Origin of the sequence: Flavobacterium piscis, assembly GCF_001686925.1 — a bacterium.
In the GTDB taxonomy this organism is placed as follows: Bacteria; Bacteroidota; Bacteroidia; order Flavobacteriales; family Flavobacteriaceae; genus Flavobacterium; species Flavobacterium piscis.
The window spans coordinates 1-57,671 of sequence record NZ_LVEN01000023.1 but is presented as its reverse complement, the minus strand read 5'-3'; the positions used below and the strand labels follow the sequence as shown (position 1 = coordinate 57,671).

Here is a 57,671-nt window from a genome sequence, read left to right as displayed (position 1 = left end):
AAAAGGACAGTACAGAGGTTTATACTAAAATTAAAAATTATTCTAAAAAAAATAAGTTTACTCAAACACTTCATAAATTATTATTCAGGTCGGCTAAAACAAAAAAGAAAGAACCAATTCTGGTACAAAATGACACCACTAATTTTAATGGCAAAATTATTAGAAAAATCATTATTGAAACTTTAGACCCTTTTGGACATTCTCTTACCGATACTGCTCAAAAGCCTAAAAATTGGGGGGAAAGAACCGGAAACAGATTGCATCTTAAAACCAAGAAAATAGCGATTTACAATTTATTATTATTCAAAAGAAATACTCCATACGACACTTACAAAGTACAGGAATCCGAACGTTTAATACGATCTCAGAGATATGTTTCTGCGGTAAGAGTAACAAACAAAGTAGCAGGTGTAGCGTCTGATTCTGTAGATGTTACAATTCGTGTTTTGGATTCCTGGAGCACCATTCCAAAATTTTCAATATCCAGTAATCGTGTTTCTATCGGGGTAAAAGAAAAAGATTTTTTTGGATCCGGACAACAGCTCGAATACCGTTTTACAAATCGCTTTGATGATGGACGCAACGGTAATGACGTCACATATACGGTACCAAATATAAAGAATACCTACATTGGTGCAGTACTGCATTATAATATGGATCTTGATAACAATTATACTAAAACGATCAATATTGAACGTCTCTTTTATTCTCCCCTTACCAAATGGGCTGGAGGTGCTTATGTGGGGCAAATTTTTAGAAGAGATTCCTTGCAGGCGCCAGCGCCAGACAGCTTGTATGCCTTTCAGCCTTTTAAAAACAATTTTCAGGATTTATGGGTGGGACATGCTTCTAAAGTATTTGAAGATGAAAATGGAATCACTAACTTGGTTGCTTCCGGCCGATTCCTTAATATTAATTATAAGGAAAGTCCCTCTCCTCTTTATGACCCAACCAATTTTTATTCAGACGAAAAATTCATCTTAGCCGGTATTGGACTTAACAGACGTAAGTTTATAAAAGAAACGTATCTTTTTAGAAACGGACAGGTTGAAGATGTCCCTATTGGCAGAATTTATGGTCTTACTTTTGGATATCAATATAAGAATACCTTTTGGCGACCTTATGTTGGAGCGCAATTTTCATTTGGAAATTACTATAGATTGGGTTTTTTAAGTATGAATTTTGAAGCAGGAACATTTTTTCATCAATCGAATACTTACCAAACGGCATTCCTGATGGAAACCAACTACTTTACAAAGCTGTATAAAATTGGTAACTGGAAAATAAGACAATTTGTTAATCCTAAGTTTGTTATAGGTGTAAACCGTGAAGATATTATTGGCGATCAATTGAATATCAATGAACAAAATGGCTTAGCGGGTTTTAATAGTGCTATATTTGGCAGCAATAAAATGGTTTTGTCACTTCAGACCCAAACCTATTCTCCTCATGCACTTTGGGGATTTCGTATGAATCCATTCTTTAATTACTCAATTGCTGTATTAGGAAGTCCGAATGATGCAATGGGTAGAAATAAGGCCTATCAAAAAATTACTTTAGGATTATTAATCAGTAATGACTATTTAGTATTTAGTTCTTTTCAGCTTTCAATATCTTATTATCCTTCTATTCCTTTTCAGGGAGACAATGTATTTAAAACAAATACATTTGAAACAACTGATTATGGCTTGCAGAACTTTGAGCTTGCTAAACCAAGGGCTGTTGAATACAGATAATTGAATTTTTTACCTATTTTTTATAAAAAAATAAACTTTATAAAACGTTTTAAAAATCAAATCGTTACAAGAAAACCAAGCAAATATTACTCGTTAAAATGTTTATTTTATCCGACGAAGTGCATTCTGTTTTTATTTTTGGCACAGTATATGAATATCCCTAAACAGGAATAACATTAACATTAAAACTAAAAAAAATGAAAACAATAAAAATAGCAATCGCAGGATTATTTCTTTTGGTTGCAAGCGCCACACAAGCTCAGGTATCAATAAATGTTAATATAGGATCACCTCCTGCTTGGGGTCCTGCAGGATATGCCGAAATGGAATATTATTACTTGCCGGACATTGAAGCATATTATGATGTAAGAGCTTCTCAGTTTATTTATTTTGGAGGAGGAAGATGGATGAGAACAACTTACTTACCAAGACAATATAGAAATTACGATTTATATGGAGGATATAAAGTAGTTTTAACAGACTACCACGGAAGAACTCCTTATACTTACTTTGATCGTCACAGAGTGAAATATTATAAAGGATATCACGGAGCACCTCAAAGACCGTACAGACCAAGAGAAGTTTATGGTTATAATGATCGTCGTAATGATCACAGAGATTACAGACGCCACGATAATAGAAACCATGATAAGCATGACAGACATCATGATAAGCATGATAGACATGATGATGATCACGGACATGGTGGCCATGGAAGAAGATAATTATCTAAAGAGTTAATTTTCAACACAAGAGAGTATCAAATTATTGATACTCTCTTTTTTTTCTTTAAAAATTAACTACTGAAGCATCAATTATTGCACTTTTAACATAAAAGACTAAAAAACAAAGAGTTAAAATAAAACATTCTTAATAAATGCCTTATTTTACTATTCTTATGGCTTATATTTGCAAAAAATTAAATTAAAGAATAACATGAAAAAAAGAGTTTATTTATTTTCGCTTTTAGTAATATCGCTTTTTACATTCTGTACAAACAATGATGACTCAAACAGTGGTAATGAGGCAAAAGATAATACTATCGAAATCAATAATGATATTACCTCTTTAAGTAAAAGACTGGATTATACAAATTCAGGTGTGCTTTCTATTACAGGTTCTTCAGCCGGAAAATTCTCTAAGAGTGCTGAATCATCAACAAACAGTTTACCATTAGTACAAATTGCAGAAGTAAATCCGCCAACAGACAGTAACGGAAGAACTTTGCAAGCCAATCATGTAGCGGTAAACGGAAACTATGCTTATGTAGCCTACACCATGAGTGGTGAAGTTTATTCAGGAGCTATTGATGTTATTGATGTTACAGATCCTTATAAACCCAAATTAATCACATCGGCATTGATTGCCAATACTGATATAACTTCACTAACTTATTCAAACGGAAATTTGATTATTGGAGCAGCAACTGATATTGATAAAAATACTGCATTAACTAGTCCGTCAGTTTTGATTACAATGCAATTAAGTTCCGGCCTGCTTACCGACAAATACACCATAACAGATCTTGAAGGAAAAGTAACTACTGATGTTGCGACAAATTCAAATTCATACTTTGCTACGACAGGAGATCAGGGAAGTTTATTTAAAATAAATAGTGCTACTAAAGCAATAACAGCAAAAGCAACGTTAGAAGATTTACGTTCTGTAGCAATTAGTGGAGACAAAATTGTTACTTTAAGCGGTACTAAGGGAGTTAATATTTATAACGAATCTACTCTTTCATTACAAAAAAGTTTTACAACAGCTACAGATGTTAGCGGTGCAAAAAGAACAATGGATTTTGATGGCACCAAACTTTTAGTATCTGAAGGATATAATGGTTTAGGCGTTTACGATATCAACAGCGGTTCTAAATTACAAACTATTGCACTTGCAACTGCTGGTGAGGATAACGTAACCAATGCTGTTTCTGTAAATGAGGGTTATGCATTTGTTGCCAATGGTGCAGCAGGATTAAATGTGTACAAAACAGGTTCTCAATTGAATTTATTAGGAACAGTAAATATTTTAGGTTCATCAAACTATGTAAAATCAAGTGGTGATTTTATTTATGTTGCAAGCGGAAAAGGTGGTTTAAAAATCATCAAGATGGAAAAACCGAATACTATTTTTGCGGGATGTACAGACTACGGCAGCTATAATCAGGGTCAGAATTTGATTTTAAATTCGAATGAATTAAAATCATACTCAGGTTCTACGGCAATTAGTTCAGCTATGATAAATTCTGGTGCGATATTAACACACTGCGGATCAATCACTGTTCAAAATGGCTTGACTTTAAACAGCGGGGGAACCTTTAATATGAGAGGAACTTTTGCACAAGGTAAATACCAACAACAAAATCCTACAGAGTTAATCATTAACAGTAATGCAGTATTGCAAATTGAAGGTACAGTTGTAATCTGGGGCGATTTAAGATTAAATAGCGGAGCTAAAATTAATTTTATAGGAAACGATTCGTCTATTACCATCTACGGAAAAGTAACAAAAAATAGTAATGTAACCATTACCGGAACTTATAAAGACACAGAAAGTAAATTGAAATAATTGTTTCTGCATTATTTTAGAATAAGAATATAGGTTTATATATTAATTCTTTTAAAAGCTGTTGGATTTTGTCCAGCAGCTTTTTTTTTGAATTAATTTACTTAAAAAAGAAAATCAATAACCAAACATTAACATTTCATTTAAATACTGTTCAAAGATATAATTAGTATTTTTGAAGCTCTTTCAAAACATTTAACTACCGCTATGCGAAAAATTCAGATCCAAATTCTTCTTATTTTTTTAACAGGGATTTCCATTTCTTTTGCACAACAACCACAAAAACCAAGTTCTGTAGAAATTTACAATCAAATTAAAAAACTGAATTTTTTAGGTTCCGTTTTGTATTTGGCTGCCCATCCTGATGACGAAAACACTCGTTTAATTTCTTATATGTCAAATGAGATGAATGCACGAACAGGCTATTTATCCCTGACACGTGGTGATGGAGGCCAAAACTTAATTGGTCCGCAATTGCGGGAACTACTTGGCGTTATAAGAACTCAGGAATTAATCGAAGCCCGAAAAATAGACGGCGGAGAGCAGTTTTTCTCGCGGGCGAATGATTTTGGTTATTCAAAAAATCCCGATGAAACTTTAGAAATCTGGGATAAAGATAAAGTACTTGCTGATGTTGTCTGGACCATCAGAAAATTTCAACCGGATGTAATTATCAATCGATTTGATCACCGTTCACCTGGTACTACACATGGGCATCATACTTCGTCAGCCATGTTAAGCGTTGAAAGTTTTAAACTTACAAATGATCCAAAAATATATCCTGAACAATTAAAATATGTAAAACCATGGCAGGTAAAACGTCAGTTTTTTAATCCATCGTGGTGGTTTTACGGTAGCCAGGAAAAGTTTGATGCGGCTAATAAGTCAAAATTCACCAAATTAGAAACGGGAGTTTACTATAGCGGAATCGGGAAATCGAATCAGGAAATCGCGGCTTTAAGCCGAAGCCGACACCAATCGCAAGGTTTTGGAAGCACTGGCGCACGTGGTCAGGAAACTGAATATTTAGAATTGATAAATGGCGATAATCCAAAAGACCGTGACAATTTATTTGACGGAATTGATACTTCATGGAATCGTGTTAAAAAAGGAAAACCAGTTGGTGATTTGATTACTACTATTATCGCAAAATATGATTTTAGCAATCCTTCTGCCAGTATTCCGGATTTAGTTAAGGCTTACAAAATGATCGAAGCTTTAGAAGATGACCATTGGAAATCTTTAAAATCTGCAGCCCTAAAAAATATTATTGCATCTTGTTCAGGTTTATATCTTGAAGCCGTTGCCAGTGAACAGGAAGCAACTCCCGGAAGTACCATTAAATTAAATATTGAAGCTATAAACAGATCTCCTGTTGACATGCAATTGATTAACGTAACTTCGTTACCGGATAATAAAAATACAGCGCAGAATATTCCATTAAAGAACAATGACGATCAAAAGATAAATTTGCAAATTCAAGTTCCAAACAATATTGAATACACGCAACCTTATTGGTTAAAAGAAAAAGCAACTGTAGGCATGTATACGGTTTCTAATCAGGAAAACATTGGTATTCCTGATATTATCAGACAAGTAAAAGTTGTTTTTAATGTTAAAATAAATGGTGTCGAAATTCCGTTTGAGCGTACCGTTGTGTATAAATACAACGATGGTGTAAAAGGCGAAATGTATAATTTTCTTGACGTCGTTCCGGAAGTTACTACCTCTGTTTTAGAAAGAGTTTTAATTTTTGGATCTGTAAAAAGTAAAATGATTCCTGTAAAAGTACGTGCAGGAAAAGATGGGATTAAAGGAAAACTTCAGCTAGAATTGCCTAAAAGCTGGGATGTTTCGCCAAAAGAAATTCCTTTTGCTTTAGAGAAAAAAGGAAACGAACAGATTTTTTATTTTGAAGTAACGCCACCGGTAAATCCGGAGGAAGCTGTTGCAAAAAGCATTGCAATCGTTGACGGTAAACGTTTTGATAAAGACCAGACCATTATTGACTTCAGCCACATTACCAAACAAATGGTTTTAAAACCAGCTGAATCGAAATGCATCCGAATTGATTTGAAAACAAATGGAGATGCTATTGCCTATATTATGGGTGCTGGTGACGAAGTTCCGGAAAGTCTGGCTCAAATGGGATATAAAGTAACGATTATAAAACCAGAAGAAATCACTCCGGAAAAGCTGGATTCGTTTAATGTAGTCATTACCGGCGTTCGTGCTTATAACACTGTGAATGCTTTGGCCAACAAACAAAATATCCTTTTCAATTTTGTAAAAAGCGGTAAAAACATGATCGTACAGTACAATACGTATGGTAAAACCGTAACCGATCAGATTGCACCTTATCCGCTAAAAATTTCAAATGATCGTGTGACCGAAGAAAATGCTAAAGTTACCTTTCTGGCACCCCATCATCCTATTCTGAATACACCAAACAAAATCAGTTCAAAAGATTTTGAAGGTTGGACACAAGAACAAGGTTTATATTATCCTGATCAGTATGATCCTGCCTTTACTCCTATTATATCGTCGCATGACAAAGGTGAATCTCCAAAAAATGGCGCATTACTCGTAGCGCCTTACGGAAAAGGATACTATATTTACACCGGTTTAAGCTTTTTTCGAGAATTACCGGAAGGTGTTGCAGGTGCGTATAGATTGTTATCGAACATGATTTCGCTAAAAGAGCCAGTAGAAGCTCCTAAACAAGAAATAAAAAAATAAACATTCAAAATATGGAAGCTAAAAAAACTAAAAAATGGAAAAAAAGCTACACCTATGTTTTGGTAGCCAATGCTATTTACATTGTGATTTTTTTCTTAATCATGCAATTATACTCATAACCTATGCAACTATTTGATTGGATCGTACTTATTGTAACGCTTTTATTTATTGTTGGATACGGTTCCTGGAAAACCAAAGGAAGTAAAAACGTCGAGGATTTTATTCTGGGCAACAACGAAACCCCTTGGTATACCGTTGGATTATCCGTTATGGCGACACAAGCCAGCGCGATAACCTTTTTATCAACCCCAGGGCAAGCGTATCATGACGGAATGGGTTTTGTACAATTCTATTTTGGATTGCCAATTGCCATGATTGTCATTTGCGTCACTTTTATTCCGTTATACCATAAAAATAAAGTCTTTACGGCCTATGAATTTTTAGAGAAAAGATTTGACCTGAAAACACGTTCACTTGCTGCTATATTATTCTTGGTTCAGAGAGGTTTAGGAACAGGATTGACAATTTATGCGCCTGCTATTATTTTATCCGCGCTTTTAGGGTGGAATTTGACTTTAATGAACATCATTATCGGTGTTCTGGTGATTATCTATACATTTTCAGGCGGAACAAAAGCGGTAAACGTAACACAAAAACAGCAAATGTTCGTGATTATGTCGGGAATGTTTATTACTTTTTTCCTTATTTTACATTACCTGCCAAACGATATGACTTTTACAAGCGCACTGCATATTGCGGGTGCCAATGATAAAATGAATATTGTTGATTTCTCTTTTAACCCTGAAGAAAAATATACTTTCTGGAGCGGAATTACTGGTGGTTTTTTTCTGGCCCTCGCCTATTTTGGAACTGATCAGTCTCAGGTTGGACGTTATTTATCCGGAAAATCAGTTCGTGAAAGCCAAATGGGATTGATCATGAACGGGCTTTTAAAAGTGCCCATGCAATTTTTTATTCTGCTCACCGGAGTTATGGTTTTTGTCTTTTTTCAATTCAATCCAGTTCCGTTAAATTTTAATCCGAATAATAAAATTGTCATTGAAAAATCGGCTTATAAAGAAGAATATCATGCTTTAGAGAAAAAATTAAGCACACTTTCTGAAGACAAAAAAGTAATTAATTTATTATACATCGATCAGTTAAATCAGGATTTTGATAATCCGATTTTAAGAAAAGAATTGGTGACTTTATCAAACAAAGAAAAGGATTTACGCGATCGTGCCAAAGAAATTATTTCAAGAGCAGATCCAGCCAGCGAAACCAATGATAAAGATTATGTGTTTTTCCACTTTATCCTCAATTATTTACCTAAAGGACTTATTGGTTTGTTATTGGCCGTAATTCTTTCGGCTGCAATGTCTTCAACGGCTTCGGGATTAAATGCTTTGGCTTCTACCACAGCAATTGATATTTATAAACGAAATTTAAAAACCGTAAAATCTGAGAAACATTATCTAAACGCAACTAAATTTTTCACTTTATTCTGGGGAGTTGTTGCCATACTTTTTGCTTGTGTGGGAACTTTGTTCGAGAATTTAATTCAGTTGGTTAATATCATTGGTTCTATTTTCTACGGAACCGTTTTAGGAATCTTTTTAGTTGGATTTTATCTGCGTCGTGTAAAAGCTAAAGCCATGTTTATTAGTGCAGTTATCAGCCAAATTACCATATTTGTGATTTATTATTTTATGATTTACATTCATCCTAGCGGTCAGGAAAAACTGGGATATTTATGGCTGAATTTTATTGGAGCTATTTTGACGATAATACTGGCGTTGTTTCTTCAGATTACGCTTTTTAGAGGAGAAAAAGAGTCTGATAAAGTAGTTTTGGAGTAATTGTAATTAAATAATGAAAATCAAAACTTCAATAATTCTACTTTTAATATTTTCATTTTTGTGTTCAAATGCACAAAATTTGCATGAAGTAAAAATTGATAGTCTATTTGTTAATTTTAAAAAAGAATCTTTTTACGAAAAAGTATACCCGGCAAAACAAGAACTTGAAAACTATCAAAAATCAATTATTCCTGAATTAATTAATCTTTTAAAGAATGAAGATTTTATAAAATTGACTAATACTTTCGATCTAATTTATCCTGGAACCACTGTTTACTATGGTCATGGATATTACATTCCTTATGATATCGATTGGATATCTGTACGTTCCGGTTGGTTACTTGAGGATTTGACATTTCAGGATTTTGGTTATCAAAGTTTAGAAGTTAATAATGAAACTCTAATGAAATTGGTTAAGGAAAATTATTATAAAAGTTATCTCAAAAAAGGAACTTACGAGTTAGACTGGAAAAGGAAAACATCTGTTCAGAAAAAAGCAGAAATCAGAAAAGTACTTTCGAAAAAAGCAGAAAAATGGTGGAAAAAAAATCAAAAAAGATGGAACAAAATTGCTGCAATTAAGGAAGCCTTACAATCGAATAATGAAAATAGATTAAGAAATGTATTTCAATATCTAAGAAACGGAGATTCAAAGTGTGATAATTTGACCAGGGAGCTATATAATAATGAAATAAAACCAATAATAGTAGCACTAAAAAAAACAAATGAATATCCTGAAGTACAAGAACAAATTGAATTAATCTTAAAAGAATCTGTAAGTTCGAAATTATTAGATAAAAGCAAATAATTATCGTTATTAAAATTACTGATGAAAATTCAGTCTGCAAAAAAAGTTTATTTCAATAAAATTAAAGCAAAATTCAATTCATGGAAAAGAAGATAACAGATAAAAGAAATTTATTTACTTCTGCCATTATAAGTGTTTTGCTTTCGTTTCCAGTAACCGGATTTATTTATGGATTCTCTATTTGTAAAGATTGTGGAGAAGGAATAAGCGGAATTTTTGACAGAATATTTATTGGTTTTGTTGAAGCAATTCTAACTACAATTATACTAGGTTCGCCTTGGGATAATGAAGGTGGAACAACAAGCACCAATCTTAGGTTTTATGTTTTTCTGGTTGCTTTAATTTTTACCTTGATCCTTTTTTTAATTCGGAAAAGAAATCAGAATAAGTAGTAAAATATAATATTTTGCATTATAAATATTACCTGATGAATTCAATATAGATCTAAAAAATGAAAAAAGCTTTCTACTTATTTTTAATATTAAATTGCAACTTTTGCTTCTCTCAATTTGCAATAGTGAATGATAAAGACGGATATGTAAATGTTCGCAGTTCAGCCAAAATAGCCAATAATATTACAGATAAACTTGATAATGGTTTTGTGGTCTATTATTACGAGCCTCAGGGAAATTGGGCAAATGTAGATTATCAAAAAAATGGAAAAGATTTACATGGCTATATTTACAAGGATAAGATAAGAGAGATAAGCAATTTTAAAAAGATTCCTTTAAAATCCAATAGCAACGGAAAAGCAATTCTGGCAGATAAAAATATTAAAATTGAATTTACCGAAACCAAATTTATTAAAGCAAATCATAAATTTAAGTTCCTTGATCAAAATTCAGATATTATTATTAAAATTGATAATCTGGATATATTTGGAACTGATGGCGGCATCCCTAAAAGAGAATATAAATCTATTGAGGTACAAATAAAAAACGAAAAAATAGAAATCCCTGCAAGTGCATTAAAAAACTTATTTGAGCCCAATCTGGAGTTATCAGAAGCGAATTACGATGAAGTAAATAATATTTTATACATTCAGGCATTAAATAGTGATGGCGCCGGAGGATATATAATATTATGGATTATAGAAGGCAATAAGTATAAAACAAGAGTTGAAGCTACTCCTTTTTAAAATTAACTTTTAAAAACTATGGTTCAAAAAATTCTATCTCTCATATTGCTACTTTTAAGTTTGAATGCTAAAAGTCAAAACGTTGAAGAGAGTATAGAAACTGAAGATCATTCAATTTCTGCTCAGCTTTACACAAAGTGTTTTGAGAATTTGAATCAAGGCTCTGAGGTTTTAGAAAAGTATCCTGCTTTTAAAGAGATGAAACCCTGTTCTCTTGCGTATTGTATGATGCTTTTGGCATACCAGGATAAAGAAATGCAACAAATTGGCGAAAATCGCTTAATAGGAATTGCAACACAACTCTATCACGAAGGAACTCCAGTGATATTAATTATGGGAATGGAAAGCTCTCTCGAAGCACAAAAGAGAAACCAAAATCTCGATGACGAAGATCACATCGTTTATATCAGCTATGGAGAATGCACAAATCCGGCATTTCTAACTAAAGCGGCTGACATTGTAAACAAGCAAACCAGAACATTAATTTATCAAAATAAATAATAATTTTCTTTGTAATTCATCTATTGAATATTTGTAATAAAAAAGTACTATTTTAGTATTCGCCAAAACAAAACTATATAAATGAAATATTCAGAGGAAATACAAAAACTACTTCCCCTAGGCTATCTTTACCTGGTAATATTAGGAATATTAAAAGAGAGTCTTTTTTATTATCAATTCGGAATTAATATTTTGAAATACTCTACTATTATGGATATATTAATTAGTCCAATTGCAGAGTTTACTTCGAACCCATTGACACTAGTATTTATAGTGTTACTTTTTGTTTTTCATTATTATTTGCCTAAAATATTGCAAAAGCATAAGGACAAAAAAACGTTCCAAAAAATGCTCGAGTTAAAATCTACAGAGGGATTATCTGAAGAGGCAGCTAAAAATTACTACATTTTTGTTTCTTTTAAAACATTTGCCATGATATTATTATCATTTTTCATTGGAACGGGCATTGGTAATGGCTATTTTGCTATGGAAAAGATTAAAAATGGTACAGCAAAATATAATTATAAGCTGAATTATAACAGTGGCGAATCAGAGCAAATTTATCTTATAAACTCCAATAGTATTTACTGTTTTTATATTCAGGAAAGAAGTAAAATTATTAAGATTGCACCCATTGCCGCCATAAAAAACATAGAGAAGGATTTGAAATTTGGATTCATCGCTCAATAAGAAGTTTTGTTTATAAATCAATTTAATACGCGTCATTATGAAGGATTTAAAAAAATATAGCAATAAAACAAAAGCTGCTTTTATTTTACTTATTGTGATGCTGATTATTTTGCTGGGGAATTTTAATACACTTCAAAATTCAAAAAATGTAAACGAAAATATTAATGCGATTTATAAGGATCGCTTGGTGGTGGCGCACTATATTTTTCAATATTCTAAAGAACTTCATTTTATAAAAGCCGAGGCTGAAAAACTTGATTTAAGTGATACTACTAAAAAAGATGAGATCATTCATACTTTAAACGTGATTCATAATATTGATGATTTGTATGCTAAAACTGTTTTAACGAATAAGGAAAAACAGTATTTTGATACCTTTTTAATTTCATGCAAAGAAATAAACAAACAGGTTGCAAGCAAAAATTGGAGTAAAATTGCCAGTCTGAGCCAAGATGCATTACTGACTTTAGAATCACTATCCAACATCCAGATTCAGGAAGGAAAAGCTAAATTGGCGAGTGCTAATGCTATGTACAGTAAAAACAATAGCCTTGGTCAACTGCAGATTTCCTTGCTTATCATTTTGGGCGGCATCACTTTTTATCTTTTAATTGTAAAGAAAATCAAAAGAAGCATCAAAATTCCTGAACCGCCCAGTATGAACTAGCTGATTTTATTTCAGTTTTCTATCTTCTTCGCTAATGGCCAGATCGTTTATACTAGCGTATCTTTTTTGCATAAGGCCATTTGCATCAAATTCCCAATTCTCATTTCCATAAGCCCTAAACCAATCTCCCTGAAGATTTTGATATTCATATTCAAATCGAACGGCTATTCGGTTTTCGGTATGTGCCCAATACTCTTTTTTAAGTTTGTAGTTTTTTTCTTTTTGCCATTTTTGAGTTAGAAAACGTATTATCTCTTCTCTTCCGTTTACAAACTGGTCTCTGTTTCTCCATTCGCTGTCTAACGTGTAGGCTTTTGAAACTCTTTCAGGATCCTGACTGTTCCAGGCATCTTCGGCCAACTGAATTTTTTGTATTGCTGTTTCATATGTGAAAGGAGGCAACGGTAGTTTTTGTTCCATTTTTTATGCAATTAAGTTTTGAATAATTTTTTTTGATTGTTCGATCAATTGATTGGATTTGAATAACTGACTTTCGATAATACAGCTTTCAAAAAGCAAATAAATATGATCTGCGAGAATCTCGTCATTTATAATATTTTTAAAATAGTTTCGTAGATCGAATTTATGGCTTTGAATTATACTTAGAATCTTTACATTGTCTGATGGGATTTCTGAAAGAATGTTTAGAAAACTACAACCTCTAAAATGCTCTTTCTGATTCATATCAATTAAAAAGTCGAAGGAGGCCAAAACTTTTGATCTTGAATCTTTTTCGGCTAAAGTGAAGTTTTCTAAGGCATTGAACCAAAAAGAATGTCTTTCATTCAAAAAAGCCACACATAAATCTTCTTTTGATTTAAAATGCTGGTAAAAACTTGCTTTCGCCACTTTTGCTTCTTCAATAATCTGATTGATACCCGTGGCATTGTATCCATTTTTATGGAATAAAATTGAAACTGTATCTAAAATTCGTTCTTTAGGTAACATTTGATGATCTTTTTAACTGAGACAAATGTAGATAATTATTTTTACATACAGACAAGTCTGTCTGTATAATTATTATTTCTATTTATTAATACAATTAGCCTTCTTTACGAAGAAGAATTTCTGCTTACTAAATCACCAATCTTTGTAGAGTTTCTTGCGAGAATTTCTCCTTCGTCGAAATTGACAAAATTGGGGTTTATTTGCGGAGCATGGTGCGTTTTCATCTTTGTCAAAGTTTAAAGATCTGCAATAATTAAACTCAAAAAAAAATCCAAATTCTAAAACTTATAAAGCTTCGGAATTTGGAATTTTTAAGATCTTGGAATTTAAAGCACTATCTGCTCCACTCTGTGATACTATCTTTATTTAATTTTACGTAATCCTGATTGTTAGCAGCCTCAGCAGCAGCAAGAGAAGCTTTAGCAGTTTCTACCGCTCCTTTTTTGTCTCCTTGTTTTGCCTGGATTTGTGCTTTTAATCTTAAGATAAAATATGGCTTTTCATTACTCATATCTAATGATTTATCTATATAAGTTCTGGCTGTTTCGATGTTTCCGTTTGATTGGAACAAATAAGTTGCAGCAGCAAAATAATCATTTGCACTTGGTCCGCCCAAAGCTTTTTCGATACTTGCGGTAGCAATTTTAGCTGTAGGAACTTCGAATTTTAAAGCTACATGAGAGTTTTCCCAAGCCATATCAAGATATCCAAAATTAGGATCAAGACCATTAATACCAATCGTAAAAGTCTCAAGCGGAGTTGGTAAGGCATCTTCTTTTACAGTAGTTCTTAGCGCCACATAAGCATCATTCCAGTTTTCTGGCAATCCCCAGTTATCTGTAGAAAGGTAAAAAATTACTTCCCAGCTTTCGATTTTAGGAATTGTATAAATTGCATATTTTCCTTTTTTTAATGTTTTACCATCAATTACTACATCGTCTCCAAAATTAATGATGGTATTTTCGTTGGCACCAGTTCTCCATAATTTACCAAATGGAACTAAATTTCCAAAAACCGCTCTGCCTCTGGCGCCCGGTCTTGAATAAGTAACTTCAACATCAGTTAATCCAACCGTTTGTTTGATATATCCTTTAGGACTCGCTTGTGGAGTTTTTATTTGCGCCTCGGTAGCAAAAGGAGCCAAAACGATGGCCAATGCAATAAGTAGTTTTTTCATTTTTAGAGTTTATTTGTTTTGTTCAAATTTACAAATTCAATTACCGAACAAATGTTAAATTTTCTATAATTCAACCCTTTAACTGTGATATTTTTTGAGCGTTTAGTTCCTCAAAATGGTTGATAATAATATCCGCTGTCGATAAATCCTGTAATTTAGAGTGATGGCTGTTGTATCCTACACAATAAATTCCGGCCGCTTTTGCTGCTTTAACACCATTTGTACTATCTTCGATAATAATACACTCTTCTTTTGGGGCTTTCGACAACGAAGCCGCATGAATAAAGATAGCCGGATTGGGTTTTGATTGTGGAAAATCTTCTCCACTAACTATATCCGTAAAATATGGGTGCAGATTGAATCTTGTAAAAACACGATCAATCGTAACTTTTGAAGCCGATGAAGCCAGAATCAACTGTATTCCGTTGGCATATAAATCTTTAATAAGATCTTCGACTCCTTCTAAAAGATACAAATCTTCTTTGGTATCGAAAGCATCATTAAAAATACTTCTTTTTCTTTGTATTAAATCTTCTACTTCGTGCTCAATTGCAGGAAAAAATCCTTTTAAGGTTTGAAACGTATTTCGGGTCGAAAATCCGGTAAACGAAGTATACATTTCTTCGGTTACTGTAATATCCAATTCTGAAAATTGCTTGTAGTAGGCATAACGATGAACGGGTTCAGTGTCTACAATTACACCATCCATATCGAAAATTACTGTTTTTATCATTCTTTTAAAGTTACTAAGTTTTTTTTTAAGGTACTAAGGTTCTGAGATACTTAGGCTCTAAGTTTTTTTTGATTTTAAAACTTAGCAACTTAGAACCTTAGTCTCTTAGTATCTTCGTTACTCTTTTTTAAGCAAATATCTAATCACAGTTTCGGCAACGTATAGACCAAATAAACCTGGCATATAACTATTGGTTCCGTAAAAAGATTTCTTGAAATTTTTTCCGTCGGTTAATTTTAAGCTTTTTTCATCTTGAATTTCAGAGGAGAAAACTACTTTTAGTTTATTTATTTTCTCTGCTTTAAGACGTCTTCTAATGGTTTTAGAAAAGTAGCAGTTGATGGTTTTTGAAATATCAGTCACTTTTACTTTGGAGGCCAGCATTTTCCCGCCTGCGCCCATACTGCTTATGATTTTTACTCTCTTTCGTTTCGCTGCAATAATCAGGTTCAATTTTGGCGTAATGCTGTCGATACAATCCAAAACATAATCAAACTCTGGAGAAACGATCTCAAAAGCTCTTTCAGGGGATAAAAATTCCTGTATACGCGTAAGTTTCAATTCAGGATTAATATCCATCAAACGATCTCCTACGATTGTAATTTTAGGTTGTCCAACAGTAGAATGTAAAGCAGGCAATTGTCTGTTGATGTTTGTAATATCTACTACATCCCCGTCTACAATTGTCATATTCCCTACTCCTGCTCTTGCCAAAAATTCAGCTGCAAATGATCCAACTCCTCCTAAACCCACCACCAAAACATTGGCGTTTTGTAAATTTTGTAATCCCTCTTTTGTAAATAAAAGCTCGGCTCTTTCTGTCCACTCTGCCATATCCTAAATTATTGTTTTTTTAGTTTAAATTGTTTCAAGTTTCAGGTTGTTGTCCTGAAAAACATTATTAAAATTGCTTGAGATAACCTTTTGCAATTCTGTGATTGTTATATTTTTATATTCTGCTGCTATAGCGTAAACCTGTTGAATTCCTTCTTCGATTGTATCGGTTTCCAAAAAGAAACGATCGTTCGGAATATTTTCAAAAACAGATTTTAAATCTGGATTTCTCAGTAAATATTTTCCAAATGAAAGATAAAATCCTGCCGTAATCAGCTGACTGGCGATTTGACTATTTTTCGAAAAACCATGAATAATCATCGGAACCGATATTTTCATTTTCTTTTTAATCGCAATTACTTCCTGAAAAGCGGCTACGCAATGTATCACAACCGGTTTTTTATATTTTTCGGACAAAGCCAATTGTTTTTCGAAAACCAAAATTTGCTGCTCAAACGGAACTTCAATTCGTTTGTCTAAACCACATTCTCCAATCGCCAGACAATTTTGAGTCTGTAATTTTTCTTCAATAATGCGTAAATCTTCATCAATTCGATCTTCTTTAATATACCATGGATGAATCCCGATAGAATAAAACGGAATCGATTCATCAAACTCATTTGGATATTGATTGACCATCTCCAATACATTGGATTGATTCGTAAATTGATGAGTATGAAAATTAAAGAATTCCATTAATGAAATGTTTTAACTCCGGCTTTTATTTCCACATTCAAATCATTTTCCAAAGGAACAAGCGGACAAGAATATTTGTGATTATACGCGCAATAAGGATTGTATGCCTGATTAAAATCGACTGCAATTGTATTTCCTTTCGGAATTTTCAAGTCGATATACCTTCCTCCTATATAACTTCCTTTTCCTGATGTTAAATCTGAAAAAGGCAAAAATAAATGATCTTTATATGCTGCCGTTTTTGAAAGTTCTATATTTCTGTATACATTAAGTTTAAGTGCAACTCCGTCTATCGTAAAATATAAAGTTCCGTATTTAATATATTTCGGGGTTCTTGTCCCTGTAGTTTTCATTTCGAAAACTTTTTCGTTTTGTGCTTTTTCAAATTTTGCATTCACAAAATAGTTGCTGTTTACAGGATAAAAATCTAAAGTCTTAAACGTTTTTAAATCTTCTTCCATCAACGGACTTGTTTTAGGATCAGCATATTCGGCATTAATCGTCTTCTGAAATTTTTCAGCTTCTTTTTGATCAAATTTATTTTGGCCAAAACAGAAATTTACAATCAGTAATATTAAAAAAGCAATACCGTTTTTCATCTTTTAAATTTTGAGCAAAAATAGTTTAAAAGTAACAAAGCAGCAACCGCTGATCCCTACAAAGTTTTGTAACTTTGTTGCAAATAACTTATTTATAATGCTCAAGACCGCTTTTAACCACTACATCAATAACTTTAAAGGATTTTCAAGAGAAATTTGGATACTTACAATTGTCACTTTTATAAATCGTGCCGGAACAATGGTGCTTCCTTTTTTATCAAAATATTTAAAGGAAGATCTTCAGTTTACTTATAATCAAGTCGGCTGGATTATGGTGGCTTTTGGTTTAGGATCGATGCTAGGTTCCTGGCTGGGAGGAAAATTATCTGATAAAATTGGTTTTTACAAAATCATGATTTTTAGTTTGTTTACCAGCGGTGTTTCCCTTTTCTTTATACAATATATTACCACATTTTGGGCATTGTGCATCGCAATGTTTGTTTTAATGACTATTGCAGATATGTTTCGTCCGGCCATGTTTGTTTCGTTGGGCGCTTATGCCAAACCAGAAAACAGAACAAGAGCCTTGACTTTAGTTCGTTTAGCAGTAAATTTAGGTTTTGCTGCCGGTCCTGCTTTAGGAGGTTTGATTATTATGGGAATTGGATATTCCGGTTTATTCTGGATTGATGGTGCATCTTGTATTATTTCGATTTCGATTTTTGCTTTATTGGTTAAGGAAAAGAAAAAAGTGGTTCATGAAGATAAGACGGAGAGTGCAGCAGAGATAAAGTCTGTTTTTCATGATAAAATCTTTTGGGTTTTCTTATTTGTAAGTTTTGTAACGGCTATGATTTTCTTTCAGCTTTTTACCACTTTACCTTTATATCATAATGAAAAATTTGGTTTAAGCGAATTTCAAACCGGATTATTAATGACATTAAACGGGCTTTTAATCTTTGCTCTGGAAATGCCAACTGTTGGTTTTATGGAGAGAAAAGGATTTGCAAAAATCAGGATTATTATTCTGGGATCGTTCATAATGGCATCAAGTTTCTTTTTATTATTAATTAATGTTTGGGCTGGAATGCTTGTAATTAGCATGATCTGCATTTCGATTGGGGAAATTTTGACCTTTCCGTTTTCGAATGCTTTCGCTTTAAGCCGCGCTCCCCGTGGTCAGGAAGGCCGCTATATGGCATTATATACCATGAGTTTTAGTTTGGCTCATATTATTAGCTCTAAAGTTGGTTTTGAAATTATTTCGAGATTAGGTTACCAAATCAACTGGCTGTTTATGGCTTCTATTGGAGTTATTGCAACGCTTTGTTGCTTATGGATTAGGAAGGCTTTGCTAAGAGAAAAGGTTTCTTAAGATTCTATTTTACTGGTTTACATTTATCTGGCAAATTTTACCGCAATCCCGATAGCTATCGGGAGCAAGGATCTACACAAAGTTCGCTAAGTTTAAGATCCTGAGTTTGTTTAAAAAAAAGTTCGCAAAGCTATTTCAACATAAGCTTTGCGAACTTTACGTTTATATAAAATCGTACATATAAAAACTTTGCGCACTTTGCGGTTAAATCTCTCTTTATTTTTCACCTTAAGAAATAGCCTGTTTTCATGTTCAAAATCTGTTCAAACGTAAATTTTAGTTAAATAACTATTTTTATAGTTGTGTAACTAAAAAAATAGTTGTAGGTTTGAATTAAAATTAAAAAACATGCAAAAGTTAACCAACAAGGAAGAGGAAATCATGCAAATTTTATGGAAACTTAAAAAAGCATTCGTAAAAGAAATACAGGCAGAGATTACTGAGGATCAACCACATTACAATACGCTATCGACAATTGTGCGTAATCTTGAAGAGAAAGGTTTTGTAGGTCATAATGCTTTTGGAAATACACATCAATATTATCCAATCGTTACTTTAGAAGCGTATAGCAAAAAATATATGAAGACTGCAATCGACAACTATTTTAATAGTTCGTATAAAAATATGGTTTCATTTTTTGCCAAAGAAGAAAAAATTTCGGCAGCAGAATTACGTGAAATCTTAGCTATGATTGAAACTCCAAAAGAAGAAAAATAGTCACTATGGAAGCATTTTTAATATTTATCGCAAAATCCGGTGGACTATTAGTTTTGTTTTATTGCGCTTATCATTTTTTACTGCGCAAAGAAACTTTTTTTAATAGTAACAGATGGTTTTTATTGGCTGGGTTATTTACATCAGTGCTTTTGCCGCTTATCGTTTATACCAAAATTATCTGGATAGATCCTGAGCCTGCGATAAATTTTAATCTTGCACAAATTAATACTATTCAGCCAATAGAGGAATCTTTTGAGATCAATTGGAATCATCTCTTAATTGCGATCTACAGCATTGGTCTTCTTATTTTTATATTGAAATTTTTGCTTGACTTTAGAAACTTAAATTCTGTTTTAAAAGGAAAAAAAATATACAGGCAGGCTGACTTTAAATTTATTGATACTACAGATAATATCGCTCCATTCTCTTATTTTGATTATATCGTTTACAATTCATCAATGTACACGGCTGTTGAATTAGAGAATATCATTGAACATGAAAAAGTGCACAGTTCGCAAAATCATACTGTAGATGTTCTGGTTGCAAGAGCATTTTGTATTCTTTTTTGGTTTAATCCAATTATCTGGCTTTACAAAAAAGCAATTACCCAAAATCTTGAATTTATTGCCGATAAAGTAGCTGCTCAAAAAATAATCGATAAAAAAGCGTATCAATACACGCTTTTAAAAATTACAACACACGAAAATTGTGTTGCCATCACCAATCATTTTTATCAATCATTAATCAAAAAACGAATCGTTATGTTAAACAAAAATCAATCAAAAAAAAGAAATTCCTGGAAATTTTGCGTTGTTGTTCCTGCACTTGTTGCTTTTGTTCTTTTATTTCAAGTTGAAACTATTGCACACGAAAAACCTCAAATTGTAACTGCAAATAACAATAATGAAGGAATTGATGTTTTTAAAATAACAAAAACAACAACAGATGAGGAATTTAATCAAAAAGTAAAAACGCTTAAAGAGAGTTTTGATATTACAGCTTCTTTTTCAAATTTAGAAAGAAACTCCAAAAATGAGCTGATTGCAATTACAGTTGAATTAAAAAAAGGAAACGAAATTGCCAAGCAAATGACAATAGAAGGCAATAATGCCATCAAAGCTTTTGCTATCATTATCTCTACGCTTGAAAACGGAAAGTTAACAGTCGATTTTAAAACTGATGAAACTTCGATTACCAATGAGAATATACAAGCTCTAAACAATTCAGCACTAGCCGGAGAAAAAGAAATTTTTATTAATGGTTCAAAAGCAACTGAAGAAGAATTGGCGAAATTAGATTCTAAGGAAATTGAAAGCATGGATGTTTCAAAAAAATCCGGTAAATCAACTATTAAAATCATCACCAAACATCTTACTAAACCACTTAAAATAAGTGACAAAGAAGTTTATATTAATGGTGTAAAATCAGACCAAAAAGAATTGTCTCATCTGGATCAAAACACAATTGAAAGTGTCGATGTAAATACGGAAGGAAATACAATTGGAATCACTACCAAAACGATTACAAGTAATAGTGATTCTAAAACAAATACTGTTATAACATTTTCAGGTCAACAGGAAAAACCTATTGTTTTTATTAACGGTAAACTTACCAGTTCTGATTTTGACATGAATGATGTTGATCCTAAAAAGATTGGCAGTATGAATGTTTTAAAAGGACAACATGCAACCGAAAAATATGGTTCTGATGGAAAAAATGGTGTGATAGAGATCACTACAAAAAATCCAACAGACAAAGATGGAAGCGAAAAGAGGGTGTATAGAGGATATCCAACCGTTAATACTTTCAGTATCTCATCATCAACTACAGATACAAAAACAAAAGCGAAAGCGAAACAATTAATCATTGTTGACGGCGTAATCGTTAAAGATAAAAGTATGAATGATCTAAATTCTTTAGACATTGAAAAAATGGAAATCTATAAGGGGACTGAAGCTATCGCAAAATACGGAGAGAAAGCAAAAGATGGTGTAATTGTAATCACAACCAGAAAATAATGCTGATGCTATTCAAAATTTAATTCGCTAATCATGCAAAAGTTAACCAATAAAGAAGAAGAAATCATGCAAATTTTATGGAAGCTAAAAAAAGCTTTCGTAAAAGAAATACAAGCAGAGATTACTGAAGATCAGCCGCATTACAATACGCTGTCGACAATTGTACGCAATCTTGAAGAAAAAGGTTTTGTAGGGCATAATGCTTTTGGCAATACACATCAGTATTATCCAATAATTACGCTGGAAGTATATGGTAAAAAGTATATGAATACCGCGATAGACAACTATTTTAATAGCTCTTATAAAAATATGGTTTCTTTTTTTGCTAAAGAAGAAAAAATTTCGGCAGCAGAATTACGAGAAATCTTAGCTATGATAGAAACTCCTCAAGAAGTACAATAATCGTTATGGAAACATTTTTCATTTATATCGCAAAATCCAGCGGATTGCTAGTTTTGTTTTACTTTGCTTATTACTTTTTATTGCGCAAAGAAACATTTTTTAATAGCAGCAGATATTTTTTATTAGCCGGATTAATTACTTCGGTAGGTTTACCTTTTATGGTTTACACGAAAACGGTCTGGATCGAGCCTGCTCCTGTTGAAGATTTCATAGTCACTGAAAATAGTAACGCCGTTCCTGCTTTGCATTACACTCAATTTCCGGTTACTCACCATATTCAAAATGAATCATTTGATATCAATTGGAATTACGTACTACTGGCTATTTACATAATTGGTTTTGTAGCTTTAGTAATAAAGTTTGCCATTGACTTTTATAGTTTAAGTACAGTTTTAAAAGGTAAAAAAGTACAGCAACAAGCTGATTTTAAATTTGTAGATATTAACGAAAACATTGCTCCATTTTCTTATTTTGATTATATCGTTTACAACTCATCAATGTTTACGCCATCAGAATTAGAGAATATTATTGAACACGAAAAAGTACACAGCGATCAAAATCATACTGTAGATGTATTGATATCGAGAGTTTTTTGCGTACTGTTTTGGTTCAATCCCATAATTTGGTTGTATAAAAAAGCAATTCTGCAAAATCTTGAGTTCATTGCAGATAGCGAAGCGGCCAAAAAAATATCCGACAAAAAAGCGTATCAATACACGCTTTTAAAAATTACAACACACGAAAATTGTGTTGCCATTACCAATCATTTTTATCAATCATTAATCAAAAAACGAATTGTCATGTTAAACAAAAATCAATCAAAAAAACGAAATTACTGGAAGTATTACGCTATTATTCCGGCACTTGTAGCTTTTGTGCTTTTATTTCAAATTAAAACAATCGCACAAGAAAAAGAACGTAAAGAACGAAAAGAAGTTACTGAGAAAGAAAATCAAACAGATGTTTACAAGATTAAAAAATCAACAACAGATCAGGAATTAAAAGAAATAGTACAGAAAGTAAAACAAAACCATAATGTTGATGTTGTAATATCTGATGTGAAAAGAAATTCAGCTAACGAATTAATAGCTATTAAAGTCGATATCAAAAAAGGAACAGGTGAAGCACAAAATTTTCAGGTAGAAGGAGATAAAGCAATTAAAAATTGCGGTATTGTAATTACTACGGAAGATAACGGTTCCAAGAAAATCAATTTATTTGCTGATGATGATATTGACAGCCCGATAGCTAATGGAAATTACGTTGCAGAAGTTAGACAGTATAATGATCATGGAATGACTGCTCCACCAGTTCCGCCTACACCACCGTCAACAGCGTCATTACCAATTGCACCTATTGCTCCTACAGCACCTGTATTGCCAAAAGAATTAAATATTCCGCCTCCACCAAATATGTCAAGCTTGCCAAAACCTCCTGTAGCACCAAAAAATCCCGAGGATAAAGTTGCTATGAAAAATTTCGAAAAAAAGATGGAGGAGTTCAATAAAAAAATGAATGTTATTGAACCACAAATGGCTGCTTATCAAAAACAAGTAGAGGGAATCATGGCAAAACGTGAACTTGGATATGATAAAGAAATGGAAAAGTTCGAAATTGCAATGGGAAAATTTGAAGTAGAAATGGACAAATATAGCGCCATTATCGAAAAGCAATTTGGAGCTGAATTTGAAAAAAAGATGGAGCAATTTGAAAAAGACATGAAAGTGTATGAGAAAAACATGAAAGAGCATGAAAAAGATTTTAGAAGAATAGAAAAAGAAAGCAAAAAATCTTAAGCAAAAAATATCCTAAATCATACATGAAAAACTCATTTTTTATTCTATCCCTTCTATTCGTTTTTAATTTAACGTTTGGTCAAAAAAGTGAAGATCAATTAACCGAGCAAAAAATTGACAAATACATTAAAGAAGTAATCGAAATAAATGAAATTCCGGGAGTTGCATTGGGCGTTGTAAAAAATGGTAAGGTTATATATGAGAAATATTTTGGAAAAGCTTCTTTCGAAGATAATAAAGCAGTGGATAAAAACACTGCTTTTAAACTTTTCTCGACAACAAAGCTTATTACGAATGTTGGCGTGTTTCAGCTTATCGAAAAAGGCAAACTATCACTAGAAGATCCTATTTCTAAATACCTGAACAATCTGCCTAACGAATGGCAAACGATTCAAGTCAAAAATCTATTATCACATTCCTCTGGCTTGCCTAATATTGTTATGTTCGAAGACATAAAGATTACAATGCCTTTTGATGAAAAATTGGCGATTTTATCTCAAAAACCAATGGAATTTACAACAGGAAAACAGTACAGGTACAATCAAACAAATTATCTGTTTCTAACCAAAATTATTGAGAAAATTACCGGTTTAAGTTTTGAAGATTACATTTTGCAAAATCAGTTTCCTGCAATACAATCCGGAGTTTATTTTTCGTCGAATTTTGGAGAAAACAGACCTAATAGTGCTTCCCGTTATAATTATAATAATATAAGTAATAAATATATAAGAAGTACTTCAAACTTTGGTTATGATGCCCATTCTGCCAATGGTTTAAACATCACTTTGCAGGAGTTTTTGCGCTGGAATGAAAATCTGGATAAAAATGTTTATCTCAAAAAAGAAGCTAAATATTCGATGTGGGAGCCTTTTAAATACACAAATAATACAGATCGTTTTGCTTACGGCTGGGAAATTGTTCCTGTAAATAAAATTCTTTCTTACGGATTTACCGGAGGTAATGAAACTGCTTTTCGAAAATTCATTAATAATGATTTGACTATTATATTTTTATCTAATGGACATAAATACTCTAATTTATATGTTCAGAGTCAAGTTATTAATCATGTTGCATCACTTGTAGACAAAACGTTAACAGATGATTACTATCTTGCCGGCGAAAAAATAAACCAGGATTTTTTGAAACTGGAATTCGCAAAAGCAGAACAAAATTATTTAGCGGTAAAAAAAACTCATCCTGATTGGGATTTTGAATATCGTCTTAATATTATTGGTTATACCTTATTGGATCACGGAAGAGTAAAGGACGGAATAAAAGTTTTAGAATTGAATACAATAGAAAATCCAAAATCCGGAAATGCATTTGATAGTTTGGCTGATGGTTATTTTAGAAACAATCAGTTCGAAATTTCAAAAGAAAATTATAAAAAGTCACTGGAACTAAAACCTGATAATGCTAACGCAAAAGAAATGCTGGCGAAAATCGATAAGCTTCTGGAAAAGAAATCATAAACCTTACAATAACAGAAATCACTCAAAAAAGACTTTGCCCAACCGCAAGGTCTTTTTTTATATCTTTGCAAAAATTAAAATGCCATGTATAAAATTTTAGCCAAAATTAATAAAGTCCTTTTACCAAGTTTTACTAAACAAGGTTTAGACATTTCGAAAGCAAAAAAATGGCAAATGGCTATTATTGGTTATCGTGCCTTTGTTACGAAACGTGCTTTAGAATAATCAAAACATTCCTTTACAAACGGTTGATCATAATTTTCAACAGTGCCCTCCTGAAATAGAAATGTTTTTTTTTAATACATTTCTTATTTCTTCAATTATTTCTAATGAAAAATAAAGATTTTAACATCCCTCCTATTTACGCCGTTCTTTTAGCGATCATAAGCGTACAATGCGGAGCAGCAATTGCTAAAAGTTTATTCCCCGCAATTGGAGCAGCCGGAACAGCCTCTATACGTATCGGCGTATCAGCTATAATTTTATTATTGGCTTATCGGCCAAATCTAAAAGCAATTACAACAAAGCAATGGAAAATAGTCATTCCTTATGGTTTGTGTTTAGGCGCTATGAATTTGGTTTTTTATTTGGCAATAGAAAGAATTTCTATAGGATTAGCTGTTACGATCGAATTTATAGGTCCTTTGTTGGTAGCTATAGTGGGTTCAAAGCGCTTGATTGATTATTGCTGGGTACTATTAGCGGCAATTGGTATCGCCTTAATCGCTCCGTGGACAAATGCAGGTATCGATCTTTTAGGGGTTTTCTTTGCAATTTTGGCTGGTGCTTTATGGGCAACCTACATTGTTTTGGGAGGAAAGATTTCTCAAATCATGAATGGCGGCCAGGCAGTATCAACCGGAATGTTATTTGCCGCAATTTTAATCCTGCCTTTTGGTTTTTACGAAAACGGACTGGCACATCTTACGCCAAAACTTTTAAGTATGGGTGTGGCTTTGGCCCTTTTGTCAAGCGCAATTCCTTTTACACTTGAAATGAAAGCTTTAGGACAGCTTCCGCCAAGAACTTTTAGTATTTTAATGAGTCTGGAACCTGCAGCAGCTTCTATTTGTGCTTTTATATTCTTGCAGGAAAAACTTAATATTTATGAAATTATAGCAGTATTTTGCGTTGTTATTGCTTCAGCTGGATCGACATTAACGGCTAAAAAATAACTGTCAAACTTATAAAAATTAAAATTCCAAATTCCAATTTAAAAGTTGGAATTTGGAATTTTTAAATTTGGAGTTTTAAGCTAATATTACATTTTAGGTAACAAAACTGTATCTACCACATGAATTACACCATTAGATTGATTTACATCTGCAATTGTAACTTTAGATTTGTTTCCGCTTTCGTCACTAATGTATAAATCTTTTCCTTGCATCCAGGCAGTAAGAGTTCCGCCACTAACTGTTTTAAGAGTCGCTTTTCCTTTTCCTGCTTTTATTGCTTTAGCAATATCAGAAGCATTCATTTTTCCAGCAACAACATGATAGGTCAAGATCGTTTGCAACATTTTTTTGTTTTCTGGTTTCAATAATGTTGCAACAGTTCCTGCTGGTAATTTGTCAAACGCAGCATTTGTTGGGGCAAAAACGGTGAATGGTCCTTTACTTTGTAATGTTTCTACTAAATCAGCAGCTTTTACAGCAGCTACAAGTGTAGTGTGATCTTTTGAGTTAACTGCATTTTCTACAATATTTTTATTTGGGTACATTGCAGCTCCACCAACCATTACAGTTTTTTGCGCAAATGATGTAAATCCAAATCCTAATGCGAAGATGGCTACGGCTAAAAATTTTCTAGTTTTCATGATTAAATATTTTTAAGTTATAAGCTCATTTACGGGGTAATATTTGTTTTGGTTTTATAAAATCCTTAAAAAAGTTTAAAAAACATTGAAATATCTTCAAATTACGCTGTAAAACAAGCTTTTAATCCCAAAAATTATTTTCTACTATTTTTAATTTCAGATTAACTTGTATGTGAATTTTATTGTTAACTTTAGTAAATAAATTTATCTTTTATGGAAAATCTACCTAAAAAAATCAGAAGCAAAAAGTTAAGTACAAGAGTCGATTTAACCGCTATGGTAAGTGTTTCTTTTTTATTGATTATCTTTTTTATGGTAACCATCGAGTTGTCTAAACCAAAAGTTGTTGATTTAAGTTTGCCAGATAACGATTGGACATGCGGTAGATGGATCAGTTGTGGTGGTGGCGAAAGAACTGTTGTTTTATTATTAGGAAGTAATAATAAATTAATATCCTATATGGGTTTTATAGAAAATCCGATGGCTCCTGTCAAAGAAATTAGTTATGGTAAAGATGGTATTAGAAAAGAACTTTTATCACGAAATAAAAATATGCTTGAATATTCAGCCAAATTAGGAAAACCAGGAAGAGGAATTACTGTTATTATTAAGCCAAGCAAAGAATCTAATTATAAAAATTTAGTCGATATTCTGGACGAAATGGCAATTGCCAAAATTGATACTTATGCAATTGTAAATGATTTTACGCCAGAAGAATCAAACTTATTAGCGGCAAAATAAAGTTCTAATTAATCCAATTAATTTCATCTGTCATGCAAAATCTACCCAAAAAAGTAAGAAGTAAAAAGTTAAGTACAAGAGTTGATCTAACCGCAATGGTGAGTGTTTCTTTCTTGTTGATTATCTTTTTTATGGTTACCATTGAGCTGGCTAAACCAAAAGTTTTAGAATATGGAATGTATCGGGATTGTGATGATTGCGGTGAGTATTTTGGTTCTCGCCACATAGATGAAAATCGCATATTGACAATATTACTAGACGAAAATGACGAAATAGTAACTTATTCAGGACTAATAAATTTCCCCATTGAAACCCCTAAAAAAGTCAATTATAATAAAAATGGCATTCGAAAAGAATTAATTAGAAAAAGTCAAATTGTACTTAAATATTCTAAAAACTTAGGGAAACCTAAAAATGGATTAATTGTAATTATTAAACCAACCCAAAAGTCTAATTATGGAAATCTAGTTAATATTTTAGATGAAATGAAGATACTAAATATTCAGAACTACAGCATTTTAAATGAATTTACTTCTGAAGAAGAAAAATTATTAGCATCAAGATAAATATTTTTAAAAACGACTGTCCTAGCCCACATAGAAGGAAAAATCCTTTTGTGCCGGTCCCGATAGCTATCGGGAACCGCAAAAGATTGGAATGATAGCTGGAAACTGCTCCTAAAGAAGAACTTTAAATTATTAAATTCCAAATTCCAATAGAAACGCGCTTCGACTTCGCTCAGCGTGACAACTTAAAACAAAAAATTGCATAAAAAAAGTCCCACATTTCTGTGGGACTTTTTGTTTTGAATTAAATTGTTATTTCTTGATAAATTTCATATTCGAACTTCCTTTATCTGACATTACTTTTATAAAGTAATTACCGGTTCTAAGCCTTGAAACATCGATATTAGAGACTGTTTTTGCATTTGGAACCGCAATAACCAATTGTCCCAAAATATTATAAATAGCTAACGATTGTATTTCTATATCCTGATTAGTATTTATATTCAAAATATCATTTGTAGGGTTTGGATATAAAGAAAAGTAATTCGAGAACTCAAAATCCTGAGTTCCTAATGTTTTAAATGTAGAAGTCGCTTTATTGGTTAAGATAGGGAAATTATAGTCAAAATAAATATTCGCATCATTAGTAAATGAATCACCTACTTTTAAGGTTGGTTTTGTTTTAATTTTAAAGGCGACATAACCGTCATTATTGGCATCATCAAAAGGAAGATTAATATTTTCGAAAATGAATTCTACTTTATTTTCTTCTGAAATTTTAGTTATAAAGGAATGACTTGAACTTGTTGGAATAAGTGTTGTTATATCGAATTTATTTAAATCGATCATATCTTTTACTACAATATTCTGAGCTTTATAAGTTCCTGTATTTTCAAAACGAATCATATAATGAACATATTCGCCAATTAAATCGGGGGTAATTACGTCACCTTCAAGACATGTTTTATCGTTTGGATCTTGAGAAGCTACTACAATTTGATTTAAAGCAAAAGTATTATCTAAAGGGGTTTCATCTGTATCCTGAGATGTAACCGTTGTTGTGAATTTTAAAATGTCCCCTGCATTTACCGCAGGAGTTTCCGTTGGTTTGTTTACACTTATAGTAAATAAAATTTCTTTACTTTCGAAAGGTTTCAAATTACTAAAATTCCATTCTATATTATCAGCTTTTTGACTTGCTAATGATGTGTTTGAAGAAATGTAATCTAAAATATTATCATCAAATTTCAGATTAATAGAACCTGATAGTTCAACATTTCCTTTGTTTTTATAAACAATTTTATACATTGCCTCAAAACCAGGTCTTGCCGGTTCTAAGGGGAGTAAAACGATTTCTAAATCCGGATGAATTCCATTTGCTGTTATGCAAAAATTTTGAGCAACTGGGCTTGTTTTAGCAGGAAAAGTTAGTGTAGCCACTGTGGGAGAAATATTAAAATAGGTAGGTTTTTCTAAAATCGGAGTTATATTATGATTTCCTGCCTGAACCGGAATAGAATAATTTCCTGAGGCATTTGCAATAAAATTTCCATTTGTTATACCGTTTGCAATTTTAAAGTTTAGATATGGATAAACAATGTCCAAAGCATCACATCCATTTTTGTTCATATCCAAACGAGTATTACCCTGAATAACATAAAAAGTACCTCCTGGAACAAAAGTGCAATAAGAATTTACGTTACAAGTAGCTGAATAACCATATTGATCAATTTTACTCTGCACTAAGGCCAGATCTTCTTCGTCTGCGCAAACGTACACTATATCATTGTTTTGAAAATCTAAGGTAGTCCATCTTAAATTATTATTTTTAATGAATAAACTTTTTAATTCATTATTTTGACAACTCAAACCCTGCATCTTAGATAAAGTTGAAAGATTCAAACTTGTTAATTTATTATATTCACAAGATAAAAATTCTAAATTAGTTAAATTCGAAATATTTAAACTCGGTAAATTATTATTAAAACACCTTAAATCTGTCAAAGCAGTTAAACCTGAAAGATCCAATTCAGCCAATTGATTTTGATAACAATGTAAGTTTGTCAAATTTGAGCAACGTGTGGTATTTAAATTTATTAATTCATTATTCGTACAAAACAAAGCTTGCAGCCTTATTAAATTGGAAACATTTAAACTTGATAGTTTATTATAATCACATTTAATTTCTTGCAAATTGTTACATCCTAAGACACTTAAATTAGATAATTTATTAAAAAAGCAACTTAATTTAAGTAAATTAACACAGCCAGATACATCTAAATTTGATAGTAAATTAGAGTAGCAATCCAAACGTTCTAATTTAACTAAATTCAAAACATTCAAACTTGACAATAGATTATTGTTACAATAGATTTCTCTTAAATTATTTAAACCTGAAGTATCTAAACTAGATAATTTATTATTTGGACAATATAAAGTTCTTAAATTAGTCAAACCCAAAACATTCAAACTTGTCAACTGATTGTCATTACAGTGTAATTCTTGCAAACTATTTAAACCCGAAACGTTAACACTTAATAATTGACTAGATCTGCAATTTAAACCCTTTAAATTAACTAAAGCCGAAACATTTAAGTCTGTTAATTTGCTAACGCCACAACTCAAATAAATAAGATTTGTAAAATTCTCAATTCCACTTAAATCACTAATTGATGTACCGCTTACATCTAATCTTTTTATAGCTAGTGCTTCGCTAACTTCGATTTCACCATTATTATTGGTATCTATTGGTTGATAAGATGAAACTGACCAAATACCATTAACATCAATATAAAGCGGTGTTTGTGTAGATGCAATTGTATTATTAGAATTTGCAGCCAACAACTTAGCTTTAAAATTATCGTCAGGAAAATTAATAACCTGCGCATTCAAACCATTAAAAAAATATAAAAACAAAACCAAAGAGTAGATTTTTTTCATAAAGTGGTATTTTCAAACAAAAATAACTTTTTATGATTATAACAGAACTTTTTTTGTTAAAATATATTAAAACCAAAAGTATAAAGCAAAAAAAAGTCCCACATTGCTGTGGGACTTTCTATATTTAGATAAACTTAAGAATTATTTTTTCTCAGTTTTTTCCATTTTAGCTTTCAATGCAGCTAATACATCATTGTTATCTCCTAAAGTTGCAGCTGGTGCATTTGTAGAAGAGTTAGATGAAGTATTTTCAGTTGCAGCTTTCACGTTTTTCTCTTCTTCTTCACGGAAGATAGCAGTGTGAGAAGCAACTACTCTTTTGAATTCTTTGTTGAATTCGATTACTTTGAAATCAGCAGTATCACCTTTTTTCAATTTCTTTCCGTCTTCTTTTTCAAGGTGACGAGTAGGAATGAAAGCAACGATATCATCTCCGAATTCTACAGTAGCTCCTTTGTCAACGATTTCAGAAATTTCACCATTGTGGATAGTTCCTACAGCGAAAGAATCTTCGTATTGATCCCAAGGATTAGCAGTAGTTTGTTTGTGACCTAAAGATAATTTACGTCCTTCAACATCTAATTCTAATACAACTACATCAAGTTTCTCACCAACATTTACAAATTCAGATGGGTGTTTGATTTTCTTAGTCCAAGATAAGTCAGAGATGTAAATTAATCCATCAATTCCTTCTTCTAATTCTACGAAAATACCAAAGTTTGTAAAGTTTCTAACGATACCTGTATGTTTAGAACCTACTGGGTATTTAGAAGTAATATCAGTCCATGGATCTTGAGTCAATTGTTTGATACCTAATGACATTTTACGGTCATCTCTATCTAAAGTTAAGATAACAGCCTCAACAACATCTCCAACTTTTACGAAATCCTGAGCAGAACGTAAATGAGTTGACCATGACATTTCAGAAACGTGGATTAAACCTTCAACACCTTCAGCAACTTCGATAAATGCACCGTAATCAGCGATTACAACTACTTTACCTTTTACTTTATCACCAATAGTTAAATTAGCATCTAAAGCATCCCATGGGTGAGCGTTTAATTGTTTCAATCCTAATTGAATTCTTGTTTTCTCATCATCGAAATCAAGGATTACAACGTTTAATTTTTGGTCTAATTCAAGAACTTCACTTGGGTGGTTGATTCTACTCCAAGAAAGGTCAGTAATGTGAATTAATCCGTCAACACCACCTAAGTCAATGAACACACCATAAGAAGTAATGTTTTTAACAACACCTTCTAATACTTGTCCTTTTTGTAATTGACCGATGATTTCTTTTTTCTGTACTTCGATATCAGCTTCGATAAGCGCTTTATGAGATACAACAACGTTTTTGAATTCGTGGTTAATTTTTACCACTTTGAATTCCATCATTTTGTTTACATATACATCGTAGTCTCTAATTGGCTTAACGTCAATTTGAGAACCAGGTAAGAAAGCTTCAATTCCGAAAACGTCAACGATCATACCACCTTTAGTTCTGCATTTTACAAAACCATTAACGATTTCTCCTGTTTCGTTTGCAGAAATAACTCTATCCCATGATTTAATAGTACGTGCTTTTCTGTGAGATAATACTAATTGACCTGTTTTGTCCTCACGGATGTCGATTAATACTTCTACTTTGTCACCAACTTTTAAGTTTGGGTTGTAACGGAATTCGTTTAAAGAAATAACACCTTCCGATTTTGCGTTGATATCAACGATAACGTCTCTATCTGTAATTCTAACAACTACACCTTCAACTACTTCTTCTTGGTCTGTAGCGATGAAAGTTTTTGATACTAAGTCTTCGAATTCTTGTAAGTTTTTCTCATCTACTGCATCGATACCTTCTTCGAAGTTATGCCAGTTAAAATTTGCTAAAAACTCTTCTTGTGATTTTAATTGTTCAGACATGCTGATAAAAAATTTGTATTCTGCTTTTCTTGAGTTTCACAAAGCGATAGAAAAAACAGAAGTTGTTTTACATAAATAGTTGATACCTAAAGGAAACTCTTCTCTGCCAAAAGGTTTGCAAAATTAATACATTTATTTGTAATAGCAAAACATTTCTAAATGATTATCAGTGTATTGTTCAGAAGCAGCAAATTTAAGGATTTTCAAGACCTCAAGTCCAGCTTTCACTCCTATCTTTTATGGTGAACCCCACCATAAAAGGATATCCACTCTATCGGGGCTCTAGATTAGAGGTGTTGCGCTTTTAAGAAATTTTGATTTCAAAATCTATAATTCTCTTGCAAAACTTTAAAACTTCAATTAAGGTTTAAAGTTTAGAGAATGAGCTTTTTTCCTTTAATAGTTAATCTACAAAATAATAAATAAGCCCTAAAACTAAAACACAAAATAAAACAGCCAAAATTCTAATTAAATTTCTTTGGCGATAGTCAATATTATAAGTTTTAGGATCAATATAATGATTCGAGAAAACAATAGGATCTACCGTAATATCAGGTCTATAATGGGCAACTCCCAGTAAAAAAGTTCTGATTAACTCTAAACGGTTGGCATAAAACATTACAAAAAAATGCCTTCCTAGAAAAGCATCATTATGAATTGCTACCTTATTATCAATCAAAACCGGCCAATAAAACTGATCGTAAAAAGATTTAAAAGGCGTTGTCGATATAACATCATATTTAGTAGATTCGAAAACATCCTCCGGTTTTTCTCTTTTAGCAAAACTACTCCAGGGCAAATCCTTAATAACTCTTTTATTAAATGTGTTTAAATATCTAATTCCTCTTTCATCGATTATAGTTGTGGTAGACATTTTTTTTCTTGAATAAATCACTAATGCAACTATACCGGATAATGCAATTAGAAATATAAAAAACAGAATTACTGTTGCTATTACGTTCAATCCAAGATCTTGAGGAGAACTCATGATAACATATAGTAATCCTATAAGAAAGAACAATACAAAAAACACCCAAAATATGCCAAAGATAACATTCAGAAACAATATTGGTTTTGAACTAACAGCCTTAAAAGTTGGAATTGAATTGTGTTTATTTTGCATATTATACTATTGACATATAAAATCAAATATACATATAAAATAAAAATCCCGTTTTCAATACAATCGAAAACGGGATTTTAAATATATATTAATGACTCAAACTCTCTATTTCTTTTGGATCATGTTTATGTTTGAATAAAATAGCAAAAGCAATCGCAATGACCAAAGCATAAGCTGCAAACGACAACCAGATCGTATGCCAGTCTTTCATTAAAATAGGATTTGAAAATATTCCATCAGTAGAAATTGAATTCCCCTGGCCTTTTACAAAATCCAACATTTTAGAATTTGTACTATCTGTTTCTAAAAATCCGGCTAATTCTGTAGTATTACTAAATGACTTTGTGAAGAAGCGATCAATTGCCCAACCCGAAGTCAAACTTCCTAAAACCGCTCCTACTCCATTGGTCATCATCATAAACAACCCTTGTGCAGACGAACGTATTTTAGAATCTGTATTACTTTCTACGAATAACGAACCTGAAATATTAAAGAAATCAAATGCCATTCCGTAAACGATACAAGACAATATAATCATCCATAATCCGGTTACCGGATCTCCAAACGCAAATAATCCAAAACGTAAAACCCAAGCCAACATACTAATCAACATTACCTGTTTGATTCCAAAACGTCTTAAGAAAAACGGAATCGCCAAAATAAATAAAGTTTCAGATACCTGAGAGATCGACATAATAATAGTCGAATATTTAATTACGAAAGAATCGGCATATTTAGGAAAATGTTTGAATTCATCCAAAAATACATCTCCGTAAGCATTTGTTAATTGTAATGCACCTCCTAAAAACATAGAAAACACAAAAAACAAAGCCATTTTATAATTTCCAAAAAGCTTAAAAGCTTCTAAACCTAAAGTTTCTGTCAATGTAGCATCTTCTTTCGTAAGGCGCTGTGGCTTACATTTTGGCAAGGTAAAAGCATAAATTCCAAGAATTAAGGCTCCAACCCCGGCAATGTAAAATTGATATTCAGTTGCTTTACTTCCACTTAAATTAGTAATCCACATGGCAGCAATAAAACCAATAGTTCCCCAAACACGAATGGGTGGGAAATCTTTTACTATATTTTTATTATTTAATTTTAGCGAAGTATATGATATCGAATTACTTAACGCAATTGTTGGCATATAACAGCACATTGCAGCAAACATTACATATATAAAATTATCCGGTGTCGTTACTTGTGCAATACCAAATAAAACCACAGCATAAAATATATGCAGTAATCCGTACAATTTTTCAGCATTTACCCATCTGTCTGCAATGATTCCGGTAAGTGTGGGCATAAATAAAGAAGCAATTCCCATGGTTCCGAAGACAAGACCAAATTGGGTTCCTTCCCAATTTTTAGTTCCAAACCAATAATTTCCAATTGTTATAAGCCAGGCTCCCCAAACAAAAAATTGAAGAAAGCTCATTATAATCAACCTGTTTTTAATTCCCATATGATGAAATTGTCTTTTTAGTAAAAATGAAGTGGTAAAACTACCATTAAAAATAATATCTACAAAAAATTAAATGGTTTTAACAACATCATTTACCAATTCTAATACAGCGGCAAATTGTTCCTCTTTATTTAAGTAAGAATTATCTATTTCTATAGCGTCGTCGGCAATAATCAAAGGAGAATCTTCGCGATGTGTGTCAATATAATCTCTTTCCATTACATTTTTTAAAACATCTTCATAAGAAACATTATCCCCTTTTTGCTGTAATTCATCAAAACGTCTCTGCGCGCGGGTTTCTGCACTGGCAGTCATGAAAATTTTAAGTTCGGCACTCGGAAAAACAACCGTACCAATATCTCTACCATCCATAACTATCGCTTTATTAGTTCCCATTTCCTGTTGCTGTTCTACCAATTTAGAACGCACTTCAGAAACTTCTGCTACTTTGCTCACAAAATTAGAAACTTCTATGGTTCTAATTGGTTTTTCAACATTTTCTCCGTTTAAATACATTTCAGCAAAACCCAAATCAGCATTAAATCTAAATTCTAACTGAATTTTAGGCAAAGCTTCAATCAAAGCCTTTTTATCAAATAAATCAGCTCCAATAAAGTGATTTTGCATTGCAAAATAAGCAACTGCACGATACATCGCTCCGGTATCTACATAAACATATTCCAGCTCTTTTGCCAATTGTTTTGCTAAAGTACTTTTTCCTGTTGATGAGAACCCATCAATTGCAATGGTAATTTTTTTCAATTTTTTTATTTTAATTAAATTTATTTTATGCTTTTGCTGTACAAATTCAATCTTTCTCAGCACACTATTTCATTGTACATTCAAAACATTCTGCGAATATAAAACACTATTGAATAGAAGTGAAAATAAAAATATAGTATTTCATTAAATTTTAATAAAGAGAAGATTTAAAACAAGCGCAAAAAAAATTATCAGTAAAAAAATATTTACTGATAATAATATTATTCAACCTAAGTTTGTTTTTTATTTGTTGCCAGACTTAGTTTTTAATAGTAAACATCCAAAATAATCTTCGACTTTGAGTTGTCGATTATTTTTTCAATTCTTTTAAAAAATTGTTCGTTTACCATTGGACATCCATGACTATTACTAATATAATAATCTTGTTCTTCATAAGGAACTGCTGAGTAATAATGCAAAACGATAGCTCTCTTTAAAGCATTATTGTTTGTTTCGTCCAGACCATTTAGTTTATAAGATTTTCCAAATCCTCCCTTATAGCAATTTTCTATAGAATATCTTCCTAAAGCAGTGCAGTTTGAATTTGGTGTATTGCTAAATCTTAAGCTTCCTTTTATTCCGGTTTCAGATCCTGAACCGTGAGCTACCAAACCCTGATCTAAAATTTTATTATTGACAAGATCATAAACAAAAAAACGATTTTTGCCTGAGGGTATTCTCATATCAACAAAAAAAGCAATTTTAGTATTGTATTTAGGATCAATACTAATCATGTTTTTTATTTCACCTATTCTGGTATTCATTCTCTCTACTTCAAGAGTAGACATAACTTCTTTTTTATAGTAGTGCTTTGTACCCGTAAAAAACCCTACAGTCATGAACAAAAACAAACTGAATATTTTCATATAATTATTGAAAATTTAAAATTAGACCAAAAAGACTTGTATTAGCTGCCAATGTATATCTTGAATACGAATAATTAAACTTTAACTTATTCATTTTTAAACCAAACCCTAATGAAACGCCTGAAAAATTACGTTGTTCATCAATTCTTAATTCTTCTCCTCTTCTAAAATTATACCCTAAACGAAAATTAAATGCTTTTTTAGGAAAAAGTTCCAGTCCAAAAACAACATGTCGCAAAGCATTATTTACAAACGAAATTTTCTCGTTACTTGTTGACCCATCAATATTGGTTTCGCCACGAACGGGATTCGAAAAAGAAATATTCCATTGTTGCAAATTCTCTAACGTAAGATGCCAACGAATAGGAACATGTTCTAATTCTTGCGAAACACCAGCAATGATTTCAAAGGGCAAATTCTCCTGTATTCCTGAATATGTTGTAAACTGTGTTCCAATGTTTCGAAATACCAGGGCCAAATTTACATTATTTTTTTGAATTTCATACATAATTCCCACATCAATTGCACCACCAATAGAATTATAACTTTCTAAAGTAGAAGTTATTAGCTTTGCATTAGCTCCAATATGCAGGTCGGTAAAAGGAATATTATAAGCATAACCCAAGGAAAGAGCGCCTTCACTCCCCGTAAAATCTGAGGTTGCCTGACCATTTTCGTCGTAACCGTCAAATGAACCATAGTTTACATAACTTATTCCGGCGTAAAAAGTTTGCACATGTCGATCATAAGTATAAGCATACGAAGCAGTTCCGTAAGAGGCTTCTCCGTAGTAATTACCGTAATTCATTGCAAGATGATTGTCCATATCTCCGTTTAAAGCTGCTGGATTAGACATCACCTGATTGACATCTTCATCATAAATCGTTATATTTTTTCCGCCTAACGCTGCCTGCCTTGGTGAAGTCGTTAAGTTAAGAAACTGATAAGTGTAACGCCCTCCTACTTGTCCGAATGAAACGGAGCAAATTAACATAAATAAAAGTAAAACAAATCGTTTCAACATTCTTTTGGGGCGAATCCTATATGGGAATAACGCAACTGCGAAGATAAAATTATATAACTTATAAAAAATAAATAAATTTATTTTACAAGAAAAAAAATCCTAATGCCAAATTAGAGGGAAATTCCAATAAAAAAATTCCAAATTCCAGTTGTAAGTGGAAATAAATTAAATAAAAAATCCAAATTCCAAAACTGATTTGATCAGATTGGAATTTGGATTTTCAAAAAATTGGAATTTACAATTGAAAATTTTATTTCAATTGTTTTGCATTTTTAACATTTTGATCAGTCAAAGCCAAAGCAAGAACTTCACTCATTTCTTTTACATAATGAAAAGTCAAACCTTCTAAATATTCAGCTTTTATTTCATCTATATCACTTTTGTTTTCGTAGCACAAGATAATCTCCTTAATATTAGCTCTTTTTGCTGCTAAGATTTTTTCTTTAATTCCGCCAACTGGCAAAACTTTTCCACGAAGCGTAATTTCACCTGTCATGGCCAAACTTTTCTTAACTTTCTTTTGTGTTAATAGAGAAACCAAAGAAGTTAACATTGCAATACCCGCACTAGGCCCATCTTTAGGTGTTGCACCTTCAGGAACGTGTAAGTGAATATTATATTTTTGAAATAATGCCACATCCAAACCTAATTTCTTAGCGTTTGCTTTAATATATTCTAAAGCAATTGTAGCTGATTCTTTCATTACTGTACCTAAATTTCCTGTAATGGTCAATGAACCTTTACCTTCGGAAATTAAGGACTCGATAAACAAGATATCTCCGCCAACACTTGTCCAGGCTAATCCTGTAACAACTCCTGCAATATCATTGTTTTCGTATTTATCACGCTCTAATCTTGGTACGCCCAAAACTTTTACGATATCATCATCCGTTACTTTTTTATTATACTCCTCTTCCATCGCAACTGATTTTGCAGCATTACGAATTACCTGAGCAATTTTAGTTTCTAAGTTACGAACACCGGATTCACGTGTATAGCCTTCTACGATTTTCTCTAATTGTTTTTTACCAATGGTTAAATCTTTAGCTGTTAATCCGTGTGCTTCTAACTGTTTAGGAAAAAGGTGTCTTTTTGCAATTTCTACTTTTTCTTCAATAGTATAACCTGACATTTTGATGACTTCCATTCTGTCACGCAAAGCCGGCTGAATAGTCGACATATTGTTTGATGTAGCTATAAACATCACTTTAGACAAATCATATCCCATTTCAAGGAAATTGTCATAAAAAGCATTGTTCTGCTCCGGATCCAATACTTCTAATAAAGCTGAAGAAGGATCTCCGCTATTTCCGCTTGAAAGTTTATCAATCTCATCTAAAATAAAAACTGGATTTGATGTTCCGGCTTTCTTTAAACTTTGAATGATTCGGCCTGGCATTGCACCAATGTATGTTTTTCTGTGTCCGCGAATCTCTGCTTCGTCACGTAAGCCACCTAACGAAATACGCACATATTCACGGCCTAAAGCTTCTGCAACTGAGCGGCCAATAGATGTTTTACCAACTCCCGGAGGTCCTGTTAAACATATAATTGGCGACTTCATATCGTTACGAAGTTTTAATACAGCAAGGTGTTCGATCATTCTTTTCTTAACTTCTTCAAGTCCAAAATGATCTTTATCTAATATTTTCTGAGCATGTTTCAAATCGAATTTATCTTTAGAATATTCACCCCAAGGCAATTCTAAAAATAACTCTAAATAATTACGCTGGATTCCAAAATCAGGTGATTGAGGATTCATTCTACGCATTTTAGATAATTCTTTTTCGAAATGTTTTTGCGTTTTTTCGTCCCATTTTTTGGTTTTCGCTTTCAGTCCCATTTCGTCCATTTCCTCCTCTTGCGAAACGCCTCCCAATTCTTCCTGAATGGTTTTCATTTGCTGATGAAGGAAATATTCACGTTGCTGCTGGTCTAAATCAAAACGAACTTTTGACTGAATGTCATTTTTCAATTCTAATTTCTGAAGCTCAACGTTCATATAACGTAAGGTTTCAAGCGCCCTGTCTTTTAATCCGTTTATCGATAGTAAACCTTGTTTTTCTTTTACCGATAAATTCATATTCGAAGAAACGAAATTGATTAAAAATGATTGGCTTTCGATGTTTTTAATTGCAAAAGTAGCTTCTGAAGGAATGTTTGGACTTTCTTTTATAATCTGAATAGCCAATTCTTTTACAGAATCTAAAATTGCTGTAAATTCAGTATCATTTTCTTCAGGACGTTCTTCTGACACTTCTTTGATTGTGGCAGTTATATAAGGATCCTCTGAAGTAACCTCGTCTATTTCAAAACGTTTTTTTCCTTGCAAAATAACGGTAACATTTCCGTCAGGCATTTTTAAAACACGTAAAATTCTTGCTACTGTTCCTATTTTATGAATATCATCTTTTGATGGATCTTCGTCTTCTTCATTAATTTGAGAAACTACTCCAATGATTTTTCCGCCGGCATTAGCATCGTTTATTAATTTAATCGATTTGTCTCTCCCTGCAGAAATAGGAATAACAACTCCCGGAAATAAAACAGTATTACGTAAAGGTAAAATAGGCAATGAAAGAGGAAGCTCTTCATTGTTCATTTCCTCTTCGTCTTCTGGAGTTAATAATGGAATTAATTCTGCTTCTGAGTCAAATTCCTGAAGTGACAGATTGTCAATGGTGAGTATTTTATGGTTTGACATAATAATATATAAGTCGTTTTGTCATTAAAATTTTAGTACTAACTGCAAATGTAGTGTTAGATAGTTTCATTTGTAATAAAAACATTCTAAGCTCTTCATTTACAACACAGATCATTAAAATAGACAATCACTATGCCAAAATGAGCTATGATAGATCTATTTAAGGTAGCCAATCTAGTAAAATCAAATTGTACTACCAAAAAAAAATCCACACAAAGGTGGATTTAATGTAATTAGTATTTTTATTATTACAAATCGTCTGTATTGATAGCAAAAGAGCCTGTAATTGTTTTTTTCTTACCGGTAGTAAAATTACTAACAACGAAATTAAAAGTACCTTCTATTTTTGTTGCTGTTTTTGAAGTAATGGTTAGCGATCCTGATTCGGTAGTATACAAAAGATCATCTAAAATACAAGATGCATTAGCGACATTTACAAGTTCCTCTCCACCTCCATTCAATGTAACACTCGAAGCCTGATAAGTACCAACACCATATGATTGACTAATACCTATAAGTACACTGTCATCACTGCCTCCGTTCTTTACTCCTACTATGCTATAATAAGGGTAAACACCACTTGAACTTACACTCGCTACATCAATATCGTTTTCAGCAAAATCAACGCCATCTATTTTTGCATTCAAAAAACCGTCAGACTCATCTACAGGTGCATTTTCTGTATAAGGTATATTCGCAAAAGAACCATTTGTAATTATTTTGGTTTCGGTTTTATCATCACCTAAATCTCTAAAACCTGTAAATTGAAATGTTCCTGAAATTGTTTTTTTAGTTTTATCTACTGCTGTAATTGTCACAATTGCCGTATCAGTATAATCTTTTACTCCAAAAAATTCTGCAACTTCGTTTGATGCACTTATAAATGGATTTTCATCAGTCGCTGAACCATAAGACAACACAAATTTTTCGCCATCATCTTCACTATTTGCCCATGTATAAGTTCCTACTTTATTACTTGGCAAAGTTATTTGAATTACATCTTTATTCGATGTTCTAATTCCTGCTATAAGTACAAAATTATCTGTTACAATGGCGCTTGAACTATTAGCAACAAAAGCATTTCCTCCTACAGTTGCTTTAAAAACTCCTGTGCCGGCTGGATTATTTCCGTTTCCGCTACCAGCCTCCTGATTGCCATTATTATAATTTAGCCCATCCTCAAAGTCTTTAGTACAAGATGTAAAAGATATCCCTAAAGCAAAAAGCAAAAGAAATAAAACGTAATTTTTTTTCATGAATTCTTAATTTAATACAAAATTTAATTTTTGCTAAAACTAAATAAAAAATCTTACACAAAGCATTACTTTCAACTATAATTTTTAACATAATCAGATTAATAAAGTTATTATGAAAAAAAATAAAATTATTTTTAGCAAAACTGTAACAAACCAAAAAAAGCACCGTCCTTATTAAAAACTAGCAATCATTACTTGAGTATAACTAACCAAAATATCGAAGAATTAATCGCGCTTTGTAAAGAAAACAATCAAAAGGCACAATTTGAAGTTTACAATCGTTACAGTAAAGCTATGTACAATGTGGCTTACCGTATTGTAAAAGACGAACATTTTGCACAGGACGTCATGCAGGAAGGTTTTCTTAAGGCTTTTACAAAAATTAACGACTACAAACAAGAAGTGGCTTTTGGAGCATGGTTAAAGAAAATAATTATCAATTATAGTATTGATTTTTATAAAAAAAATAATGCCTTTCAGGTTGAAGATCTAAGCAAGACATTATATAAAATTGAAGAAAACGACAGTTTCTTTTCTGAAAGTATCGATCTAAATTCACTTAAAGTGAAACAAGTTTTAGATACTATTTTAAGCTTAAAAGACAACTATCGCATGGTTTTAACTCTTTTTTATATTGAAGGTTATGACCAGGAAGAAATTAGCGAAATTTTAAACATCAGTTATGCCAATTGCAGAACAACGCTAAGCAGAGCTAAAGAAAGTTTACGAAAAAAATTAGAAGCGATAACAGATTCACTCCTAAAAAATAAATTTTAGATATATGAAAAAGGAAAATGACGATTTAGATCAATTATTTGAAAAATTTGAAAATCAATGGGATGTAAAAAGAATGAACGCTGACCATCAGGTTGATTTCTTAAATAAATTAAATAAAAAACAACCTAAGAAAAAGAACCACGCTGTTTGGGCAATCGCTGCATCAATTGTAATATTGTTAGGAGTGTCTCTATTTTATAATAACAATAATATCGAAAAACCCAAGGAATTTAAATTCGCTTCTAAGGAAACCCAAAGAACCGATTCTATTTTTAGCATTTTAATTGATAATGAATTAATTAAATTAAAAGAAAAAAGTTCGCCGGAAAATGAGCAAATCATTAATGATGCCTTAAAACAAATGAAAGTTTTTGATGCAGATTACGCAAAGATTATAAAGGAAGTGCAAAAAAATGGTGAAAACAAACAAATCATTTACGCTATGATCAGCAATCTGCAAACCCGAATCTCTTTTTTACAAACGGTTTTACAGAGAATTGAAGAAAACGAAAAATTTAAAAATACAACTGATGAAAAAACATTATAACATACTTATTCTATTCATTTTGATTCCTTTTTTAGGATTCTCAAATGATGACACTTTTATTTCTAAAGAAAAAAACATCAAAAAAACCTATATAGTAAATTCAAATGCAGGAATTGATATTGAGAACAAATACGGCAACATCACTGTAAGTACCTGGGATGAAAACAAAATTGACCTGGATATCACTATTAAAGTTTCTGGCGGAAATGAAAATTGGGTAAACGAAAGACTAAACAGTATCGATGTAGATATTAATGCTTTGAAATCTATGGTTTCAGCGATTACCAACATTGGAAATTCTTCTCTAAAAAGCAGAGGAAGCAGCAATAGTTTTGAAATTAACTATGTGATAAAAATTCCGAAAAACGGAACCGTAAAGCTCAATAATAAATACGGTAATATCACTACACTAACTTTAGAATCTACAACTGATATTTCATGTAAATATGGTAAAATCATATTGGGTAAACTTAATGGAGACAGCAATAGAATAGAAATTGGATACAGTCAGAACTCAAGCATTGACTACATTAAAAGCGGAAATATTGAAGCACGTTATTCAGGAATAAAAATAAATGAGTCCGGCAACTTAAATGTTGATGCAAATTATACGGATGTTTCATTGCAGGAAGGTCAAAATATTAAATGCAAAGGAAACTATGGTAGTTTTAAATTTCAAAAAATAAATTCACTTGTGGGCAGCAGTAATTATGTAACCATATCTATTGCAGAAGTTTTAAACAACCTGAATATTGATGCTACCTACTCTAAAATAAATGTAGAATCAATGAATGAAAAATCTAAAAATGTTAACATTAATACAGGATATACCAATATCGCTCTGGGTTATGATGCAAACTACTCTTTTGACTTTGATATTAATACACGATACGGAAGCATCAAAAATGACAGCTCTTTGGAGGTTTTGGTTAGCGAAATTAAAAGTAATACAAAAAGAATAAGTGGATATAATAAGAAAAAAGGACAAAATAAAGTCATCATTAATTCTAGTTACGGAAACATAATTCTAACTAAAAGATAATCGAATCATAAATCAATCAAAACAACAATTAAACAATCGAACAATGAAAAAAACTTTTAAACTATTCGTATTTAGCGCATTATTAATCAGCTCTGTTGGAAATGCACAATGGTCAAATAATAAAATTAAAGGAAACGGGAAAGTTGTTTCTGAAACAAGAACAACATCAGATTATGATGCAGTAAGGGTAGCAGGCTCATTTGATGTAGATTTGGTTGCAGGAAAAGAAGGTAAAATCATTATTAAAGGAGAAGAAAATTTAGTTTCGGCTATAAAAGTGGAAGTCGAAGATAATGTCTTAAAAATTTACGTTGAAAAAGGCACCAATATCAGACCAAGCATGGGTAAAAAAATTGAAGTTACTGTTCCTTTCGAAAAAATATCAGAAGTAAGTCTGGCAGGTTCAGGAAATGTTCAGTCTAAAAATGTTATTAAAAGCGATAAATTTACAGCAAAATTAGCGGGTTCAGGAAACTTTAACCTTGAAGTAAACTCAACTAATTTAGAATTAAATTTAAGCGGATCCGGAAATATCAATTTAAAAGGAAGCTCAGATAGTTTAACCACCAAACTTGCAGGATCAGGAAATATTGAAGCTACAAATTTGAAAGCTAAAAATGTTGATGCAAATGTTTCAGGATCTGGTAACAGCCGTGTTAACTGTGCAGAAAATTTAACAGCAAGAATAGCAGGTTCCGGTGATATTAAATACACAGGAAATCCTGAAAAACGAGATGTAAAAGTTTCCGGTTCAGGAAGTATAACAAAAGCTTAATAAAGATCTTTTAAAATACGATCATCAATCAAATCAATTGTCTCGTTTAAGACAAATTAAATCCCCCGAAAGGCACTTTATTAATTTAAAGTGCCTTTTTTGGTACCCTTCTTAGTAGAAAAATTGCTATTACAAAGAAAATGCCTAAAATATCGAAAGCTATACGAGGACTTCCTGTTATTTGGTCAATAATACCATATAGACACATTCCAATTACAATTCCTATTTTTTCTGCAACATCATAAAAGCTAAAAAACGATGCTGTATCTTCTGTTTCCGGCAATAATTTTGAATAAGTCGAACGCGATAAAGCCTGAATTCCTCCCATTACAAATCCTGCAACTGTGGCCATGACGTAAAAATGGATTGGTAAAGTAACGAAAAAGGCTAATCCACAACAAACTGCCCAAATAATATTAATACCGATAAGCGTTGGAATATTTCCAAATTTCGAAGAAGCTCTTGATGTTAAAATTGCTCCAACAACTGCCACTAATTGTATTATTAAAATACAAATAATCAACCCAATAGTTCCTTCTTCTTTAGATGACCATTGAATTTCCTGAGCCCCGAAATAAGTTGCTACAAGCATAACGGTTTGTACAGCCATACTTGAAACAAAGAAGCCTCCTAAATAACGTTTTAAAGGTATATTTTGCTGTAGTAATGCCCAAACTTTTTTTAACTCTTTAAATCCATTAAATACTACGGCTTTTGTTAGTTTTTGTCCATTTTCTTTTCTTCCTTTTGGTAAATAATAATAAGTATACTGACTAAATAATATCCACCAAACACCCACCATTATAAATGAATATCGCATTGCTTTCATGGCGGCTTCGCTATCTGTTCCGGTAATTCCAAAAAGCTTTGGTTTCATGACCATGGCTAAATTAATAATCAATAAAATAACACTTCCTACGTATCCCAACGAATATCCTTTGGCACTAATTTTATCCTGCTGTTCTTCAAAAGCGATATCTGGCAGATAAGAATTATAGAAGACTAAACTCCCCCAATATCCCAATAATCCAAAAAAGTAAAAAGCCAAACCAACATAAATATTATCTAAATCAAACCAATATAAACCCATACACGATAAAGCTCCTAAATAGCAGAAAAACTTCATGAATGCTTTTTTATTACCTACGTAATCGGCAATACCGGACAATAATGGCGATATAAAAGAAACCACTAAAAATGCTGTAGCTGTGATAAAACTAATTAAAGCTGAATTTTTTAAGTGCATGCCAAAAACATCAATATAATGATCACGTTCTGCAAATAGGGCTTCATAAAAAATAGGAAATACTGCTGATGCAATTGTAAGCGTATAAACAGAATTTGCCCAATCATAAAAAGCCCAGGCGTTTAATAATTTTTTATCTCCCTTTTGTAAATCTTTCATAGAAATGGTTTTGTTAACAGGTTACGAATTTATCTAATTTTTATGATAATCAAATAGAAATTTGATAAATCATGTATTATTAAATTATAAACAATTTAAAAGATTGTATTGCATAAAAAAAAGCCATTCACCGCGGTGAATAGCTTTTTAATTATCTTTTTAAGCAATCGTTCTTTATCTGACGATACCAACTTTTAATGCTGTAGCTTTTGCTTCAGGAATTAACGACTTCAAATTAGCAATCCTTGTAGCATCAGCAGGGTGAGTACTCATAAATTCGGGAGTTCCTGATGCTCCTGATTTTGCCGACATTCTTGTCCAGAATGCAATTGCATCATCCGGATTGTAGCCTGCAATTGCCATAAGTGTCAGTCCTATTTTATCAGCTTCTGTTTCATTACTTCTGCTAAACGGAAGCATTACTCCTACTTCAGATCCAAGTCCGTAAGCCTGAGCAAAAATTTGCTGAGTTGATTCTGATTTTCCACTTGTTGCCGCTCCTAATGCTGCTCCGCCAATTTGCTGTAATTGAGCTGCACTCATTCTTTGAGCACCGTGATTGGCTAATGCGTGAGAAACTTCATGCCCCATAACGGTAGCAAGACCAGATTCATTTTGTGTCACCGGCAAAATTCCCGAATAAACTACAATTTTACCTCCGGGCATACACCATGCATTAACTTCTTTATTATCTACCAGCTTGTATTCCCAACGGTAGTCGGTTAAATATTGAGCTTGCCCCAAATAAGTTAAATATTTTTCTGCCGCTTTTTTAATTTTAAATCCAACAGCTTCTACTAATTTAGCATCTGCTGTCCCGGTTATTACCTTGTTTTCAGATATAAACTGGCTATACTGCTGAAATGAAGAAGGAAACAATTCACTATTCGAAACGAAGTTCAAATTTTTCTTTCCTGTAACAGGATTAGTTGCACATCCTACAACTAAAACAGCTGCAAAAATTCCTGATAATAGATATTTTTTCATGATTTTTAATTTTTTAACACAAACAAAAATACAATTTTAAATATTTTTTATTTTATATAATTACGTGAAATTTTATCAGAATTTACTTATTCACCGCTAATATGAAGTTCACTGAACTCTTTATCAACAATTAAAAAATGATTTTCTTCGAATGCTATTTTATCAAAAGCGATGATTTCATTATCAATTTCAATTTCTGTTACTTTAAATGGTAATCCAATTAAGTTGATTTTATATTTTGAATAAGGTGTGTCAAATTTTCCCTCTTTATGAAGCTGTACAATTAATTCTTTTTCTTTACCAATTGTTCTAAAAGATAAAAAACTGTAGCGTCCTTTTTTATAATCATAACCGTCCTGAGCATCTTCATAAACTACTGATTTTTCTTTCCCGTTTTTAAAGTAAAGATCCAGCGTTAATTCATCAAATTCAAGTTCGCCCACATATTGCTGAACGGGATATTTTGGTATTATTGCACCTGCTTTTACAAACACCGGGATTTCATCAAATTTAGTATCAATCCAAACCTCTCTTCCTCCTGTTGATAACTCATTATTCCAATAGTTATACCACTCACCTCTTGGAATATACATACGTCTACCTACAGCATTAGGTTCAAGAATTGGGCATACTAATATTTGATTTCCAAAGATGAATTCATCGTTTCGATAATGTGTTTGTGTATCTTCCTGATCGTAATAAACCAATGGTTTCAGCATCGGAATTCCCTCTTCAATATATTGCCAAAACATCGTGTATAAGTACGGCAATAACTGATAACGTAAACTCACAAATTTTCGGGTAATATTAATCACTTCTTCATCAAAAGCCCAAGGTTCCTGATTACCATGATCTCCGGATGAATGCGTTCTGCAAAACGGATGAAAAACACCTAATTGTATCCAACGCGCGTACAATTCTCCTGTTGGCTGTTCTGCAAATCCTCCAATATCAGAACCTGTAAATCCCATTCCGGAAATACTCATTCTTTGTACCTGAATATTGGCAAGCCATAAATGTTCCCATGTTGCGACATTATCACCGGTCCAGGATGAAGTGTAACGTTGTGCGCCTGAATATGCTGATCTGGTAATAACAAAAGGACGTTTTGGATACGTAAATCGCTTTACACCATGGTAAGTCGCTCTGGCCATTTGTGTGCCATAAATATTATGTGCTTTTCTATGGCTGCAAGGGTTTCCGTCATAAACGTGACGAACATCCATTGGGAACGTTTTATTGGGAACCTCCATAACAGCTGGTTCGTTCATATCGTTCCAAACACCTTTTACACCTATATCTGAAATTAATTCTTTAAATAATCCTGCCCACCACTCTCTAACTACGGGATTTGTATAATCAGGAAAATTACATTCACCTGGCCAAACTTTACCTTTCATATAAGGTCCATCGGCTCTTTTGCAGAAATAATCTTTTTCTAAAGCTTCCTGATATACCCAATAATCTTTATCTATTTTAATTCCGGGATCAATGATTACAATAGTTTTAAAACCATCTTCTGCCAGTTCTGCCACCATGCGTTTTGGATCTGGAAAGTAATTTTTATTCCAGGTAAAACATCGAAATCCTTCCATATAATCAATATCCAGATAAATAGCATCGCAAGGAATTTTAAGTTCTCTGAATTTTGATGTAATTTCTTTTACTTTACTTTCAGGATAATAACTCCATTTACATTGATGATATCCTAAAACCCAAAGCGGTGGTAATTCCGGTTTACCCGTTAAATCAGTATAGGTCGTAACTACATCCTGCATTTGTGGGCCATAAATGAAGTAGTAATTCATTTCACCACCTTCTGCCCAAAAGCTTGAAACGTTTCTTCTTTCCTGACAAAAATCAAAAAAAGTTCTAAAAGTATTATCAAAAAAAATACCGTAAGATTGTTTGTTGTGTAAACCTATGTAAAACGGAACTACTTTATATAATGGTTCCTGATCTTTCTGGTAAGCATATTGATCGGTAGCAAAATTTTCTAATCTTTTGCCTTTCAAATTCATTTGAGTTGCTTTGTCACCTAGTCCGTAAAAACATTCGCCATCTTTGGATGATTTACTCATTTTTACAATATTCCCGCCATATTCGTAACTCTCTTCCCAATGAAAACCAAGTTCATCTTCAAGAATCAAAAGATCGTTTAAATCATAAATTGATAAACGAAGATCTGCCTTTTGGATTTTACATTTTACTTTACTGGTTCTAATCTGGAAATAAGTCTCCTCTTCTGTAAGTTCTAGAAAATTATAACCGTGAAGTTGCGTTTTATCAATAGCATAGGAGAAATCATTACTGAAATAACCCTTTGTTGTAAAGCGAAACCGAATTAAACTGTCTCTAAGAACAGTTACTTTTAAGATTACATTGTTATCTGTATTAAAAAAAATAGAATCGCCTTCATGTTCAAATGATACGATTTTTGAAGGATATAAATCGCCTTTATATTCTAATGATGTATTTGTAATCATATCGCTGAATGAATTAATTATAATAACGTTAATCTCTCGCTTTCAAACATACAAAAAAAGCATAAAAACCTATATTAATATAAGGTTTATTCACGAAAACGTTTTTTTTGAATGAGTCTTAAATTACACGTCAAAAAACAATCAATTCAGTAATTTTAAAACCTTAAATTGATAAATTAACATATTAAATATTAAACTGTTTTTTATACTAAAGAATAAACGCCGACACTTAATGGAGGCAAAAGTAATTCAACAGAAAAATCTCTTCCATCGTAAGCGAGTTCTTCAATTTTTAAAGTACCGCCATTACCCAATCCACTTCCGCCGTAAATAGCAGCATCACTATTAAAAATTTCCTGTAGTTTACCTTTCTGCGGAATTCCAATTCTATAGTTCTCCCGAACCACTTGCGTGAAATTACAAACCACAATTAAATTTTCATCAGGATTATTTCCCTTTCGAATATAGGACAATACTGCATTTTGATGATCAGAATAATTAATCCATTCAAAACCTTCCCCTGTAAATTGCTTTTCATATAAAGCAGGGCGTGTTTTGTATAAGTTATTCAAATCTGTAATTACTTTTTTAATTCCTGAATGATAATCGTATTGAAGTAAATGCCAATCAAGGCTTTTCTCAAAATTCCATTCATCACTTTGTCCAAATTCAGATCCCATAAAAAGCAATTTGGTTCCGGGATGCGTAAACATATAACCGTACAACAATCTTAAATTCGCAAATTTTTGCCATTCGTCGCCAGGCATTTTATTGGCAATAGATTTTTTTCCGTATACAACTTCATCGTGCGAAAACGGAAGCATAAAATTTTCTGTAAAAGCATAGGTCATCGAAAATGTCAAATCATTTTGGTGGTATTTTCGATAAACAGTTTCTTTCTGGAAATATTTTAGAGTATCATGCATCCATCCCATCATCCATTTCATGCCGAAACCTAAACCTCCTGTAAAAGTGGGTCTCGAAACCATTGGAAAAGAAGTACTTTCTTCTGCAATAGTCTGAACTCCATCAAAATTAGCATAGATAACTTCATTAAACTCTTTAAGAAAGCTAATCGTATCAAGATTTTCTCTGCCACCAAAAATATTCGGTTCCCATTCCCCTTCATTTCGCGAATAATCAAGGTACAACATCGACGCCACTGCATCAACGCGTAAACCATCAGCATGATAATGCTGTAGCCAAAACACGGCATTACTAATTAGAAAAGCTCGAACTTCATTACGTCCGTAATTAAAAACCAAACTTTTCCAATCCGGGTGATAGCCTTTTCGACGATCAGGATGTTCGTATAAATGTGAACCATCAAAAAAGCCTAAGCCATGTGCATCGTCAGGAAAATGCGAAGGAACCCAGTCTAAAATTACTCCAATTCCAGCCTGATGCAATTTATCAACCAAAACCATAAAATCCTGTGGCTTCCCAAATCTTGAAGTTGGTGCAAAGTATCCTGTCAGTTGATATCCCCACGACGGGTCATAAGGATATTCCATAATTGGCATAAATTCGACATGCGTAAAGCCTGTTTCCTTTACGTAATTTACCAGATCCTCTGCTAGTTCTAAATAAGTTAGAAACCTATTGTTTTCACCACGCTTCCATGAACCTAAGTGTACCTCATAAACAGAATAAGGTTTATCTAAACCATTATTATTTTGACGGGATTGCATCCATTTTTCGTCTTTCCAATTGTAATCTAAATCCCAAACAACCGAAGCTGTGTGAGGAGGTTTTTCACAGTATAAAGAAAAAGGGTCTGCTTTTTCGGTTATAGCTCCATTTATATTTGATTGAATTTTATATTTGTAAAGTGTACCTTTCTCGATGCCTGGAATAAAACCTTCCCAAATTCCTGAAGAATCCCAACGTACCTGCAATAAATGCTCTCCTTGTGTCCAATAATTAAAATCACCAACAACCGAAACAGATTGAGCCGTTGGTGCCCAAACTGCAAAGTAAACGCCTTTTACTCCGTTAACTTCAACTAAATGTGCTCCTAATTTTTCATATAATTTGAAGTGTTTTCCTGCTTTGAATAAATCAATATCAAAATCAGTGAAAAGAGAATGCGTGATAACTTTATTCATATTTGTTTTTATAATTGGAATGTGGACTTTTTATTATAGTTTTGGAGCTTTTATATTATTTTTTTCAAAAAATTTATTCAATTCTAAAATTATCTGATAATACAACTCCTTTTTTTATCACGACAATACCATCCTTTATACTGTATAATTCATTTGTAAAATTGTCCAAATGTTTACCTCCATTAATGTGAACATTGTTTCCTATACGAACGTTTTTATCTACCAAAACATTTTTTATAAAACAATTCTCTCCTATTCCTACGTGAATTTTATTGATACTGCTTTCATGATTCATTTCATCCAAATCCTGATAAAAATCGTTCCCCATTACATAGCAATTTTCAAGCACAGTTCCCTCTCCTATTCTGGATCGAATGCCAATTACAGAACTTTTAATCTCTTTAGCATTAATGATACAACCTTCAGAAATTAACGATTGATTGATAACCGAATTTCTAAATTTTGATGGCGGTAATAATCTTGGTCTGGTGAAAATTTTATTGTCGTTATCAAATAAATTAAACTCAGGAATATCTGCCGTTAAACCAATATTGGCTTCAAAAAAGGATTCAATATTTCCAATGTCTGTCCAATATCCTTCATATTGGTAGCTCAAAATTTTATGTTTGCCTACGGCTTGTGGAATAATTTCTTTACCAAAATCCTTTGTTTCCGGATCGGCCATTAAATCTTCTAATAACTGACGGTTAAAAATATAGATTCCCATCGAGGCCAGATAATTTTTACCCTTTTCCTTCATGTGTTCACTTACTTCCGATTCCCATTCAGGCAAAAGCGATGCATCAGGTTTCTCTATAAAAGCTTCTACATAACTTTCATGACAAGTTTTTAAGATTCCAAATTCAGGGGCGTCCTTAGCATTTACAGGTAATGTGGCAATAGAAATTTCCGCATTTGCTGCAATATGCGCTTCGAGCATTTCATTAAAATCCATTTGATACAACTGATCTCCTGAAAGAATTAAAGCATGGTCAAAATCGTGTTTCAAAAAATGCGACATACATTGGCGAACAGCATCTGCAGTTCCCTGAAACCATGTTGGGTTATCCGGAGTTTGTTCTGCCGCCAAAATATCTACAAATGACTGACTGAAAATACTAAAATTAAAAGTGTTTTTGATATGCGCATTGAGAGATGCTGAATTAAACTGGGTTAAAACAAATATTTTAAAAATATCCGAATTGATACAATTTGAAATAGGAATATCAACTAATCGGTATTTTCCACCAATTGGAACTGCTGGTTTTGATCTGGTTTCTGTTAACGGAAACAAACGTGATCCTTGTCCTCCTCCTAAAATAATAGCAACTACATTTTTCTTTTTAAACTTCATTTTTCTCAATTATTAGGTTGTATACTTCAATATATTCTTGGCAAACTCTTTCCCATGAATGGTCAATCGCCATTCCTTTTTTTCTTATTGTATTAAAATTTAATTTATCATCGTACAGTCCTACAGCACGATTTATAGAATAACAAACATCTCCAACCGAAGCCTGATCATGACAAATCCCGTTTCCGTTATCCCCAAAATCAATTACAGTATCGCGCAGTCCGCCAGTTCTTCTCACAATTGGTACAGTTCCGTAACGCAAAGCATACATTTGGTTCAATCCGCAAGGTTCAACTCTTGATGGCATTAAAATATAATCAGAACCTGCGTAAATTAAATGAGCCAATTCTTCATTGTAACCAATAAACACATTGTAATTACCATTGTAATCATTTCTTAGCTGAAGCAATTGTTCTTCTATTTGTGCATTCCCTGATCCTAAAATCAGTATATTGATATTTTCAAAATTTTCAGATAACGCCAAAGCCGAAGACTGAGGTAATAAGTCTCCTCCTTTTTCTTCGAACAAACGTCCAATAAAACTAAATAAAGGTTTCGTAGGATCGAGATCAAATTGCTCACATAAATTTTTCTTATTTTTTTCTTTACCAGATGCCAGAGTTTCAATCGAATAATTTTCGGCAATCATTTGGTCCTTTTCCGGATTCCAGACTTCAAAATCAATTCCGTTTAAAATTCCTTTTGATTTGTCTCTAACCGAATTAAACAACGATTCCAGACCATTTGCTGAGACATTAATTTCATCCAGATAACTTGGCGAAACAGTCGTAACTGCATGTGCGCACTTTACTCCTACCGCCAAAGAATTTAGAGAATTATTCCATTCTAAAAATCCAACATGAATTAAATCAAACTCTGGTAAATAATGCAATTGATCAAAACCAAACCAGCCTTGGTACAAACCATTATGAATAGTAATTACTGTTTTTACAGTTCTTAGACTCTCATATTTATAACCATATTTAACCAAAAACGGAATCAGTCCGGTATGATGGTCATGACAATTAATAATATTCGCAACTTTTTTACGGGCAGCAATCCAATCCAGGGTTGCAATCTGAAACGAAAAGAAACGTTCAATATCATCCTCATATCCGTAAACATTTGGTCGGTCAAATAATTCCTTAATTTCTATAAGATATAATTCGTAACCAAGCTTATTTGTTGTTTCCTTTAAGACACTAAACGGAAAATCAAAACTTCCTAATTTTACGGTTCCCCAGTGAACACATTCAAAATTATTTTCATTTTTGAACTTTGTATCGTAACAAGGAACAACAACACGAACCTCATGACCGGCATTCGTTTGATATTTTGGCAGTGCGCCAACAACATCAGCCAAACCGCCAACTTTTGCCATAGGATAACACTCAGCACTGATATGAAATATTTCCATGTGAAAATTTATAAACTAATTGCGAATTATTTTTTTTAATAAGCACACATTAAAATGCTACTTTTATGTTTCCTAAATTTAGGAAAAAATAAGTACAATTAAGGCTTCAGAAAAAAAATATTTATATGGCAAAAAAGGCGACGAATCCTACTCAATCTTTAAAAATTCCACAGGTTATCATACTATCCAGCAAATTACTCGCTTTTATATCACCTAAATTGGTAACCAGATTTGCAGCAAAGCTTTTTACAACACCAGTAAAACATAAGGTTCCAAAACGCGAGCTGGAAATGGATCAAAAAAGCACTAAGAATACTTTTTTTATCCCTGCGATTCGCAAAAGTATTACTACCTACAAATACGGAAAAAGTGAACAGAAAGTCTTATTAGTTCATGGCTGGTCAGGTCGTGGGACGCAACTATTTAAAATAGCCGACGAACTTTTACAAAATGGATATTCGACCATAAGTTTTGATGCGCCTGCACACGGAAAATCTGAAGGAAAAACAACTATAATGTCTGAGTTTATCGCTTCGATTTTAGAGATAGAAAAACAATACGGTCCTTTCGAAATTGCAATTGGGCATTCCTTAGGTGGAATGTCAGTTTTAAACGCAATTAAAGATGGCTTAAAGGTAAAAAAAGCTATTATTATTGGCAGTGGAGATATTGTACACGATATTCTGCAAGAATTTGTTTCGAAATTAGGTTTAAAAACCGAAATTAGTGACAGATTACGTGATCATTTCGAAAATCAATACCAGTTAAAAATGGATGATTTCTCAGCTTATAGGGCAGCACAAAAAATTGAAATTCCTGTTCTGGTGATCCATGACAAAGATGATCCCGAAGTTCCCGTAAAAGCTGGGATTCATATTCATAAACACTTACAAAACGGAAATCTTTTTCTAACAGAAGGCCTTGGACACAGAAAGATCCTTGGAAATCAAAATGTTATAAAAAAAATCCTAGATTTCATCAAAACTACTTAATTTTGTGAGAGTTGCAGTTTTATAGTTATAATTTTTAATACAAAAAAAATGGATTTATTTGGAGAAACATCAGATTGGGAGACTAAATTAAAACCCATTTTGAAAGAATATAAAGGAAAAAAACATCCACTGGAGTATCAAAATGCCTATCAATTATTAGTTATGGTGGTTTTATCTGCTCAGGATTCTGATGCTAATATCAACAAAATTGCACCGGCATTATTTGCGAAATTTCCAACACTTAAAAGTTTATCAAAAACAGATACCGAAACCTTTATTCCTTACATAAGTAAAGTCCGAAATTATCCCACAAAGGCAGGTTGGCTCATGGAAATTGCCAAAACCATTAAAAATGATGAAGATATTCCTCTAACCATGCAAGAACTAACAGCCTTAAAAGGAATAGGAAGAAAATCTGCAAATGTTATCATAAGAGAAACCGGAAACCCCGCAGAAGGCATTATTGCCGATTTGCATGTAATACGTGTAGCACCAAGAATTGGCATAATAAAAGAAAGTAAAGATGGAAATAAAGTCGAAAAAGATTTAATGCAAGTCTTACCAAAATCAATATGGTCAGAAATCGGAATGGCAATTTCTTTTTTAGGAAGAGAAATTTGCAGGCCAAAACCAAAATGCGAAGAATGTTTATTGGCAGATATTTGCCATTATTATTTAACACAAGTAATTTAATTTTTTTTCTTGTATCAATCAAAATTTTAGATGAACATACAGATTGTATTTTCTCAATATCTTTTTGATTAAAACCTTAAAAAAAATCTCTATCGTTTCTGTGTGTTACAAAACGATTATGAAAATAAAAAACAAATAATATTATTTAATGATCGAATAAATTTAGATCTAAAAATAAGCCTTTATTTCAAAATTAAAATATTTTATTTTTAAATATGAGATTTATGGGCGTTTCCCTCCGGGCCGGGCTGTCCGCTAAATCTTTTGCGAGAGACGTTTTAGATTGCTTTGCCAGAAGTGTAGTGTGTCGCAAAAGGATATCGCTCCCATCCCTAACGCAGTTTACGGTAAAAAGGAAGTATTATTTTCAAAGGAAATTCCAACTTCTAAATCCCAAATTCCAATATATAGTACCTCATAGTTTTTACTTTCAGAGGAGATCATGTAAATAAACTGTTATTTAACCGCAAAGAACGCAAGGGATTACGCAAAGTGCGCAACGAACAGCCTTTGCGGCCTTAATAAAGACAGCAGTACAGACAATAAAAAAAACCT

50 protein-coding genes (1 of these 50 running past the window's edge) are annotated in these 57,671 nt (G+C 32.4%); 27 read left to right on the top strand and 23 right to left on the bottom strand.

Going from position 1 to position 57,671, the window contains the following annotated elements; genetic code table 11:
* The 11 genes from FLP_RS10585 to FLP_RS10535 form a co-directional block, all read left to right on the top strand.
* A protein-coding gene (locus FLP_RS10585; RefSeq protein ID WP_065449492.1) for a hypothetical protein crosses the window boundary here: on the top strand, positions 1-1,736 show its 3' portion. 100 nt of this gene lie to the left of the window's left edge; only the last 1,736 of its 1,836 coding nucleotides appear in the window; the start codon falls outside the window, past its left edge; the stop codon is at positions 1,734-1,736.
* 197 nt (positions 1,737-1,933) lie between these two features.
* Positions 1,934-2,461, top strand: a complete 528-nt coding sequence (locus FLP_RS10580) for a hypothetical protein (protein WP_065449491.1) — start codon at positions 1,934-1,936, stop codon at positions 2,459-2,461.
* Positions 2,462-2,672: 211 nt separating this feature from the next.
* Entirely contained in the window at positions 2,673-4,304 is a 1,632-nt protein-coding gene (locus FLP_RS10575) for an LVIVD repeat-containing protein (RefSeq protein WP_065449490.1), read from the top strand.
* A gap of 204 nt (positions 4,305-4,508) precedes the next feature.
* A complete protein-coding gene (locus FLP_RS10570) occupies positions 4,509-7,040 on the top strand; it encodes a PIG-L family deacetylase (protein ID WP_065449489.1) in 2,532 nt (843 codons plus the stop codon).
* Positions 7,041-7,162: 122 nt separating this feature from the next.
* Positions 7,163-8,899, top strand: coding sequence for a sodium:solute symporter family protein (locus FLP_RS10565; protein WP_065449488.1), 1,737 nt, complete (start codon positions 7,163-7,165; stop codon positions 8,897-8,899).
* A gap of 13 nt (positions 8,900-8,912) precedes the next feature.
* Positions 8,913-9,707 (top strand): hypothetical protein, encoded by a 795-nt coding sequence (locus FLP_RS10560; RefSeq protein ID WP_065449487.1) that lies wholly within the window; start codon positions 8,913-8,915, stop codon positions 9,705-9,707.
* 80 nt (positions 9,708-9,787) lie between these two features.
* Positions 9,788-10,099, top strand: coding sequence for a hypothetical protein (locus FLP_RS10555; RefSeq protein ID WP_065449486.1), 312 nt, complete (start codon positions 9,788-9,790; stop codon positions 10,097-10,099).
* Between the two features lie 59 nt (positions 10,100-10,158).
* The gene (locus FLP_RS10550; protein WP_123921666.1) at positions 10,159-10,845 is read left to right on the top strand and encodes an SH3 domain-containing protein; all 687 of its coding nucleotides are present in this window, start codon (positions 10,159-10,161) and stop codon (positions 10,843-10,845) included.
* An 18-nt stretch (positions 10,846-10,863) separates the two neighbouring features.
* Positions 10,864-11,346 (top strand): hypothetical protein, encoded by a 483-nt coding sequence (locus FLP_RS10545; RefSeq protein WP_065449484.1) that lies wholly within the window; start codon positions 10,864-10,866, stop codon positions 11,344-11,346.
* Between the two features lie 81 nt (positions 11,347-11,427).
* Positions 11,428-12,036, top strand: coding sequence for a hypothetical protein (locus FLP_RS10540; protein ID WP_065449483.1), 609 nt, complete (start codon positions 11,428-11,430; stop codon positions 12,034-12,036).
* Positions 12,037-12,073: 37 nt separating this feature from the next.
* A complete protein-coding gene (locus tag FLP_RS10535; RefSeq protein WP_065449482.1) occupies positions 12,074-12,703 on the top strand; it encodes an MCP four helix bundle domain-containing protein in 630 nt (209 codons plus the stop codon).
* Between the two features lie 6 nt (positions 12,704-12,709).
* On the opposite strand, the gene FLP_RS10530 is transcribed toward FLP_RS10535, so the two are convergent.
* The 7 genes from FLP_RS10530 to FLP_RS10500 form a co-directional block, all read right to left on the bottom strand.
* Positions 12,710-13,123: a nuclear transport factor 2 family protein gene (locus tag FLP_RS10530; protein WP_065449481.1), complete on the bottom strand. Its 414-nt coding sequence runs from the start codon at positions 13,121-13,123 to the stop codon at positions 12,710-12,712.
* A 3-nt stretch (positions 13,124-13,126) separates the two neighbouring features.
* Positions 13,127-13,651: a TetR/AcrR family transcriptional regulator gene (locus tag FLP_RS10525; protein WP_065449480.1), complete on the bottom strand. Its 525-nt coding sequence runs from the start codon at positions 13,649-13,651 to the stop codon at positions 13,127-13,129.
* Between the two features lie 334 nt (positions 13,652-13,985).
* Positions 13,986-14,828, bottom strand: a complete 843-nt coding sequence (locus FLP_RS10520; RefSeq protein ID WP_065449479.1) for a DUF2911 domain-containing protein — start codon at positions 14,826-14,828, stop codon at positions 13,986-13,988.
* A 70-nt stretch (positions 14,829-14,898) separates the two neighbouring features.
* Positions 14,899-15,561, bottom strand: coding sequence for an HAD family hydrolase (locus FLP_RS10515; protein ID WP_065449478.1), 663 nt, complete (start codon positions 15,559-15,561; stop codon positions 14,899-14,901).
* A 117-nt stretch (positions 15,562-15,678) separates the two neighbouring features.
* A complete protein-coding gene (locus FLP_RS10510) occupies positions 15,679-16,395 on the bottom strand; it encodes a tRNA threonylcarbamoyladenosine dehydratase (protein WP_065449477.1) in 717 nt (238 codons plus the stop codon).
* A 24-nt stretch (positions 16,396-16,419) separates the two neighbouring features.
* Positions 16,420-17,091: a TatD family hydrolase gene (locus FLP_RS10505; protein WP_065449476.1), complete on the bottom strand. Its 672-nt coding sequence runs from the start codon at positions 17,089-17,091 to the stop codon at positions 16,420-16,422.
* Positions 17,091-17,690: a DUF1684 domain-containing protein gene (locus tag FLP_RS10500; protein ID WP_065449475.1), complete on the bottom strand. Its 600-nt coding sequence runs from the start codon at positions 17,688-17,690 to the stop codon at positions 17,091-17,093. Before FLP_RS10500 ends, FLP_RS10505 begins: the two co-directional genes overlap by 1 nt.
* 97 nt (positions 17,691-17,787) lie before the next feature.
* On the opposite strand from FLP_RS10500, the gene FLP_RS10495 reads away from it, so the two are divergent.
* The 8 genes from FLP_RS10495 to FLP_RS10460 all read left to right on the top strand — a co-directional run bounded on the left by FLP_RS10495 (position 17,788) and on the right by FLP_RS10460 (position 26,585).
* Positions 17,788-19,005 (top strand): MDR family MFS transporter, encoded by a 1,218-nt coding sequence (locus FLP_RS10495; RefSeq protein WP_065449474.1) that lies wholly within the window; start codon positions 17,788-17,790, stop codon positions 19,003-19,005.
* Positions 19,006-19,353: 348 nt separating this feature from the next.
* Positions 19,354-19,722: a BlaI/MecI/CopY family transcriptional regulator gene (locus FLP_RS10490; protein WP_065449473.1), complete on the top strand. Its 369-nt coding sequence runs from the start codon at positions 19,354-19,356 to the stop codon at positions 19,720-19,722.
* Between the two features lie 5 nt (positions 19,723-19,727).
* The gene (locus tag FLP_RS10485; RefSeq protein WP_065449472.1) at positions 19,728-21,740 is read left to right on the top strand and encodes a M56 family metallopeptidase; all 2,013 of its coding nucleotides are present in this window, start codon (positions 19,728-19,730) and stop codon (positions 21,738-21,740) included.
* 33 nt (positions 21,741-21,773) lie between these two features.
* A complete protein-coding gene (locus FLP_RS10480) occupies positions 21,774-22,142 on the top strand; it encodes a BlaI/MecI/CopY family transcriptional regulator (protein ID WP_065449471.1) in 369 nt (122 codons plus the stop codon).
* A gap of 5 nt (positions 22,143-22,147) precedes the next feature.
* Entirely contained in the window at positions 22,148-23,938 is a 1,791-nt protein-coding gene (locus tag FLP_RS10475) for a M56 family metallopeptidase (protein ID WP_065449470.1), read from the top strand.
* Between the two features lie 23 nt (positions 23,939-23,961).
* Positions 23,962-25,410: a serine hydrolase domain-containing protein gene (locus FLP_RS10470; RefSeq protein ID WP_065449469.1), complete on the top strand. Its 1,449-nt coding sequence runs from the start codon at positions 23,962-23,964 to the stop codon at positions 25,408-25,410.
* An 84-nt stretch (positions 25,411-25,494) separates the two neighbouring features.
* A complete protein-coding gene (locus FLP_RS10465; protein WP_041518154.1) occupies positions 25,495-25,635 on the top strand; it encodes a hypothetical protein in 141 nt (46 codons plus the stop codon).
* A gap of 104 nt (positions 25,636-25,739) precedes the next feature.
* Positions 25,740-26,585 (top strand): EamA family transporter, encoded by an 846-nt coding sequence (locus FLP_RS10460; protein ID WP_065449468.1) that lies wholly within the window; start codon positions 25,740-25,742, stop codon positions 26,583-26,585.
* 86 nt (positions 26,586-26,671) lie between these two features.
* On the opposite strand, the gene FLP_RS10455 is transcribed toward FLP_RS10460, so the two are convergent.
* Positions 26,672-27,226: a fasciclin domain-containing protein gene (locus tag FLP_RS10455; RefSeq protein ID WP_065449467.1), complete on the bottom strand. Its 555-nt coding sequence runs from the start codon at positions 27,224-27,226 to the stop codon at positions 26,672-26,674.
* Positions 27,227-27,439: 213 nt separating this feature from the next.
* Between FLP_RS10455 and FLP_RS10450 the strand changes: the two genes are divergently transcribed.
* Together FLP_RS10450 and FLP_RS10445 are read left to right on the top strand one after the other, a co-directional pair.
* Positions 27,440-27,967, top strand: coding sequence for an ExbD/TolR family protein (locus FLP_RS10450; RefSeq protein ID WP_065449466.1), 528 nt, complete (start codon positions 27,440-27,442; stop codon positions 27,965-27,967).
* 32 nt (positions 27,968-27,999) lie between these two features.
* The gene (locus tag FLP_RS10445) at positions 28,000-28,533 is read left to right on the top strand and encodes a biopolymer transporter ExbD (RefSeq protein WP_065449465.1); all 534 of its coding nucleotides are present in this window, start codon (positions 28,000-28,002) and stop codon (positions 28,531-28,533) included.
* A 252-nt stretch (positions 28,534-28,785) separates the two neighbouring features.
* Here the strand turns inward: FLP_RS10445 and FLP_RS10440 are convergent, their stop codons facing one another.
* From FLP_RS10440 to FLP_RS10400, 9 genes are all read right to left on the bottom strand, one after another.
* Positions 28,786-31,413, bottom strand: coding sequence for a DUF7619 domain-containing protein (locus FLP_RS10440; RefSeq protein ID WP_065449464.1), 2,628 nt, complete (start codon positions 31,411-31,413; stop codon positions 28,786-28,788).
* Positions 31,414-31,554: 141 nt separating this feature from the next.
* Positions 31,555-33,333, bottom strand: coding sequence for a 30S ribosomal protein S1 (gene rpsA / locus FLP_RS10435; protein ID WP_056253708.1), 1,779 nt, complete (start codon positions 33,331-33,333; stop codon positions 31,555-31,557).
* A gap of 403 nt (positions 33,334-33,736) precedes the next feature.
* On the bottom strand, positions 33,737-34,456 hold the full coding sequence (locus tag FLP_RS10430; protein WP_123921665.1) for a hypothetical protein: 720 nt from the start codon (positions 34,454-34,456) through the stop codon (positions 33,737-33,739).
* A gap of 88 nt (positions 34,457-34,544) precedes the next feature.
* Complete coding sequence (locus tag FLP_RS10425) at positions 34,545-35,921, bottom strand: nucleoside permease (protein WP_065449462.1); 1,377 nt, start codon at positions 35,919-35,921, stop codon at positions 34,545-34,547.
* Between the two features lie 69 nt (positions 35,922-35,990).
* Positions 35,991-36,683 carry a (d)CMP kinase gene (gene cmk, locus FLP_RS10420; protein ID WP_065449494.1) on the bottom strand — a complete coding sequence of 231 codons (693 nt, stop codon included), beginning with the start codon at positions 36,681-36,683 and terminating at the stop codon, positions 35,991-35,993.
* A 266-nt stretch (positions 36,684-36,949) separates the two neighbouring features.
* Positions 36,950-37,549 carry a murein L,D-transpeptidase catalytic domain-containing protein gene (locus FLP_RS10415; RefSeq protein ID WP_065449461.1) on the bottom strand — a complete coding sequence of 200 codons (600 nt, stop codon included), beginning with the start codon at positions 37,547-37,549 and terminating at the stop codon, positions 36,950-36,952.
* A gap of 4 nt (positions 37,550-37,553) precedes the next feature.
* Complete coding sequence (porQ, locus tag FLP_RS10410; RefSeq protein WP_065449460.1) at positions 37,554-38,573, bottom strand: type IX secretion system protein PorQ; 1,020 nt, start codon at positions 38,571-38,573, stop codon at positions 37,554-37,556.
* A 250-nt stretch (positions 38,574-38,823) separates the two neighbouring features.
* Positions 38,824-41,277: an endopeptidase La gene (gene lon / locus FLP_RS10405; protein WP_065449459.1), complete on the bottom strand. Its 2,454-nt coding sequence runs from the start codon at positions 41,275-41,277 to the stop codon at positions 38,824-38,826.
* A gap of 248 nt (positions 41,278-41,525) precedes the next feature.
* On the bottom strand, positions 41,526-42,533 hold the full coding sequence (locus FLP_RS10400; protein WP_065449458.1) for a DUF6252 domain-containing protein: 1,008 nt from the start codon (positions 42,531-42,533) through the stop codon (positions 41,526-41,528).
* A 195-nt stretch (positions 42,534-42,728) separates the two neighbouring features.
* Here FLP_RS10400 and FLP_RS10395 point away from each other — a divergent pair, with 195 nt between their 5' ends.
* Genes FLP_RS10395 through FLP_RS10380 form a run of 4 tightly spaced genes read left to right on the top strand, consistent with a single transcriptional unit; the run spans position 42,729 to position 45,674 of the window.
* Positions 42,729-43,310 carry an RNA polymerase sigma factor gene (locus tag FLP_RS10395; protein WP_065449457.1) on the top strand — a complete coding sequence of 194 codons (582 nt, stop codon included), beginning with the start codon at positions 42,729-42,731 and terminating at the stop codon, positions 43,308-43,310.
* Between the two features lie 4 nt (positions 43,311-43,314).
* Positions 43,315-43,857: an anti-sigma factor gene (locus FLP_RS10390; RefSeq protein WP_065449456.1), complete on the top strand. Its 543-nt coding sequence runs from the start codon at positions 43,315-43,317 to the stop codon at positions 43,855-43,857.
* Positions 43,841-44,899 carry a DUF4097 family beta strand repeat-containing protein gene (locus tag FLP_RS10385; protein ID WP_065449455.1) on the top strand — a complete coding sequence of 353 codons (1,059 nt, stop codon included), beginning with the start codon at positions 43,841-43,843 and terminating at the stop codon, positions 44,897-44,899. Before FLP_RS10390 ends, FLP_RS10385 begins: the two co-directional genes overlap by 17 nt.
* A gap of 43 nt (positions 44,900-44,942) precedes the next feature.
* On the top strand, positions 44,943-45,674 hold the full coding sequence (locus tag FLP_RS10380; protein WP_065449454.1) for a head GIN domain-containing protein: 732 nt from the start codon (positions 44,943-44,945) through the stop codon (positions 45,672-45,674).
* An 85-nt stretch (positions 45,675-45,759) separates the two neighbouring features.
* On the opposite strand, the gene FLP_RS10375 is transcribed toward FLP_RS10380, so the two are convergent.
* From FLP_RS10375 to FLP_RS10350, 6 genes are all read right to left on the bottom strand, one after another.
* A complete protein-coding gene (locus FLP_RS10375; protein WP_065449453.1) occupies positions 45,760-47,079 on the bottom strand; it encodes an MFS transporter in 1,320 nt (439 codons plus the stop codon).
* Between the two features lie 174 nt (positions 47,080-47,253).
* Positions 47,254-48,066 (bottom strand): M48 family metallopeptidase, encoded by an 813-nt coding sequence (locus FLP_RS10370; RefSeq protein ID WP_065449452.1) that lies wholly within the window; start codon positions 48,064-48,066, stop codon positions 47,254-47,256.
* Between the two features lie 86 nt (positions 48,067-48,152).
* On the bottom strand, positions 48,153-50,552 hold the full coding sequence (locus FLP_RS10365) for a glycoside hydrolase family 31 protein (RefSeq protein WP_065449451.1): 2,400 nt from the start codon (positions 50,550-50,552) through the stop codon (positions 48,153-48,155).
* 203 nt (positions 50,553-50,755) lie between these two features.
* Positions 50,756-52,660 (bottom strand): 1,4-alpha-glucan branching protein GlgB, encoded by a 1,905-nt coding sequence (glgB, locus tag FLP_RS10360; protein ID WP_065449450.1) that lies wholly within the window; start codon positions 52,658-52,660, stop codon positions 50,756-50,758.
* A 73-nt stretch (positions 52,661-52,733) separates the two neighbouring features.
* Positions 52,734-54,014 (bottom strand): glucose-1-phosphate adenylyltransferase, encoded by a 1,281-nt coding sequence (locus tag FLP_RS10355; protein WP_065449449.1) that lies wholly within the window; start codon positions 54,012-54,014, stop codon positions 52,734-52,736.
* A complete protein-coding gene (locus tag FLP_RS10350) occupies positions 54,004-55,431 on the bottom strand; it encodes a glycogen synthase (RefSeq protein WP_065449448.1) in 1,428 nt (475 codons plus the stop codon). The genes FLP_RS10355 and FLP_RS10350 overlap by 11 nt, the downstream gene beginning before the upstream one ends.
* 125 nt (positions 55,432-55,556) lie before the next feature.
* Here FLP_RS10350 and FLP_RS10345 point away from each other — a divergent pair, with 125 nt between their 5' ends.
* A complete protein-coding gene (locus FLP_RS10345; protein WP_065449447.1) occupies positions 55,557-56,423 on the top strand; it encodes an alpha/beta hydrolase in 867 nt (288 codons plus the stop codon).
* Positions 56,424-56,471: 48 nt separating this feature from the next.
* Positions 56,472-57,116, top strand: a complete 645-nt coding sequence (locus FLP_RS10340) for an endonuclease III domain-containing protein (protein WP_065449446.1) — start codon at positions 56,472-56,474, stop codon at positions 57,114-57,116.
* Positions 57,117-57,671: the final 555 nt, after the last annotated feature.

Coding starts and splice junctions, on each gene's coding strand:
- FLP_RS10580 (WP_065449491.1), top strand. CDS start 1,934: ATGAAAACAATAAAAATAGCAATCGCAGGATTATTTCTTTTGGTTGCA.
- FLP_RS10575 (WP_065449490.1), top strand. CDS start 2,673: ATGAAAAAAAGAGTTTATTTATTTTCGCTTTTAGTAATATCGCTTTTT.
- FLP_RS10570 (WP_065449489.1), top strand. CDS start 4,509: ATGCGAAAAATTCAGATCCAAATTCTTCTTATTTTTTTAACAGGGATT.
- FLP_RS10565 (WP_065449488.1), top strand. CDS start 7,163: ATGCAACTATTTGATTGGATCGTACTTATTGTAACGCTTTTATTTATT.
- FLP_RS10560 (WP_065449487.1), top strand. CDS start 8,913: ATGAAAATCAAAACTTCAATAATTCTACTTTTAATATTTTCATTTTTG.
- FLP_RS10555 (WP_065449486.1), top strand. CDS start 9,788: ATGGAAAAGAAGATAACAGATAAAAGAAATTTATTTACTTCTGCCATT.
- FLP_RS10550 (WP_123921666.1), top strand. CDS start 10,159: ATGAAAAAAGCTTTCTACTTATTTTTAATATTAAATTGCAACTTTTGC.
- FLP_RS10545 (WP_065449484.1), top strand. CDS start 10,864: ATGGTTCAAAAAATTCTATCTCTCATATTGCTACTTTTAAGTTTGAAT.
- FLP_RS10540 (WP_065449483.1), top strand. CDS start 11,428: ATGAAATATTCAGAGGAAATACAAAAACTACTTCCCCTAGGCTATCTT.
- FLP_RS10535 (WP_065449482.1), top strand. CDS start 12,074: ATGAAGGATTTAAAAAAATATAGCAATAAAACAAAAGCTGCTTTTATT.
- FLP_RS10530 (WP_065449481.1), bottom strand. CDS start 13,123: ATGGAACAAAAACTACCGTTGCCTCCTTTCACATATGAAACAGCAATA.
- FLP_RS10525 (WP_065449480.1), bottom strand. CDS start 13,651: ATGTTACCTAAAGAACGAATTTTAGATACAGTTTCAATTTTATTCCAT.
- FLP_RS10520 (WP_065449479.1), bottom strand. CDS start 14,828: ATGAAAAAACTACTTATTGCATTGGCCATCGTTTTGGCTCCTTTTGCT.
- FLP_RS10515 (WP_065449478.1), bottom strand. CDS start 15,561: ATGATAAAAACAGTAATTTTCGATATGGATGGTGTAATTGTAGACACT.
- FLP_RS10510 (WP_065449477.1), bottom strand. CDS start 16,395: ATGGCAGAGTGGACAGAAAGAGCCGAGCTTTTATTTACAAAAGAGGGA.
- FLP_RS10505 (WP_065449476.1), bottom strand. CDS start 17,091: ATGGAATTCTTTAATTTTCATACTCATCAATTTACGAATCAATCCAAT.
- FLP_RS10500 (WP_065449475.1), bottom strand. CDS start 17,690: ATGAAAAACGGTATTGCTTTTTTAATATTACTGATTGTAAATTTCTGT.
- FLP_RS10495 (WP_065449474.1), top strand. CDS start 17,788: ATGCTCAAGACCGCTTTTAACCACTACATCAATAACTTTAAAGGATTT.
- FLP_RS10490 (WP_065449473.1), top strand. CDS start 19,354: ATGCAAAAGTTAACCAACAAGGAAGAGGAAATCATGCAAATTTTATGG.
- FLP_RS10485 (WP_065449472.1), top strand. CDS start 19,728: ATGGAAGCATTTTTAATATTTATCGCAAAATCCGGTGGACTATTAGTT.
- FLP_RS10480 (WP_065449471.1), top strand. CDS start 21,774: ATGCAAAAGTTAACCAATAAAGAAGAAGAAATCATGCAAATTTTATGG.
- FLP_RS10475 (WP_065449470.1), top strand. CDS start 22,148: ATGGAAACATTTTTCATTTATATCGCAAAATCCAGCGGATTGCTAGTT.
- FLP_RS10470 (WP_065449469.1), top strand. CDS start 23,962: ATGAAAAACTCATTTTTTATTCTATCCCTTCTATTCGTTTTTAATTTA.
- FLP_RS10465 (WP_041518154.1), top strand. CDS start 25,495: ATGTATAAAATTTTAGCCAAAATTAATAAAGTCCTTTTACCAAGTTTT.
- FLP_RS10460 (WP_065449468.1), top strand. CDS start 25,740: ATGAAAAATAAAGATTTTAACATCCCTCCTATTTACGCCGTTCTTTTA.
- FLP_RS10455 (WP_065449467.1), bottom strand. CDS start 27,226: ATGAAAACTAGAAAATTTTTAGCCGTAGCCATCTTCGCATTAGGATTT.
- FLP_RS10450 (WP_065449466.1), top strand. CDS start 27,440: ATGGAAAATCTACCTAAAAAAATCAGAAGCAAAAAGTTAAGTACAAGA.
- FLP_RS10445 (WP_065449465.1), top strand. CDS start 28,000: ATGCAAAATCTACCCAAAAAAGTAAGAAGTAAAAAGTTAAGTACAAGA.
- FLP_RS10440 (WP_065449464.1), bottom strand. CDS start 31,413: ATGAAAAAAATCTACTCTTTGGTTTTGTTTTTATATTTTTTTAATGGT.
- rpsA (WP_056253708.1), bottom strand. CDS start 33,333: ATGTCTGAACAATTAAAATCACAAGAAGAGTTTTTAGCAAATTTTAAC.
- FLP_RS10430 (WP_123921665.1), bottom strand. CDS start 34,456: ATGCAAAATAAACACAATTCAATTCCAACTTTTAAGGCTGTTAGTTCA.
- FLP_RS10425 (WP_065449462.1), bottom strand. CDS start 35,921: ATGGGAATTAAAAACAGGTTGATTATAATGAGCTTTCTTCAATTTTTT.
- FLP_RS10415 (WP_065449461.1), bottom strand. CDS start 37,549: ATGAAAATATTCAGTTTGTTTTTGTTCATGACTGTAGGGTTTTTTACG.
- porQ (WP_065449460.1), bottom strand. CDS start 38,573: ATGTTGAAACGATTTGTTTTACTTTTATTTATGTTAATTTGCTCCGTT.
- lon (WP_065449459.1), bottom strand. CDS start 41,277: ATGTCAAACCATAAAATACTCACCATTGACAATCTGTCACTTCAGGAA.
- FLP_RS10400 (WP_065449458.1), bottom strand. CDS start 42,533: ATGAAAAAAAATTACGTTTTATTTCTTTTGCTTTTTGCTTTAGGGATA.
- FLP_RS10390 (WP_065449456.1), top strand. CDS start 43,315: ATGAAAAAGGAAAATGACGATTTAGATCAATTATTTGAAAAATTTGAA.
- FLP_RS10385 (WP_065449455.1), top strand. CDS start 43,841: ATGAAAAAACATTATAACATACTTATTCTATTCATTTTGATTCCTTTT.
- FLP_RS10380 (WP_065449454.1), top strand. CDS start 44,943: ATGAAAAAAACTTTTAAACTATTCGTATTTAGCGCATTATTAATCAGC.
- FLP_RS10375 (WP_065449453.1), bottom strand. CDS start 47,079: ATGAAAGATTTACAAAAGGGAGATAAAAAATTATTAAACGCCTGGGCT.
- FLP_RS10370 (WP_065449452.1), bottom strand. CDS start 48,066: ATGAAAAAATATCTATTATCAGGAATTTTTGCAGCTGTTTTAGTTGTA.
- FLP_RS10365 (WP_065449451.1), bottom strand. CDS start 50,552: ATGATTACAAATACATCATTAGAATATAAAGGCGATTTATATCCTTCA.
- glgB (WP_065449450.1), bottom strand. CDS start 52,660: ATGAATAAAGTTATCACGCATTCTCTTTTCACTGATTTTGATATTGAT.
- FLP_RS10355 (WP_065449449.1), bottom strand. CDS start 54,014: ATGAAGTTTAAAAAGAAAAATGTAGTTGCTATTATTTTAGGAGGAGGA.
- FLP_RS10350 (WP_065449448.1), bottom strand. CDS start 55,431: ATGGAAATATTTCATATCAGTGCTGAGTGTTATCCTATGGCAAAAGTT.
- FLP_RS10345 (WP_065449447.1), top strand. CDS start 55,557: ATGGCAAAAAAGGCGACGAATCCTACTCAATCTTTAAAAATTCCACAG.
- FLP_RS10340 (WP_065449446.1), top strand. CDS start 56,472: ATGGATTTATTTGGAGAAACATCAGATTGGGAGACTAAATTAAAACCC.